The sequence below is a fragment of the Nitrospirota bacterium genome, from assembly GCA_040752355.1.
In the GTDB taxonomy this organism is placed as follows: Bacteria; Nitrospirota; Thermodesulfovibrionia; order Thermodesulfovibrionales; family Dissulfurispiraceae; genus JBFMCP01.
Genome location: JBFMHE010000009.1, coordinates 57,672 through 115,342, shown reverse-complemented (window position 1 = coordinate 115,342; position 57,671 = coordinate 57,672). Strand labels below are relative to the sequence as shown.

The following is a 57,671-nucleotide window of genomic DNA, read 5'->3' as shown; positions in this document are numbered from 1 at the left end:
CACCTGGACCTCAGGTGATCCCGTATCATGGTCATGGACCTTATACGATTCGATGATCTCCTTTTTCTTTCCCGTAGCAAGCGACATGTACTTCACCACCTTTCATGCTTGGTTTCTGCTGCTCAACGAACATCGGAGCGCTCGTTCCTCAGTGCTTCTCGTTCTCTCACTGCCGGATACTGCGAAAAAATATTTGGTCTTAATAGGTTAGCATATAATCGCGCCCTCTGTAAAGGCTTCGTTTGTTCCGGGTGCGGCGCTTCCGCGAAAGCATGAGAAATTTTTATACCGGCAAAAGGTTATTGAAAGTGTGGCGCCGTGGTGATAAGCTTTTTACATTCGCCGTTTTTTTCACCTTCGTGCCGCTATCGGCAGCTTGCTCGTATGTTCTCGCGAAGGCGCACCGCACGATTAACCGCAGGGGAGCGGAAGCAGGCAATGGATATCGTTCTGGCAACGCGCAACAGGAAGAAGGCGGAAGAGCTTCGGAGGATTCTCGACGGCCTCGGGGTTACTATCCTGACGGTCGCCGATTTCCCCTCCTGCCCCGAGGTCGTCGAGGATAGCGATACCTTCGAGGGCAACGCGGTTAAAAAGGCCGTAGCCGCTGCCGGGTGTACCAACCTGCCGGCGCTTGCCGACGATTCGGGGCTCGAAGTGGATGCGCTGAACGGGGCGCCGGGGGTCCGGTCGGCGAGGTACGCGGGAGAGGGCGCCGACGACGCGGCGAACACCGCAAAGCTGCTGCAGGAGCTCGAGAGCGTGCCGGAGGGAGCGCGGGGGGCCCGGTTCGTCTGCTGCATAGCGCTGGCGCTTCCCGATGCGCCGCAGCACAAGGCAAGGGTCGTCACCTTTACCGGCGCCGCAGAGGGCCGCATCGGCAGAGAGGCGAAGGGCGGCAGGGGCTTCGGCTACGACCCGATCTTCTATCCCCGGGGGGAAGAGCGCACCTTTGCTGAAATGAGCTCCGAAGAAAAGGACGCCCTGAGCCACCGGCGGAAGGCGCTGGATCAACTCAAAACCTTTTTAAAAGAAATCGTTATATAAAATATAAGGAATTTTAATGTACTGATTATAATTTTAAAATTGCTTTACTTTCTGGTGTTCTATTAATTTATAGTGTTGTCCTGAAAAAAATTCCGACGGAGGTTCTCTTGATGAGGATAGTTCTTCTTGGCGCACCGGGAGCAGGAAAAGGTACTCAGGCGAAGAAACTTATCGAAAAATATCCAATGCCCCAGATTTCGACCGGCGATCTTCTCCGGGCGGCAGTCGCTGCAGGAACCCCCCTTGGCAAAGAAGCAAAGTCATATATGGATAAAGGAGAGCTCGTTCCCGACAGCGTTGTCCTCGGTATGGTCGAAGAGCGGCTCAAGCAGGACGATTGCAAAAAAGGCTATATCCTCGACGGTTTCCCCCGGAACACCAAGCAGGCGGAAGCGCTGGACAAGATGCTCGCTTCATTAAATATGCCGCTCAACGCGGCGCTCAGCGTCGATGTGCCCTTCGACGACCTCATGAAGCGGCTCACCGGCAGGAGGACCTGCAAGGCGTGCGGCCAGATGTACAATGTCTACTTCAATCCCCCCAAAAAGGAAGGCGTCTGCGACAAGTGCGGCGGCGAGCTCTTCCAGAGAGATGATGACAGGGAAGAAACCATAAAGAAACGGCTCGAGGTTTACAACTCCCAGACGGCGCCGCTCATCGACTACTACGGCAAGAAGAGCATCCTGAAGTCGGTCTCCGGCACCGGGAGCATCGACGATATCTTCGGCAAGGTCTGCAGCGCGCTCGGGCTCAAATAGCTAGTGCAAAGTGTTGTAACTACATATTACTAAACGAGGAGGTTTCACCATGGCATTAGTCAATCCGCACGGAAAAGAGAAGAAGCTGAAGCCGCTTCTTCTGACGGGCAAGGAGCTCGAAGAGGAGAAGAAAAAAGCGGCCGGCCTCAAGAGAGTCAATATATCATCCCGCGAGACCGGCGACCTTATCATGATGGGCATCGGCGGCTTCTCTCCGCTCGACGGCTTCATGACCTACGAGGACTGGAAGGACGTCTGCGCCGAATACAAGATGGCGGACGGCACCTTCTGGCCGATCCCGATAACCGTCTCTACCGATGATGCGGTCAAAGTCGGCGACGAAGTCGCCCTCTACTCCGAGGAGTTCGGCGAGATCATGGCGACCATGAAGGTCACCGAGACCTACAAGATCGACAAGGAGTACGAGTGCAAGCAGGTCTACCGGACCACCGATATGCAGGACCACCCGGGTGTCAAGATGGTCATGAACCAGGCCGGCACCAACCTCGCCGGGCCGGTAAAGGTCCTCAGCGAGGGCACCTTCCCGAAGGAGTATCCCGGCATTTACCTCACCCCGGCGCAGTCGCGGCATATCTTTACGGAGAAGGGGTGGAGCACGGTTGCGGCGTTCCAGACGAGGAACCCGATGCACCGCTCCCACGAGTACCTCGCCAAGATCGCCGTCGAGACCTGCGACGGCGTCTTCGTCCACATGCTCCTCGGCAAGCTGAAGCCGGGCGACATCCCCTCGGACGTCCGCCAGAAGGCGATCGACGTGCTCGCCGAAAAGTATTTCGTGAAGGACACCATCGTGATCGGCGGCTATCCGCTCGATATGCGCTACGCCGGTCCCCGGGAGGCGCTGCTCCACGCCCTCTTCAGGCAGAACTACGGCTGCAGTCACCTGATCGTCGGACGCGACCACGCGGGCGTGGGCGAGTACTACGGCCCGTTCGATGCGCAGAAGATCTTCGACGAGATCCCGAAGGATGCGCTCGAGACCAAGCCGCTCAAGATCGACTGGACCTTCTGGTGCCACAAATGCGACGGCATGGCATCGATGAGGACCTGCCCGCACGGCAAGGAAGACAGGCTGATCCTGAGCGGGACCAAGCTCAGGAAGATGCTCTCGGAGGGTGAAGAGGTTTCCGACAAGTTCAGCAGGCCCGAGGTCCTCAAGATACTGAGAGAGTACTACGAAGGATTGACCGAGAAGGTCGAGATCAAGACCCATAAATATTCGGAGGGTGCATAAATATTCGAAGGAAAAGGGTGAGGCCGGGATGAGGGAATCCCTTGTCGCGGCCTCACCCTTGACCTGCTTTAACGAAAGGGGGTGCAAGGAAGAGTACCAGAGAAGGCATGTTGTCAGGATGTGCAGCGCCGTGATGGACAGTTCAATCTTTCAAACACCAAAAGGAGGTTATCAGTTATGCCGAGCTATGTAATTACGGAAAAGTGCGATGGCTGCAAGGCGCAGGACAAGACTGCCTGCCAGTACATCTGCCCGAACGACCTCATGACCCTCAACCGGGATATCATGAAGGCCTACAACCAGGAGCCGGAGCAGTGCTGGGAGTGCTACAACTGCGTGAAGATCTGCCCTCAGCAGGCGATCGAGGTGAGGGGCTACCAGGACTTCAACCCGCTGGGCGGTAACGTTATCCCGATGAGAGGCACCGACTCCATCATGTGGACCATCAAGTTCAGGAACGGGTCCCTCAAGAGATTCAAGTTCCCCATCAGAACCACTCCGGAAGGCTCTATCGACCCCTACAAAGGGAAGCCGGAGCCCGATTTTGCAAAGTTGAAGCAGCCTGGCTACTTCAATTACGAGGCCAGAAAATCTGCGCAGGTAAAAGCGTAACTAAAGGAGGGACGATAGATGGAAAAGGAAACCTGTAATTTTTCATTTTGCGCAAAACCGGAAGTTGTTGAGATAGAGACCGATCTGCTCCTCATCGGCGGCGGTATGGCATGCTGCGGCGCAGCCTATGAGGCAGCCCGCTGGGCGACCCCGAAGGGCATCAAGATCATGATGGTCGACAAGGCCGCTACCGACAGAAGCGGCGCCGTCGCCATGGGTCTTTCGGCAATCAACACCTACTGCGGCGAGAACGACCCCGCAGATTACGTCAAGTACGTCAGGAACGACCTGATGGGCATCATCAGGGAAGACCTCGTCTTCGACCTCGGCAGACACGTCGACGACTCCGTCCACCTCTTCGAAGAGTGGGGACTCCCGATCTGGAAAAAGGCCGACGACGGGTTCTCCCTCGACGGCTTCCAGGCAAGAGACCAGGGGAAGGCGCTGCTGCGGGACGGCGGCACCCCCGTCCGCTCCGGTAAGTGGCAGATCATGATCAACGGTGAGTCCTACAAGGTCATCGTTGCAGAGGCCGCCAAGAAGGCGCTCGAGTACAACAGGCAGGCGACCGGCGTTCCCCAGAACCACTTCGAGAGAGTCTTCATCGTGAAGCTCTACCACGATGCCAACGACCCGAAGCGGGTTGCCGCAGCCGCGGGCTTCAGTGTCCGTGAGAACAAAGTGTACCTCTTCAAGGCGAAGGCGATGATCAACGCCGCCGGCGGCGCGGTTAACGTCTTCAGGCCGCGTTCTACCCAGGAAGGCCAGGGCCGGGCATGGTACCCGGTATGGAACTCCGGTTCGGGCTACGCCCTCGGCATGCAGGCCGGCGCAGAGCTCACCATGATGGAGAACAGGTTCGTGCCCGCCCGCTTCAAGGACGGCTACGGTCCTGTCGGCGCATGGTTCCTCTTCTTCAAGGCGAAGGCGACGAACTCCCTCGGCGAAGACTACTGCGTAACGCACATGGAGGATACCAAGAAGCTCTACAGCCCCTATGCCGAGAAGCTCGGCACCGCCATCAGAAACCACATGATGATGGTCGATATGAAGGCCGGCAAGGGCCCGATCCTCATGAATACCCATCTCGCCATGCAGGAGCTCGCAAAGACCATGGACGCCAAGAGGATCAAGCACCTCGAGGCAGAGGCATGGGAAGACTTCCTCGATATGTGCATCGGCCAGGCAGGTCTCTGGGCTTGTAAGAACATCGAGCCCGACAAGGAACCTTCCGAGATCATGCCGACCGAGCCGTACCTCCTCGGTTCGCATGCCGGTTGCGCAGGCTTCTGGTGCAGCGGCCCCGGCGACATCGCGGGTACCCCTGAGCACTACTCCTGGGGCTACAACAGGATGTCGACCGTACCGGGCCTCTTCATGGCCGGCGACATCTGCGGCGCTTCGGGCCACAAGTTCTCCTCCGGCTCGCACGCCGAGGGAAGAATCGCTGCCAAGGCCGCTCTTGCCTTCATCCTTGACAATGCCAGCTACAAGCCGGCCATCAAGGAGACCGCGGACCAGATCGCTGCAGAGCTCTATCTGCCGTTCGAGGTCTACGAGAAGTACAAGACCTTCTCGACCGACCCGTCCATGAACCCGCACTACATCAGGCCCAAGATGCTCCAGACCAGGCTCCAGAAGATCGCCGACGAGTACTTCGGCGGAATCTCGACCTGGTACATGACCTCGAAGACCATGCTGAACGAGGGCCTGAAGCAGCTCGATATGCTCAAGGAAGACGCTTCCAAGAGCGCAGCAAGCAACCTCCACGAGCTCATGAGGGCATGGGAGAACTTCCACAGAATTCTCTCGGTCGAAGCCCACGCACGCCACATCCTCTTCAGGGAAGAGTCCCGGTATCCCGGCTACTACTACAGAGGCGACTTCCTCGCTATCAACGACAAGGACTGGAAGTGCTTCGTCAACTCGAAGTACGATGCCGAGAAGAACACCTGGGAGCTCAAGAAGGTTCCCTATGTCCAGATGTTTGCTGAATAAGTAACCAACACCGCGAGAGGGGCCGCAAGGCCCCTCTCGCCCTAAAATTCCATGGCCATACGATCCCATGGTAGTTTATAATGTTCGACGGGTAGCGCTCCCTGCCCGTCGAGCAGTATAAACTACCTAACGCGAGCAAGTCGCATAAAGGAGGAAGCAGTATGTCAGAACAAACGAAACAGACCAATCGCATATTAGTGATTGGCGGCGGCTTCAGCGGTCTGACCACGGCAGTGGATGCTGCGGAGACGGGCGCGGAAGTTGTAGTAATAGAAAGGAATCCCTACCTTGGCGGCAGGGTTGCTCAGCTCAACAAGTACTTCCCGAAGCTGTGTCCTCCCATCTGCGGACTCGAGCTGAACTTCAGGAGGCTCAAGACCAACCCGCTGATAAGCTTCCATACCATGGCAGAGGTCGAAAGCGTTTCCGGCGGCCCCGGCGACTATACGGTCACGGTGAAGCAGCATCCCCGCTATGTCAACGATAACTGCGTCGCCTGCAACGCCTGTGCCGAGGCATGCCCCGCGGAGCGGCCGAATGCCTACAATTTCGGCATGGACACCACGAAGGCAGCCTACCTCCCCTTCAACCAGGCGTTCCCGCAGAAGTACGTCATCGACGGCGCCGCCTGCAAGGGAGACTGCGGCAAGGCCTGCCAGGATGCCTGCAAGTACAATGCGGTCGATCTCGGCATGCAGGCCGAGACCCTCACCTTCAAGGTCAGCTCGATCGTCGTCGCCACCGGCTGGAATCCCTACGATGCGAACAAGCTCGATATCCTCGGCTACGGCAGCGTGAAGAACGTCATCACCAACATGATGATGGAGCGCCTGGCGTCACCGACAGGCCCGACGGGCGGCAAGATCGTGCGTCCCTCCGACGGGAAGCCGGTGCAGAATATCGTCTTCGTCCAGTGTGCGGGAAGCAGGGATGAGAACCACCTCCCCTTCTGTTCCTATATATGCTGCCTGGCCTCGCTGAAGCAGACCACCTACATTCGCGAACAGAACCCCGATTCAAAGGCGCGGATCTTCTATATCGATATCAGGACGCCCGGCAAGTACGAGAAGTTCTACTGGAAGGTGAAGGACGACCCGAACGTCACGTTCACCAAGGGCAAGGTCGCCAGGATCACCCAGGCCGAAGGCTCGGACGATGTGATCGTCGAGGCCGAAGACATGCAGACCGGCGACAAGGTGAAAGTGAAGGCCGATATGGTCGTGCTCGCCACCGGCATGGAGCCGGCGGGCGCGAGCAGGCAGATCGGCGGGCTGACCTACACGGATACGGGTTTTTCGGTATCGACGCAGGGCGTTCACGCTGCCGGCTGCAGCAAAAACCCCATGGACGTTGCCAGATCAGCCCAGGATTCGACGAGCGCGGTGCTGAAGGCAATTACAACAGGACAGGGGAGGTAAGCACAGAATGGATAAGAATATCGGGTTATATATATGCACCGGCTGCTCCATCGGGGACGCCGTTGATGTCGAAAAGTGCAGCACCATCGCGAAGAACGCCTTGCGGCTTCCGGTCGTCAAGTCCCACTTCGCGCTCTGCGGCAAGGAGGGCCTCGAGCTCATCAACAACGATATCAGGAACGAGGGCGTCAATACCGTCGTCGTCGCCGCATGCTCTCCGCGGGTAAAGTACGAGGAGTTCGACTTCCCCGGCTGCATCGTCGAGCGGGCCCCCCTCAGGGAGCTGGCGGTCTGGAGCCAGGAGCCCGAGCAGGCGCAGCTCGCCGCCGAAGACTATATCAAGATGTCGGTCATCAAGGCGCAGAAGGGAGACCTTCCCGAGCCTTACCTGATGGAGACGGACAGGACGATCCTCGTCATCGGCGGCGGCATCGCGGGAATGACGGCGGCGCTCAAGGCGGCGAACTCGGGCTACAAGGTCGTGCTCGTCGAAAAGGAGGCGCAGCTCGGCGGGTTCCTGAACAAGCTCTACAAGAAAGTCCCGGCATCACCCGGCGAGTATGCGCGGCCGCTGATCGTCGATGTCGACATCGACAAGACGATCAAAGAGGTCGAGAGCAACCCGAATATAAAGGTCTATAAGTCATCCAAGGTCGAGAAGACCGACGGCCAGCCCGGCGCCTTCGATGTCACCATCTCGACGAACGGGAATTCCGAAGTGGTGAAGATCGGCTCGGTCGTCCTGGCTGCCGGCTGGAGACCCTACGACGCCACGAAGCTCGAGCACCTCGGCTACGGCGTCTCGAAGGATGTGGTGACCAACATCGAGTTCGAAGAGATCGCCCGCAAGGGCAGGATCACGAGGCCGTCCGACGGGAAGGAGGCGAAGAGAGTCGCCTTCATCCAGTGCGCGGGCCAGAGGGACCCGAATCACCTTCCGTACTGTTCGGCCATGTGCTGCACGACCTCGCTGAAGCAGGCGCAGTACGTACGGCAGAGTGCCGATGCGACGGCGATGATCCTCTATAAGGATATCAGGACCCCGGGAAACCTCGAGTTCTATTATAAGGCGGCGCAGAACGATCCCGGCGTCATGCTCACCAAGGGCGACGTGACAGGGGTTACCGATGCCGGAGACGGCACCCTCCATGTCGCTATGGAGAACAGCCTGCTCGGCCAGAAGGTGAAGCTCGAGGCCGACCTGGTGGTGCTCGCCACCGGCGTCGTCCCGGCGACCGTGGACGATCCGATCCTCAATCTCCAGTACCGCCAGGGACCGGGCCTGCCCGACCTCGATCTCTACGACGGCTTCGCCGACTCCAACTTCATCTGCTTCCAGTACGAGACGAGGAGAACCGGCGTCTACGCCGCCGGCGCGGTGAGACAGCCCATGAACATGGCAGAGGCCCAGGAAGACGCGACCGGCGCGGCCCTCAAGGCGATCCAGTCCGCAGAGCATGTGGCGAAGGGCATCGCGGTGCACCCGCGGGCGTGGGATATGACCTATCCCGATCCCTTCATGCAGAGATGTACCTCCTGTAAGCGCTGCACCGAAGAGTGCCCGTTCGGCGCTATCGATGAGGACGAGAAGGGGACGCCGTTCTACAAGCCCGGCCGCTGCCGGCGGTGCGCGACCTGTATGGGCGCCTGCCCTGAGCGTATCGTCTCCTTCAAGGACTACCATGTCGATATGATCGGCTCGATGCTGAAGAACGTCTCGGTCCCTTCCGATGACGACAAGCCGAGGATCATCGTGCTCGCCTGCGAGAACGACGCTTACCCGGCGATCGACACCGCGGCCTTCAAGCGTGAGAGGATCGATACGGCGGTGAGGATCATACAGCTCAGGTGTCTCGGCTCGACGAACCTCGTCTGGATCGCCGACGCGCTCTCGCGGGGCGTCGACGGCATGCTGCTGCTCGGCTGCAAGTTCGGGGAGAACTACCAGTGCCACTTTGCGAAGGGCAGCGAGCTCGCGAACTACCGCCTCAGCAAGGTCCAGGAGACGCTCGGCAGGCTGCAGCTCGAGTCCGAGAGAGTCCAGATGGTCCAGCTCGCGATCGACGAGTACGACAACGTATCCAAGATCATCGGCGACTTTGTAGCGCGCGTGAAAGAAATAGGCCCCAATCCGTTCAAGGGCTTCTAGGAGGATAGAGAGTATGTCAGAACAGGTGATAAAGCCGGATTTGAATTTCGTCAACGATATTATCGCTTCGGGCGGGGAATCGCTCAAGAAGTGCTACCAGTGCTCCACCTGCACGGTGGTCTGCAACGTCACGCCCGACAGCAAGCCGTTCCCCCGGAAAGAGATGATGTATGCGCAGTGGGGCCTGAAGGACAAGCTCCTGAGCAACCCCGACGTATGGCTCTGCCACCAGTGCAGCGACTGTACGGCCCACTGCCCGAGAGGGGCGAAGCCGGGCGAGGTGCTCGGCGCCGTGCGGAAAATGACGATCAGGGAGTATTCGCCGGTCGGGCCGCTGGCGGCGATGGTGGGCGATCCCAAATATCTGCTCTTCCTCTTCGCGCTCCCGGTCCTGATCTTCCTCGGCATTACGATGATGCTCGGGACGCTCACCGCCCCTCTCCGGGGCGAGAACGGCGGCATCGTCTACGCCAATTTCATTCCCGTACCGTATATCGACGCGGTCTTCGTCGCGGCAGCCTCGTTTGCAGCGCTCTGCTTCGCCCTCGGCATCAGGAACTACTGGAAGGCGATGAGCGGCGGAAAGAGCCTCGACGGCAACCTGGTGGAGAGCATCAAGGTGACCGTTGCCGATATCCTCGCTCATAAGCGGTTCAAGGAGTGCAACGTGGCGAAGGAGCGGTCGACGGCGCATCTCCTCGTCTTCTATTCCTTCGCGGGGCTCGCGGTTACGACGACGTGGGCCATCGTGTATCTCTACGGGTTCCACTGGGAGTCCCCGTATCCGCTCTACGATCCCATGAAGATCCTCGGCAACATAAGCGCCGCGGCCCTTCTCATCGGTATTACGCTCGTCACCAGCAACCGCCTGAAGAACGCCGAAAAGGCGGGCAAGGGCAGCTATTTCGACTGGCTCTTCATCACGGTGATCTTCGTCATCGTGCTCACCGGGATCGGGGCCCAGGTCTTCAGGCTCGCGGATATCGGGCTGCTCGCGTATCCGACCTACTTCGTTCACCTCGTTTTCGTCTTCTTCCTCTTTGCGTATGCCCCGTTCTCGAAGATGGCGCACATGGTCTACCGGACAACGGCGATGGTCTTCGCAAAGCATACGGCGAGGGAAGGTAAATAGCTATGGCGATCAAGGTTCGGGACATCCTGAAGGACAAGGGGCTTGAAGTCATCGCCATTGACAGCAGCGTCACCGTCGATGCCGCGGTCAAGAAGATGGTGGAGCGCAACATCGGCGCTATCCTCGTCATGGAGGAGGGCAATTTCGTCGGCATGTTTACCGAGCGCGATGCCCTCAGGTGCTGGTCGGCGCACGGCCCGTTCGACAAGGTCCTCGTCAAGGACATCATGAGCAAGACGATCCGTGTCGCCGAGCCCGGGGATGATCTCGAGTACGTGATGTCCATTATGAGCCACGAGCGGATCCGCCATCTGCCGGTCATCGACCACGGGCATATGGTGGGCGTGGTCTCGATCCGCGACGTGGTCAAGTATCATATCGGAAACCTTGAGGCAGAGGTCCGGTACCTGAAGGATTACATGTTCAGCTCCTGAGCGCGTATCCGATCGGGTGCGGACCCGCCCTTTCGCCGTGGAGGGGCGTTGGCAATGACCGTTACAAGGGAGGTGATCCGAAGGTAAAGGCGAGGCGTAACCGTGACGCATGGTAACAAGAGGAGAGATAAAAAATAACAGGAGTTGCTCGGCAGTACTAATGCGGCTGTAGAAAATTATCGAAGGAGGTAGGATTCATGAGTTCAATCATTCTCTTTGCCCTTGCCTGCGGCGGACTGGGCGTTCTGTACGCGCTCTACACCGCGGCATGGGTTTCCAAGCAGGATGCCGGTACCCAGCGGATGCAGCAGATTTCCAACGCGGTAAAAGAGGGAGCCTACGCATTTCTTGCCCGTGAATACAAGACCGTGGCGATGGTCGCCGTTGTCCTCTTCATTGCTCTCTTTGCACTGCTTGGTTCCTGGACCGCTATCGGCTTCCTGATCGGTACGGTGGGTTCCGCATTCGCCGGTTTCGTCGGCATGTGGGTTACGGTCAGGGCGAACGTCCGTACGACACAGGCTGCGTCGAAGGGGCTCCAGAACGCGCTCACCCTTTCCTTTAAGGGCGGCTCGGTGACCGGCCTCATGGTGGTCGGCCTCGGCATCATCGGCATCGCGGGCTATTTCGCGCTGGTCAGGGGTGTGGCCGGTGAGGAGGCGTTCCATGCCCTCATCGGGCTCGGCTTCGGCTGCTCGCTGATGTCCGTCTTCGCCCGTATCGCGGGCGGTATCTACACCAAGGCTGCTGACGTGGGCGCCGACCTCGTCGGCAAGGTCGAGGCAGGCATTCCCGAAGACGACCCGAGGAACCCCGCGGTCATCGCCGATAACGTCGGTGACAACGTCGGCGACTGCGCAGGAATGGCAGCCGACCTGTACGAAACCTATACGGTCACGCTGGTCGCCGCTATGCTGCTCGCCAAGTCGGTCTTCGGCGCCGACAGCCCGTGGGTCGAGTTCCCGCTGCTGCTGGGCGGCGTCTCGATCATCGCATCGATCATCGGCACCTATTTCGTCAAGCTCGGCGCAAAGCAGTACATTATGGGCGCGCTGTACAAAGGTCTCGCGGTCTCGGGTATCCTGGCCGCGATCGCATTCTACGGAGTGACCCAGTGGTTCATGGGGCAGCTCGGCGGTGATACGGGCGGCTTCACCCCGATGAGCGTCTTCGGTACGGCCTTGATCGGCCTCGCCCTGACCGGCCTCATCGTCTGGATTACGGAGTACTACACCGCCAAGGAATACAGGCCCGTGAAGACGATCGCCAAGGCGAGCCTCACCGGCCACGGCACGAACGTGATCGCCGGTCTCGCGATGAGCATGGAGGCGACGGCGCTTCCGGCGCTCGTGATCGTCGGCGCGATACTCGGCGCCTTCTCTCTCGGCGGAGGCTTCAGCGACAACGTCGGCGGAGGTCTCTTTGCGATCGCTCTTTCCGCTGTTTCGATGCTCTCGATGACCGGTATCGTCGTCGCCATCGACTCGTACGGTCCGATTACGGACAACGCGGGCGGTATCGCCGAGATGGCCGAGCTCCCCTCTGCGGTCAGGGACGTGACCGACCCGCTCGATGCGGTCGGCAATACCACCAAGGCGGTTACCAAGGGATACGCGATCGGCTCGGCCGGTCTCGCGGCGCTCGTTCTCTTTGCGGAGTACTCGCGAGAGCTTGCGGCGCGGATGGGCGGTGTCGCCTTCGACCTCTCCGACCCCTACGTCATCGCCGGTCTTTTCATCGGCGGCCTTATCCCGTACTATTTCGGCGGCAGGCTGATGCTTGCGGTCGGCAGGGCGGCGGGCGGTGTTGTCATTGAGGTCCGGAGGCAGTTCCGCGAGATCAAGGGCATCATGGAAGGCACTGGCAAGCCGGAGTACGGCAAGTGCGTCGATATCGTCACCAAGTCGGCCATCAGGGAGATGATGGTTCCTGCCCTCATCCCCGTGGCGGCTCCTATTGTCGTCGGCTTCGTGCTCGGCCCCAAGGCCCTGGGCGGCGTGCTCATCGGAAGCATCCTCACCGGACTCTTCCAGGCGATCGCGATGACCAGCGGCGGCGGCGCATGGGACAACGCCAAGAAGTCCTTTGAAGACGGCGTTACCGACGACAAGGGCGTCCTGCACAAGAAAGGGAGCGACGGACACAAGGCCTCGGTTACGGGCGATACGGTCGGCGATCCCTACAAGGACACTGCGGGTCCGGCGATCAACCCGATGATCAAGGTCATCAATATCGTCGCCCTGCTTATCGTTCCGTTAATGTAGCAGCACCGCAGCACGAGAGCCGGCAGGCCCCCCTGCCGGCTCTTTGTTTTTGTGCGCTCCCGCCCTGCAAGAGCCGGTGGAGGAGGTAATCGTGTGCTGCCGTGATCGTCAGCCCCTTGCCAAAGGGCTTTCCCATTTAGTAAAATAATAATTCAATTCTAAAGCAGGAGGTTGCACGGTGAAAGAGGGAATCCATCCGAACTATAAAGAGACGAAGGTTGTCTGCGCCTGCGGCGAGTCGTTTACCACCAGGTCAACCACCAGGGACGCCATCCGCGTGGACATATGCTCGAAGTGCCATCCGTTCTTTACCGGCAAGCAGAAGCTTGTGGATGCCGAGGGCAGGGTCGATAAGTTCAGGAAAAAATACGCAAAGAAGTAGCGGCGACAGATCAGGGTTAGAGACGACGCCTCCGCCGGACGGGTCACCTCTAGCCCTTTTTTATTGATTCGTTAAACAGCAAACCGCAGAGGAATAATGAAGAACATCGGCGGACAGGCGGTTATCGAGGGGGTGATGATGAAGTCCCCCGCCGGCTGGAGCGTGGCGGTCAGGAACCCGCGGGGAGAGATCAGCCTCAAGCTCGAGAGGACCCGGAAGCAGTCGCGGTTTCTGAAACTGCCGGTCATCCGGGGAGTGGTCGCGCTGGGGCAGGCGCTCTCGATCGGCATCAAGGCGATAGAATTTTCTGGCAATGTGGCGTACCAGGAGAAGGACGGGGAAAAGCCCCTGAGCCCGCTCAGCATGGCCCTCACCATCGGCACGGCAATGGCGCTCGCCGTCGCCCTCTTCGTTATCCTGCCTCTCTTTCTTACCAAGCTGACGGGCGGCGTGGTCCAGGGCGTTTCGACGAGCTCGGTTCTCTTCAACCTCGTCGACGGCGTGATCCGGGTGGGGATATTCCTGCTCTACGTCCTCTCGATCGGCCTCTGGAAAGAGATGCGCAGGATCTACGAGTACCACGGCGCGGAGCACAAAGTAATCTACGCTTATGAGGCGGGCGAGGCCCTGACCGTCGAGAACGCGAAGAAGTACAAGCCCTACCACCCGCGGTGCGGGACGAGCTTTCTGCTGATCGTCATGGTCATCAGCATCCTCGTCTTCTCGACGATCCCGCAGACCTGGTCCTTTGCCGGGAAGGCGGCGTCGCGGCTGGTGCTCATACCGCTCATTGCCGGGGTGTCGTATGAGGTCCTGAGGCTCTCCGCAAAGATGAAGCATAATCCGCTGATGGGCGTGGTGGTCCTTCCGGGACTGCTGCTGCAGCGTCTCACCGTTCGGGAGCCCGATGCGGCACAGATCGAGGTGGCGCTGACCGCCATGAACGAGGTGCTGAAGCTGGAGGGCGCGGATGCAGCGCCTCCCCGGGAGGCCTGCACGCACTGCACAGGGCCAGAGGAACGGCATGCCAGAGGAACGACATGTTAGATAAACTGCTCGCCATCGAAGCAAAATACGAGGACATCACCACGGCACTGGTGAACCCCGAGGTCCTCTCGAACGCCCAGGCGTACCAGAAGTATTCCCGGGAGCAGGCTGAGCTCGCCCCTCTCGTCGAAAAGCTCAGGGAGTACAAGAAGCTCCTTTCCGATATGGAGGGGGCGGAAGAGCTCATGAGGAGCAGTGACGGCGACGGCGACCTGCGCGACCTCGCCCGGGAGGAGCTCGAGGAGCTGAAGAGCAGAAAACCGCTCCTCGAGAGCGAGCTCAAGATCATGCTGCTCCCGAAAGACCCGAGAGACGACCGGAACGTTATCCTCGAGATCAGGGCGGGCACCGGCGGCGAAGAGGCGTCGCTCTTTGCAGCGAGCCTTTTCAGGATGTACTCCAAGTATGCCGAGTCGCGGCGGTGGAAGATCGAGATCATCGACTCCAGCCCCACCGGCCTCGGCGGCCTGAAAGAGGTGGTCGCGAATATAACCGGCAAGGGCGCTTACAGCAGGCTGAAGTACGAGAGCGGCGTGCATCGCGTGCAGCGTGTGCCGGTGACCGAGGCGTCGGGAAGGATCCATACCTCGGCGGCGACCGTGGCGGTGCTGCCCGAAGCAGAAGAGGTGGATATCAGGATAGAGGAGAAGGATCTGAGGATCGACACCTTCTGCTCTTCCGGCGCCGGGGGGCAGAGCGTCAACACCACCTATTCCGCGGTGAGGATCACGCATATCCCTACCGGCATGGTGGTGCAGTGCCAGGATGAGCGCTCCCAGCTGAAGAACCGGGAAAAGGCCCTGAAGGTGCTGCGGTCCCGGCTGCTCGAGCTCGAGATAGAGAAGAAGGAGAAGGAGCGTGCCGCAGACAGGAAGACGCAGGTCGGCTCCGGAGACCGGAGCGAGCGCATCCGGACCTACAATTATCCCCAGAACAGGGTCACCGACCACCGCATAGGGCTCACCCTTCACAAGCTGGAGCAGGTGCTCGAGGGCGATCTCGACGATGTTATCGACGCCCTGATCACCCACTACCAGGCCGAGCGGCTGAAGGAACTGTAACGGTGTAAATGCCAAACACCAACTACCAGATTCCCAATGAACGCAGATGCCCAAAACCCAGAGTCCCGAACTCTCTCTGAGCCTTTGGTTGTCATGTGCAGTTTGAGATGTGGAGCTTCCCCATGAAGGCCCTTCAGAAAATAAAAGAGGTTTCGGATGTTCTCGAAGAGAACGGAATCGAGGATGCTCCTGCAGAGGCTGCACTGCTCGTTGCGGAGCTGCTCCCTGTCGGTAAGGCGAGGCTGTATGCCGATAACCCGGAGCTGCCCGCTGCCCTTTCCGCCGCAGTCGACGCCGGAGCTGCCCGGCGGCTTAAGGGCGAGCCGCTCCAGTATATCATCGGGCATGTCCCGTTCCATGGTCTGCGCATCAACGTAGGGCCGGGCGTGCTCATCCCGCGGCCCGAGACCGAGCTGCTCGTGGAAGAGACGATAAAACGGGTCATGGGTCATGGGTCACGGGTCATGAGCTATGGAGAGCAGGGTTCAGAATCTGATGGTTTACCTGTTACCCATCACCCCTCACCGAGCGCCATTCTCGACCTCTGCACCGGCAGCGGGTGCATCGCTCTCGCGCTTGCAAAGCATTTCCCCGATGCCGAGGTGTATGGCGTCGATCAGTCAGAAGCGGCGCTGGTGTATGCGACGCAGAACGCGCTCGAAAACGGTATCGGGAATGTTCATTTCAGATGGGGCGATCTGTTCGACCCGGTACGCTCCCGGCAGTTCGACTGCATTGTCTCTAACCCTCCCTATATTGCGAGGAGCGAGATAGCGACGCTGCAGCGGGAGGTAAAGGAGTACGAGCCTTACGAAGCGCTCGACGGAGGGCCGGACGGGCTCGAATTCTACCGGAAGATACTCGGGCAGGCGCCTGCCCGTCTTCGAGAGAACGGGATACTCGTACTCGAAATGGGGTTCGGCCAGGCGCGCAGTGTCGAAGCGATGGCCGTGAAAGCGGGCTTGAGCGGTATCGAGACCGTAAAAGACTATGCAGGAATCGAGAGAATCATTATCGGACGACGCCACTAAGGAGCGCCCATGGAATTGATTGCCGGCTTTATCGATATCTTCGTGCACCTGGACAAATATCTCAGTATGGTCATTCAGCAGTACGGCACGGTGACCTACGTAATCCTCTTCCTCATCATTTTCTGCGAGACCGGATTCGTGGTCACGCCCTTTCTGCCCGGCGACTCGCTGCTCTTTGCCGCAGGGACCTTTGCGGCGATGGGAGCGCTCGACCTGTCGTCGCTCCTGGTGCTCCTTACGATCGCGGCGGTGGCCGGGGATACGGTCAATTACTGGATCGGCTCCCTGGTGGGGCCGAAGGTGTTCTGCAGGGATGATGTGCGCTTCCTGAACAAGAAGCATCTCGAGCGCACCCATCATTTCTATGAGAAGTACGGGAGCAAGACGATCATCATCGCCCGTTTCGTGCCGATCGTCCGTACCTTCGCCCCCTTTGTGGCGGGTATCGGACGCATGACCTACCGGCGCTTCATAAGCTACAACATCATCGGCGGCATTTTATGGATTGCGGTATGTGTCTTGGCCGGCTATTTCTTCGGCAATCTGCCCCTGGTCAAGGAGAACTTCTCGCTCGCCATACTCGCCATTATCGTTGTTTCCATCATGCCGGGCGTCGTCGAGATCGTCCGCCACCGCCTGAGGGCATCCCACGCAGCCGAGTAGAGGCGCCGAAGCGAGCCGGTCATGATCGCCCCGCCTGGCCGGCTGCCGCGGCACACCGTATAACACTATATTGTTATAATACCGATGAGTGTATGAGCGCCAAGGGAAGAATAGCACGGGCGGCAGGGGTCATGTCCATCGCCACCTTTATCAGCCGGATCCTCGGCTATATAAAGGATATGATCCTCGCCGGGATCTTCGGCGCTACGGCCGTCGCCGACGCCTTCTTCGTCGCTTTCAGGATACCGAACCTTCTCAGGGAGCTCTTTGCCGAGGGCTCGATGTCGTCGGCCTTCGTTCCCGTGCTGACGGAATACCAGACAAAGCACGGGCACGAAGAGGCGAACAGGCTCGCCCGCTCGGTGTTCCTCTTCATCCTCGTCGCGGTAGGGCTCCTCTGCGTGCTCGGCATCGTCTTCGCCCCCGCCCTCGTCACGGTGATCGCACCCGGCTTTCTCGACGACCCGGGCAAGTTCTCCACCGCAGTCCTCCTGACGAGGATCATGTTCCCCTTTCTCCTCTTCATCAGCCTTGCCGCGCTCGCCATGGGGGCGCTCAACACGCGGAGGGTCTTCTTTATTCCGGCCCTGGCGCCGGCCATGCTCAATGTGGTCACGATCGTCTGCGTGCTGTCGCTCGCGGACCGGTTCGAGAGCCCCATCATCGCCGTTGCGGTCGGCATCGTCGCGGGCGGCTTGGTTCAGTTTCTCTTCCAGGTCCCGTCGTTCCTGAAGCAAGGATACTACTTTTTCAGGGGCCGGCAATCAGCAGTCGGCAATCAGCCGTCAGCCGTCAGCCATCAGCCATTGCCGGGTATCCATCACGCATCACGGCCGTTGTGGCATCCGGGGCTCAAGCGGATCGGGATCCTTGTCATTCCGGCCACGGCGGGGCTTGCGGTGAACCAGATCAACATATTCATAAGCACCATCCTCGCTTCGTACCTTCCCGAAGGGAGCATAACCTATCTGTACTATTCGATGCGGCTCATCCAATTCCCCATCGGCATCTTCGGCGTCGCCATGGGCATGGCGGTGCTGCCCGCCCTCTCGGAGCATTCGGTCCGCGGCGAGATGGATAAGCTGAAAGAGGATTTTTCTTTCGCGCTCCGCCTCCTCTTCTTCATTACCATCCCGGCGATGGCCGGCCTCATCGCCCTGAAGATTCCCATCGTCGCCACGCTCTTCCAGCGGGGGAGGTTCGGTCCTGAAGCGACGATAGCCACTGCCGACGCGTTGATGTTCTATGCCCTCGGCATCGGCGCTATCGTCGGGGTGAGGACGATAGCGGCTGCCTTCTATTCCATACAGGACACCCGGACCCCGGTGAAGGTCGCGGCGGCGGCGATGCTCGTCAATATAGGGTTGAGCCTGCTCCTCATGGGGCCGATGCAGCACAAGGGGCTCGCCCTCGCCAATGCCCTCGCCGCGGGGGTCAACTTCCTGATGCTCTTCTCCCTGCTGCGCACGAGGCTCGGCGGTATGGGAGCAGCGGGGATCGGCCTCTCCTTCGGGAAGACGCTCCTCGCCTCTGCCGTTATGGGAGCGGCAGGGTGGAGCGCTGCGCAGAGCGATCTCTGGATGGCGAGCGGGCAGGGCCTCTACAAGGCAGCGTACCTCGGCGGCGCCATGGCTTTCTGCATGGTGGTGTACTTCACCGCCGCTTATTTGCTAAAAAGCGAAGAAATGGGGTATATCATAAATAAAGTAAGGAGCAAGAGGCTGGAATCCAGAATCCAGAATTCAGGAGCCAGAAGTCAGGAGTAAGAGGAGGGGAGGTTCGATGGTTATCAAGACAGTGGTGGTAGGGCCTCTCCAGGTGAACTGCTTCATCATTGCCGATGAAGAGACGAGGAAGGCCCTGGTCGTCGACCCGGGCGATGAGCCTGACCGGATCATGGACCTTATACGGCAGCAGGGGCTCGACCTTCAGTATATCGTCTGCACTCATGGACATTTCGACCACGTGGGAGCGGTCATCGATATGAAACAGGAGACCGGGGCCCGGGTAGTGCTCCACAAGGACGACCTCGAGATTTATGCCGCTGCCAAGGAGATGGGCGCGCTCTGGGGGTTTGCTGCAGAAACGCAGCCCGAGCCCGATCTCTTCGTGCGCGACGGCGATACGATAGCGGTAGGGAACCTGCAGTTCCGCGTCTTCCATACGCCGGGCCACAGTCCCGGGGGTATATGCCTGTACAGCGAGGGGGTTGCCGTTACGGGTGACACGCTCTTCGCGGGCTCCATAGGCCGGACCGACTTCCACGGGGGCGATATAAACAGGCTGAAGCAGTCCTTCCGCCGGCTTATGGAGCTGCCGGATTCGACGAAGGTGCTCCCCGGGCACGGTCCCTCATCCACGATCGGCCGCGAGAGAAGCCACAACATGTTTTCAGAAGAATTCTTGAAGTGAAGCACAAGGCAGCAATCAGCAGTCGGCAATCAGCAGTCAGGAAATACTGCAAAGGCAAACGAGTCTTTGACTTCTCTGTACGCCTCCGCACGGTGCTTTCTCTTCTGTTTTCCGTCGTGTGGCTTTTCTCCTGCTCAGGTCAGAACGATAGCGCCCCGCGCCCTGCAGCCGCCGGACGGCAGGCGCCTTCGGATTCGAGCGCTCCTCCGCTTGTCCTCTCCATCCTGCCGGTCGAGAGCGCCGGCGCCATGTACCAGCGGTTCCTGCCGCTCAAATATTACCTCGAGCGGTCATTGAACGTGCCGGTGGTCATCCGGATCGCCAAGGACTACGAGTCCGCCATTAACGAGCTCGGAAGCGGCCAGGTGCATATGGCGTATCTCGATCCCGCAACATACTGCGAGGTGAGGGCGCGCTATGGCGCCCGGGTCGCTCCCCTGGTCAGGTCCTCGGGAAAAGGGAGTGCGTCGTCGCGGAGCGTGCTGGTCGCGAAGAGCAGCAGCCCCATCGAAAAGATCGTCGAGGTCAAGGGTAAGCGGCTCGCCTTCGGCAGCCGCCAATCCTCGTTCAGCTATCTCATTCCCCTCGCCATGCTGAATGACGTGGGCATCGGGATAAACGATCTCGCCTCCGCCAGTTACCTTGAGCAGGAGGACCGGGTGGCCCTTTCGGTCCTCATCGGTACGTACGAGGTGGGAGCGATGAGCGAGGCGGTGGCGATGAAGTATGCCGACGACGGGCTGAAGATCATCAAGCGGTCGGAGATCGTGCCCCAGTTCGTCCTCTGTGCCTCGGCGGTGCTTCCGGCGCATCTCAGGAGCGCGGTGGTCAGGAGCCTCACCGTCGGAGAGGGCAGGGATACCCTTTTCGCGATCGATAAGGAGATGGAGTTTACCGCTGCGGAAGACAGGGATTTCGATGTCATCCGGGTCATGCTGAAGAACCTCACCGGCAAGAGTTATATCGAGTACGGGCCCAAAACGATCAAGGTGGCCGTGCTGCCGCTCTATTCAGCGGTGACGATCTACAACAAGTACGATCCGCTCATGCGCCATCTCTCGCGGAAGACGGGCTACGAGTTCAAGCTGGTGATCCCCAGGGATTTCGACGACTTCGTCCGGACGGTGAAACGGCGGGCCGTGGACTTCTCCTACCAGAATCCCTATATCTTCGCGCTGATCGACCGGGAGACGGATATCACGCCGCTGGTCACCACCGTGGACGAATACATGGAGGCCGGAGACCGCTTCAGGGGCGTGATCATCACCCGGAGCGACAGCGCCATAAAGGATGTACGGGGACTGAAGAACAGGCGGGTGCTCATCACCTCGCCGAAATCGGCGGGGGGGTATCTCTCCCAGCGGCTCTTCCTGATGCAGGCGGGCCTCGATACCGAGCGGGACATGAAGATCGTGGATGCGAAGCGGCAGGAGAAGGTCATCCTGGGCGTTTACAAGGGAGAGGCTGACGCCGGCTTTGTGCGCGAGTCGGCGCTGGACGTGGTCAAGGATGAAATAGACATGCGGAAGATACGGGTGCTCGCCCGTACCGCACCGCTTCCCAACTGGCCCTTTGCGCACTGCGGGACGCTGAGCCCGTCGCTGGTGCACCGGGTGAAGCTCCTCCTGATCGGTCTCGATGACCGGGAGATACTGGAGGCTGCGGGGGTCAAGCGGTTCAAGGCAGCGAACGAGGCCGAGTTCAACGCCCTCAAACAGTACTGACCATGCATTGCGCGCTCAAGCTCAACATGAAGAACCGCTTCCGGGCGATGAGCCTCGTCCAGAAGTTTTCGGTCTCGGTGGTCTTTCTCATCTTCATCATCATGGTCATCTTCAATGCGCTGATCGTCACCCACCAGCGCAAGGCGCTCAAGGCCGAGATGGACAGCAACAGTCTCGTGCTCGCCAAGAAACTCGCCAATGATGTTGTCGAGCCGCTGATGGTCATGGACCCGCTCAGGCTCGATGAGCTCGTCAGGACGACAGGGCAGACCCCGGCGTGCGTGTATGCCGCCGTTATCGACGGAGAGCGGAGGACGGTGGCCCATACGAACCGGAAGCTCCTGGGGGAGTTCATCCAGAGCGGGAACGACCGGCAGGTCACGCTCGCCGTGCAGCGGGGCGAGGAACGGATCGTCGATCTGCCGGGTGCCGAAGATATCCGGGAGATCATTATCCCCGTAAAGGCGGGCTATGACGTGATCGGAACGGTCATCGTCGGCTTCTCGCGCGAAGCGATCCGGACCACCATCGAGAGCAATCTGAGCGGGCTGAAGAAATATATTCTCCTCGTCTCTCTCGGCATCATGATCGCCGGGATCTGGGGCGCCTACAGCCTCGCCCGGTTCCTGGCGACGCCGATGCGGAAGCTGAAGCAGCAGATGGAGCTCGTTCAGGCAGGCAACCTCGACGTCGAGATCCCCTCCGAGAATATCCTGGACTGCGCCGCGGTGCTCAACTGCAGAACGAGGGAGTGTCCTGCCTACGGCAGGAAGCGGTGCTGGACCATACCGGGGACCATGTGCTTCGGCACCGTTCAAGGGGAGATGTCGGAGAAGATATGCGACTGCAGGAAGTGCATCGTCTATCTCGGCTCCTGCGGCGATGAAGTGGGAGAGCTCGTCGAGGGCTTCAACGAAATGATCAAGAAGCTCAAGAGCAGTATCCGGGAGCTGGAGGAGAGCAATAAGGAAAAGACGCGGCTCGAAAAGCTCTCCGCGCTCGGCGAGATGTCGATGACCGTCGCCCACGAGATAAAAAACCCCCTCAATGCCATCCGGGGCTCGGTCTCGTACCTCAAGCAGAATTTCGAGGGCGAGGTGCTCAGGGAGTTCCTGTCGGTCATCGATGACGAGACCAAGCGGCTGAACGAGATCGTGACGAGCATCCTCAGGTACGCACGGCCGATCCCGCTGAACCTGCAGGTCGCCGATATCAACCGCTTGGTGAGCGAGACGGTGGACCTCGTCCGCCAGGAGGCGACCGAGCGCAACGTGGAGGTGGCGCTCGCCCTCGATGAACGGATCCCTGCCTTCAGGTTCGATCCGCAGCAGCTGAAGCAGGCGCTGCTCAACGTGCTGGTGAACGCCCTCGAGAGCACCGATGCGGGCGATACGGTGAGGGTCGCCACCGAGACTTTTGACTCCCGGGTGCGCCTTGTGGTAAAAGATACGGGAGCAGGGATCAGCGAGGAGGCACTTTCCCAGATCTTCAAGCCCTTCTTTACTACCAAGACCCGGGGCTCGGGTCTCGGCCTCGCCTGTGTCGAACGGATCGTGAAGGACCACAAGGGGGATATCGCCGTGGTGAGCGCACCGGGCAAGGGCACGGAGGTGGCGATCACCCTGCCGCTCGGAGACCGGCAAGGAAGCGATCATGGAAAACAGTAAGGGAAGGATACTGCTCGTCGATGACGAGGCGAATACGCGCAAGGTGCTCTCCGCCATACTCGGCCAGAACGGCTATGAGGTTACCACGGCCCGCACTGCTGAAGAGGCGGTCGAGAAGCTGGCGCGGCGGGAGTTCGACGCGATCATCACCGACTATAAAATGCCCGGCATGAGCGGCGTCGATTTCCTGCAGGAGCTCAAGAACAAGGAGAACGGAGTGCCGGTTATCATGCTCACCGCCTACGGCACCATCGAGCGCGCGGTGGAGGCGATGAGAAGGGGGGCCTTCAGCTATCTCGCGAAGCCGGTCAATCCCGACCAGCTGCTGACCGTCACCAGGGAGGCGGTCGAGAAGCACCGGCTGATCCTCGAAAACCTCTCGCTCAAGTCCCAGCTCAGGGAGCGCCACAGCTTCAAGAACATCATCGGCAAGAGCCATGCCATGCAGGACCTGTATGCCCTGATCGAAACGGTGGCGAAGAGCGACTCCAGCGTGCTGATCACGGGTGAAAGCGGCACCGGGAAAGAGGTGGTGGCAAAGGCGATCCATTACGAATCGATGCGGGCGAACGGGCCGTTCATCCCGATCGATTGCGCGGCGCTCCCGGAAGAGCTCCTCGAGAGCGAGCTCTTCGGCCACGAAAAGGGAGCGTTCACCGGCGCCTACGGGCAGAAGGCGGGCCAGATCGAGCTCGCCAACGGCGGCACCATATTTCTCGACGAGATCGGCGAGCTCTCCCCGAATACGCAGAAGAAATTCCTCCGCTTCCTCCAGGAGCGCGAGATCCTCCGCATCGGCGGAAAGAACCGGATCAAGGTCGACGTCAGGATCATCGCCGCCACCAATCGCGACCTGGAAGCGGAGGTGAAGCGAGGGGCCTTCCGGGAGGACCTTTTCTACCGGCTCAACGTCGTTACGGTCGGCATCCCGCCGCTCAGGGAGAGGAAAGAGGACATCCCGCTCTTCGTCGGCCACTTTCTCGGGGAGTTCAACGAGGCGAACAAGAAGACGATCTCCGCCGTCGACAGCGAGGCGATGAGGGCTATGATGGAGCACGACTGGCCCGGCAACGTGCGGGAGCTCAAAAATATGATCGAGCGCGCCGTGGTGCTCTGTCCCTCCGATACGATAACCTTCCAGTACCTGCCCCGGAATATCCGCGACCTGCATGCGCCGGAGCGGCAGGGGGAGGAGACCTTCAACCTCGTCGAGATGGAGAAGCGGCTCCTCGTCCGCGCTCTGGAGCGGACTGCCTGGAACCAGACGAAGGCGGCCGAGATCCTCGGGATATCGAGGAAGCAGCTCAGGACGAAGATGAAGAACCACGGTCTCCTTTCGACCGGCGAGGAAACCGAGGACGATAGCGGCAGCGTGCTCGCGTAAGTCTACCCGTAACTCTTGGCCTGAGAGTGGGGAGGACAGAGTGCTTCCACTTCATTCTCGACAGGCATCCGGCCCGTCTGCGAGGCTGGATCAGTCCGCTTCACCATCCCTGGATTTCGCCTGGACTGATCAAGCCGCTCCAGCACTCTGTCCTCCCCACTCTTATGAAGCATCTCGATCCGTTGTCCTGCGTTTTGTCCCATTTGGGACAGCTTTCTGTTCGGCCTGTCCCAAATGGGACAGTTCCCCTCCCCGATTCTCTCCCGCAGCAGGGTAAATTCCATGTTAAATCAAAGGTTAAGTACAGCACCTCTGCTCCTTTTTTATGGCATAGTTATTGCTGTTTTTTATGGCCGGATAAGAAAAACTTAAGTGTTGCTCCATGCCGGACAAGAGAGGAGGGTGTTGAGGGGGAACGATACCACAAAACGGCAACTAGGCAGGTATCAGTGAAGGAAGGGGGGACGCAGGCGCCCTCCGCAGGGCAGCAAAAAAGGAGAAAAAAGGGAGGAACCTTTATGAAACGTTTCTGGGTGGCAATGGCAATTGCCCTTTGTGCAACCGTGATCATGCTCTATCAGAACGGTGCGTTCGCTCAGAAGCCGCAGGACGCGAAAGCCCCCGCGGCTCAGGAGCCGGCAAAGGCCGAAGCACCGGCAGCAGCGACAGCGGAGAACGTTACGATACAGCTCGATAAGACAACACTGAACAACGGCGGAACCATCGCGGTGACCGGTACTGCCCCGGCAGGGAAGCCGGTCTATCTCGAGGTCTGGGCCGAGAAGACCGTCCGGGCATCCCGCTTCGATTCGGATGTGGACAAGGATACCGGCAAGAGACCCTATGTCCTCTATATGACTTATGAAATGCCTGCGTACTACAAGATCTTCGTCCCGCAGGACCAGAAGGACAACCTCGAAAAGGTGAAGAAAGAGGGGAAGAAGTGGAGCTTCTCGAAGGCGCTGAAGGATGTGGGCGCCGACGCCGTCTATTCCGTGCCGGGCAAGGCGAAGATCGACCGGTACCAGGCGACCCTCATGGGGAGCATCATCGGCTCGCGCGGCGAGCTGCTTCCCGCCATGGACGAGAAGGAGAACAAGAAGCGCTCCATGCAGCTGGTGAAGGCGCGCTTCAGGGATGCGAACAAGGTGCTGGCCGCCGATGTGGTGGTTAACCCCGACGGTACGTACAAAGCGGATATAAAGATCAGGGAGGGCCTCGCTCCCGGCAAGTACTTCATCGTCGCCGCCGTCGACAAGAATGCGAAGAGCCAGCCCGCGACCTTCGAGAACAACATCGGCTTCCCGGTCGTCTATCTGAGCAACGCGGGCACGAGCCTCAACCTCTTCGGGCCGTTCCTGCTCACCCTGGCGATCGCGATCTTCGGCGTTCTCATGGGCGCCGGCGGCGGATTCATCATGAACCCCCTGCTCGTCTCGATCTGGCCCCTGCCGCACACGATCGTTGCAGGCACCGTCATGCCCACCGTGCTCTTCTCGCAGGGCAGCGGTATCTACAATTATTCGAAGATAAAGTTCATCAGCTGGAAGCTCGGCGTCGCCATCGGCATGGCGATGGTCGTGGGAGGTTTCATCGGCCCGAAGCTGACCGAGATGATTACGCTCGACCAGTTCAAGTTCGTCTTCGGATGGATCCTGGTCATCCTCGCCGGCCTGATGTTCTGGCAGACCACGCCGGGCTACATCGCCAAGAACAAGAAGGAGCAGGCGATCCTGAAGGAGTTCAAGAAGAAGGCTGAAGACGCCGCCAAGGGCAAAACGGCCCCTGCGGAAGCGAAATAAAGGAGGGCTGCTATGACCGTAGAATTCTGGGGACACGAATTTAAGGTAAATATATTTCTCGGATGCCTCGGCGGATTTCTGATCGCCATTGTTTCATCCATGTTCGGGTTCGGCGGCGGCCCCTTCATGGTGCCGCTCATGACCGTGGGCCTGGGCCTTCCGATGTATGTCGTCGTCGGGAGCTCGCTCCTGGCGATCTTCTTCAACACCCTGATGGGGACCATGCGCCACTACCAGTTCGGCAACTTCGACCTCGTCTTCTTCCTGATCATGTTCCCTGCGGCGATACTGGGCGGCTTCATCGCCCCGCAGATCGCGAAGCGGGTGAGCCCGCTCGTGGTCAAGAGAGTGGCGGTGGCCGGACTGCTCCTGCTGGCGCTGAACCTGCTGGGAGTTTACTAGAAGGAACATTGTATAATAAGGAATCGGGTGTATTATAATCTCCCGCTCCGGCGGGGGATATAATGCCGGGAATGCAGAAGACGAGAATGCTCTCCCCCCGCTCGCTTCTGCATTCCCTTTACTGCAGAGGGGGAGAGCGGGCAGCAGCGAACATAACACTATTTTCAATAGGTGGATAACCAAGGAGCCTTCCGGAGGGAATGAGTATGGGAGAAACAGCATCAGTATACAGTTTGTGCGGCATGTGCGCGGTGCGCTGCCCGATACGGGTCGAGACAGAGGACGGGGTGGTCAAGTGGATCGAGGGGAGCCCTCATGTCCCGGGTATGGAGGGGGCCCTCTGCGCCAAGGGATCCGCAGGACTCGCCTTCGAGTACGATGCCGAGCGGCCCCAGCACCCGATGATCAGGACCGGCGCGCGCGGATCGGGGCAGTGGAGGAAGGCGACCTGGGATGAAGCGCTCGACTATATCGCCGAGCGGCTGCAGGGGGTAAAAGAGCAGTACGGCGCCAGGGCGATAGCCCTCGCCGACCGGAGCGGGCCCTTCACCGACCTGACCAAGAGCTTCGTCAAGGCGCTGGGCTCCCCCAACTATCTCGACCACGACGACTCCTGCGCCAAGAATGTGAACATAGCGGCCCAGTCGCTCTTCGGGTACGGCCGCGGCGAGCTGAGCTACGACTTCGCCAATACGGACCATATCGTGCTCTTCGGAAGAAACATCTTCGAATCGATTCAGGTGAAAGAGGTGAACAACGTCCTGGATGCGCTCAATGCAGGGGCGAAGCTCACCTATATCGACGTGAGGGCGACGGTCACCGCCTCAAAGGCCGACAAGTTCCTGATGATCAGGCCCGGCACCGACTACGCCTTTACGCTCGCCCTGATCCATGTGATCCTGAAAGAGCGGCTCTACGATGCCGACTTCGTCAACAAATGGGTGACCGGCCTGGTGGAGCTCGAGACGTTCGTCGCGCCGTACACCCCCGAGTGGGCGGAGAAGGAGACCGGCATCCCTGCCCACGAGATCGTCAACCTCGCGAAGGAAGTGAGCAACGACAAGCCGAAGGTGATCTTCCACGGCGGGTGGATGCTCGCCCGCTACATCGATTCGTTCTATGCGAGCCGCGCGCTCTACCTCCTGAATGCGCTCCTGGGGAGCATCGAGACCAAGGGCGGGTTGATCATTGCGAAAGGCGCCAAGGACGCCGGGGCAAAGGGCCTGAAGTCCCTCGGCGACATCATCCCCGATGTACAGGACAAGATCGTCGATGCGGATATGGCGGGCAGGACGATGGGCACCGGCCATGTCGTCAACCTCTACAAGGCCATACGGACGGGTGAGCCCTATCCCATCAAGGCGTTTTTCGCCTACCGCTTCGATCCCCTGTCTGCGCTCCCCGATCCCGAAGCCCAGAAAAAGGTGCTCGACAACCTCGACCTCCTCGTCTCGATCGATGTGAACTACAGCGAGACAGCGTGGTATGCGGATGTCATCCTCCCGGAGGCGACCTACCTCGAGCGGTCGAACATCCTGGCGGTGCAGAAAGGCCCCAAGCCGAGCTTCATCATGAGGCGGCAGGCGGTCTCTCCGCGGTATGACAGCAAGCCCGCCTGGGAGATCTTCAAGCTCATCGCGGAGCGGATGGGAGCGGGCCAGTATTTCCCGTACAACAGCATCGAGGATATCTGGAACTACCAGCTCGAAGGGACCGGCGTCAAGATCGAGGACTTCGCTGATAAGGGGTCGGTAGGCCTCGCGCGGAAGCCGATCATGATGGACCGGAACGACCTGAAGTTCAAGACCCCCTCGGGCAAGATCGAGATCCTCTCGCAGGCGCTCGCGAAGAACGGCTTCGCGTCGCTCGCGCCGTATGTGAGCCCGAAGAAGCCTGCGGAGGGGTCGTTCAGGCTGACCTTCGGCAGGACCGCGGTGCACGCCCACGCACAGTCGCAGAACAACCTCTATCTCAACGAGATCGTCCCCGAGAACGTCCTCTGGATCAACGACGAGGAGGCGGACGCCCTCGGGATAAAGGACCGCGACATGGTGGAGGTGTCCGCCGACGGCTACAGCGGCAGGATCAGGGCCAAGGTCACCCCGTTCATCCATCCCGAAGCGGTCTTCATGCTGCACGGGTTCGGCAGCGAGATACCCCTCAAGACGAGGTCGTTCAAGAAGGGGCTCAGAGATACCAAGCTCGAGACCGGGCTGCTCGAGACCGTCGATCCGGTCGGCGGCGGCGTGGCGTACCTCGAATGCATGGTCAAAGTGAAAAAGGCGAAGTAAGGAGGAGCGAGTATGAGTCAGTATTACATATACCAGGATCAGAGGCGGTGCATCGGCTGCTATGCCTGCGAGGTGCACTGCAAAACGAAAAACAGCCTTCCGGTGGGGCCGCGGTTCTGCAGGATCATCCCGGTCGGCCCCAAGATGGCGCGGGGCATTCCGAAGATGCAGTTCGTCTTCATGCCCTGTTTCCATTGCGAGAAACCGTGGTGCGCCTCGGCATGCCCTACCGGCGCCATGCAGAAGCGCGCGAAGGACGGCATCGTCTTCGTGGAGCAGTCGCTCTGCGTCGGGTGCAAGTCGTGCATTACCGCCTGCCCCTGGGGCGTTCCCCAGTGGGACCCCGAGGTGGGGAAAGTGATAAAGTGCGACTACTGCAGGGACAGGATCGATAAGGGCCTCAAGCCCGCGTGCGTCACGAAGTGCACGGCCCATGCCCTCCACTGGGTATCGGCGGCAGAGGCTTCGGCGATGAAGCGCGAGAAGTTCGCGAAAGAGACCGTCGAGTTCGGAGCGATCTATTAACGGCGCAGCAGCGACGAGCGTGATGCCGGAACGTACGAAAGAGCCAAAGGAACAGGAGCTGACCATCAGCATGGGGCCGCAGCACCCTGCGACCCACGGGGTGCTGCGCCTTGTGCTCGAGCTCGAGGGCGAGACGGTCCTCAAATGCACGCCCCATATCGGCTACCTGCACCGGGGAGTCGAGAAGCTCGCCGAGGACCGGACCTATACCGCTGCCCTGCCGCTCACGGACCGGCTCGACTACATCTCGAGCATGGCGAACAACGTGGGGTATTGCCTCGCGGTCGAGAAGCTCCTCGCTATCGAGGTCCCCGAGAGGGCGAAGTGCCTCCGGACGATCATGTGCGAGATGGCGAGGATAAGCAGCCACATCATCTGGCTCGGGACGCACGCCCTCGATATCGGCGCGATGACGGTCTTCCTCTACTCCTTCAGGGAGCGCGAAGTCCTGATCGATCTCTTCGAAATGACCATCGGCGCACGGCTCACGGTGAGCTATCCCCGCATAGGCGGGGTGCGGTGCGATGTCTCGGACGAGTTCCTCGAGAGGCTGCATGCCTTCACCGAACAGTTCCCCTCGCGGATCGAGGAGTACGAGACGCTGCTCGACCAGAACAGGATATGGCTCCAGCGGACGAAAGGTATCGGGGTGATCAGCGCGGAAGAGGCCGTAAACTGGGGATTGACCGGCGCCACGCTCAGGGGGTCGGGGGTTGATTACGATGTGCGGAAGTATGCGCCCTATGATGCCTATGGCGAGGTCGAGTTCGAGGTGCCGGTCGGCAGGAACGGCGATGTCTATGACCGGTACCGGTGCAGGATGGAGGAGCTGCGGCAGTCGAACCGCATCATCCGGCAGTGTCTCGTGAAGCTCCCCCAGGGGCCGATACTCGCCGAGAACGCGCCGGAGCTCGACATGTCTGCGGAGGGGCATGCGAAGCTGGCGCCCGATATGTCGGCAGAGCACGCCTTCATCTCTCTCTCCGGCGAACAGGAAGTGCTCGTGCCCGAGGGCGAGATCTACGCGGCGACCGAGGTGCCGAAGGGCGAGCTCGGGTTCTATATCGTGAGCGACGGCAGCGGCAGGTCGTACCGGATGCGGGTGCGGGCGCCCTCCTTTGTCCATGCTTCGGTGCTGCCGAAGCTCTGCGAGGGGCACCTCGTCGCGGATGTCGTTGCGAATATCGGGACCATCGATATCGTACTCGGGGAGTGCGACCGGTGAGGAGGCGATGCCCTTCGTCCACCACGGGAAGCGTTCTATGATAAGGGACGGGTTGCTATGAAACTGAAAGAGCTGGCGAGGAGGGTATTCCTCGTCGAGATACTGAAGGGCATGTCCCTTACGCTCAAGTCGATGTTCACCCCTGCGGTGACACGGCAGTATCCCGAGGAAAAACGGGAGCCGTTCCCCGGCTTCCGCGGACGGCACGCCCTGGTGAGGGACCCCGGCACAGGGAGCGATAAATGCGTCGCCTGCCTGAAGTGCGCGACGGTCTGCCCCTCCCGGTGCATCAGCGTCGGCTATCGGGAGCAGGAGGATGGCAGCAGGGTCCTGGAGCGGTACGAGATAGAGGCGTTGCGCTGCATCTACTGCGGGTATTGCGAGGAGGTCTGCCCTGTCTGCGCCCTCGTTCTTACCGAGGTGTACGAGTACTCCGGCTCGTCGCGCGATGAGTTCCTCTTCGATAGAGAGCGGCTCTTGAAGAATTGGGACGACTTCGCGTCCCGCCTTGCCGGCGACACCTACTTCAACAAGTTCTGGAGGCTTCCCGGTATCGATGTCCGGAAGATGCCGACCGGCAAGCGGCTCCAGCAGCCTGTCCCGATACGACCCAGGAATCTCTAGAATACCGAGGAAAAGCTTGCCGCGGCGGTGCGAAGAGGCGCGCTATGCCGCCGTGATGATGAGGGAGGAAACCGTGGGAAAAAAGAGGAGTGCGAACAAGGTGAAGAGAGGCGAATTCTTGATCTCCCGCGAGCAGTGCGACGGATGCGGGGAGTGCGTGGTCCAGTGCAAAAAGACGCTTGAAAGCGGCGAGCCGTGCATACAGATTGTGACCGTCGGCGAACGATATGTCCCCATCGTCTGCCAGAACTGCCAGGACGCTCCCTGCATTACCGCCTGCATGCCCGGCTGCAGATACAAGGACGAGAAGCATAATCGCGTCGTGACCGACTATAAACGCTGCGTCGGGTGCTGGATGTGCGTCATGCTCTGCCCCTTCGGGGCGATCACGAGGGTCCCGAAGAAAGAGGGTGAGCACTTCGGCGTTGCGCGCAAGTGCGACGGCTGCCTCGACAGGACCGAGGCCCCCTGCATGACCGTATGCAAAGCCAGAGGCCTGCAGATAACGGACCCCAACGCCTATTCCGCGGAAAAGCGGAAGAAGGCCGCCCGCACCTATACGACGATCATCGACGGAGAGACGGAATGAGCTATGTGATTATCGGTAATTCGTATGCTGCCGTCGGCGCCATCGAGGCGATCAGGCAGGTTGACCGGGATACCGCGATCACCGTGATATCGGATGAACCCTACCGGTGCTACGCGCGGCCGCTCATCACCTTCTGGCTCGGCAGGGCGACCGCGACGAGGAACATGTACTACCGCCCCGCCGACTTCTATAAGAGGAAAAAGGTCGAGCCGATGCTGGGGAGGCGGGCGGCCTCGATCGATTTCAGCGGCAGAGCGGTCCTTCTCGAGAACGGCGACAGGGTCGCCTATGACAAGCTCCTTATCGCGACGGGAGGGAAGCCTTTCATCCCACCGATCAAGGGATACACTCCCGGCGTGAAGCATGTCCATACCTTTACCAAATGGGACGATGCGAAAGCCCTTTATGCGTTGAGCAAGAGACACAAGAAGGCAGTCGTCATCGGCGGCGGCCTTATCGGCCTGAAGGCTTCCGAGGGCCTGAACGATGTCGGGGTCGATACGACGATCGTGGAGCTGGGGCCGAGGGTGCTTGCCGTCGCTCTCGACGAGTACTCGGGACAGGTCGCGAGCAGGCGCCTCAACGACAACGGCATCAAGACGGTTACCGGCGTTACGGCGCAGGAGATCCTGGTAAACAAGAAGAACGAGGTGACAGGCGTTGTCCTGCAGGACGGCAGGCGGATGGAGTGCGGCATCCTGGTCCTCGCGATAGGAGTGCGTCCCAATGTCGATCTGGTAAAAGATACGGGAGTGAGCGTCGAGCGCGGCATCGTGACGGACGAGAGGATGCAGACGACGGTACCCGGCGTCTACGCTGCAGGGGATGTGGTCCAGAATTACAACATTCTCATGGCCCGGCAGGATGTCATTGCGATCGTGCCGCTCGCCTATGAGCAGGGGAGGGTTGCAGGGCTGAACATGGCGGGCCGGCATGCGGAGTACAAGGGCGGCATCGGCATGAATTCGGTAGAGATCTACGGTCTCCCCATCATGACCATGGGGCTCACCAACCCCGTGAGTGAATCACAGCAGTCGGAGGTCCTGGTGGAAGGGGAGATCTATCGGAAGTTCGTCTTCGAGGGGAACAGGCTCGTGGGCGCTATCCTCATGGGCCAGGTGGATTGCGGAGGGGTGCTGACCCATCTGATCCGCAGCAAGCGCGATGTAGAGCCGCTCAAGGAATACATCCGCAGAGGCGACCTCCTCGCCCTCTCGGCGTTTATCAAGACCGAGTGCTCGTGCTATTCCCCGGAATGGGTCAGGGCGCAGGAGAGCGGGTTTTATTTTTATAAATGATTCCCGATCCTCTCGCTGCAGCTGCGGGTGTACGGCAGTCAGATGATATAAAGCTGTGGCTTTAGAACAGCTTGAATATTTAGCTTGACTTTGGGTGAGTGCGCATAAATATAATTTATGTACTTATAAAGAGCGTCTAACAGAATGAGCAGAGGCGAGTCAGACAAGGCACAGTATGTTCGCTCATTCTCGGTCGATACGACCTCCGAGGCACCAGCTCGGAATCGAGTCGTACCGACCCGCTTCGTCATCCATGACTTCGCTCGGGCTGCTGATACCGCTCCACATACTATGCCTTGTCTGACTCTAAGTTCTTTCATTGTATTAGCGCCCGCATGAAGGCAGGAACATTCTATCAGAGGTGAGCGTATGGTACGGCTGACGATCAACGGTAACGCGGTGGAGGCTGAAGAGGGGACTACCGTCCTCGAGGCGGCCCGCCAGGCGGGCATCGGTATCCCCACCCTCTGTTATCACCGGGCGCTCGCCCCGCAGGGCGCCTGCCGGCTCTGCATTGTCGAGGTGGAGGGGCCCGGCCTGGATCGTACGGTTGCCACGTCCTGCAACCTGAAGATAACGAACGGCCTCGTCGTCGAGACGGACTCCCCCCTGATCGTGGAGATGCGGAAGACTATCCTCGCGCTGGTCTTTCCCGATCTCGTCTCGAGCCCCGCGCTCCTTTCGGCGGCGAGGGGCGAAGGAACAGGGACGAAGGCGCTCGCCGCAGAAAAGGAAGGCAGCTGCGCGCTCTGCGGCCAGTGCGTCAGGGTCTGCCGCGACCGCATCGGTGCCGCAGCGCTCTCCTTCGGCACGTCGGGAAAGAACAGGAACAGGGTGGTCGAGTATGTCGTGCTCTCGAAGGAGGACTGCATCGGCTGCGGCACCTGCGCCCAGGTCTGTCCTGTCGGCATCATAACCGTCGAGGACAAGGGGGCGGTCCGGAGGATCTTCCGCTCCGGGAAAGAGGTCAACCGGGTCAGGCTTATCGGCTGCGAGTCCTGCGGGACCCCGATCGCAACCGAAAAGTTCGTCGATTCGGTCCGCTTCAGGCTCTCGGGGCATCCCGAGGCGCGGGTGCATAATCTCTGCCCCGAATGCGCCCGCAACCATTATGCCGCGGCAATGGCCGAGGGAATCCCGGTAAACGGGGGGAGGAACGAATCATGACACAGCCGGTCTGCTACTGGAACCACAAGACGCAGGAGGAGGCGCTCCCCCTCCGCTATGCCGATAAGGATGTCGCCGCTATCGTCGGGTGGGGCGGCGTCCAGATTTTCAAGCCCGATATCGATGTCATCGACCTCTGCTACGAGTATTCGCAGGCGATAGTGGAGAGCTCCTGCGGCCAGTGTGTTCCCTGCAGAGTAGGGACCTCGGTGCTGTCCGACATCTTCAAGCGGTTCATCAAGGGAAAGGGCAAGCCGGACGACCTCGAGATGATACGCATGCTCTCCGAGACGATCTCCCGGACCTCGCGCTGCGAGATCGGACGGAGCTCGCCGGAAGCGTTTCTCTACCTCCTGGAACACTACCGCGATGACTTCGAGGCAGCGGCGAACGGGAAGAAGAGGGGCAGGCGCAAGTACCGTTACCGCTCTATCAGGACCGCTCCCTGCATGCAGGCGTGCCCGATCCACCTGGATATCCCGAGGTACATAGAAGCGATCAGGCTCGGCAAGTTCCGCGAGGCCCTCGATATCATCCGCCAGAAGCTTCCCCTTCCCGGCGTCGTCGGAAGGGTCTGCGTGAGGCCGTGCGAATCCAACTGCCGGCGCAGCCTCCTCGACGAGCCACTCCAGATAAAGCACCTGAAGCGGTTTGTTGCGGATTACGCTGCCGAGGGGAGAACGATGCCGAAGGTGCTCGAGTGGAAGAGCCACCGGGAGAAGTTTTTCTATGAGCTCGCGACCACCTCGGGACCCACGCTGGAGAAGAAGGAGCCCAACGGCATGAAGGTCGCCATTATCGGCGCCGGTCCCGCAGGGCTTACCTGCGCCTATATCCTTGCCCATCAGGGCTACGCGGTGACCATCTACGAGGCGCTCCCCGAACCGGGCGGCATGGCTGCGGTCGGCATCCCCGATTACCGGCTGCCCCGGCCCGTGCTGCGCAGGGAGATCGAGGAGATCGAGGCGCTGGGCGTGACCGTTGTCTACGGCAAGGGGCTCGGTACCCACTTTACGCTCGACTACCTCGAGAAAGAGGGGTACCGGGCGGTCTTCATCGGCATGGGCTGCCATTGCCACAAGAGGATGGAGATAGAGGGAGAGGACCATGGTTATTACGGATACATACCGGGTGTCCAGTTTCTCCGCTCGGTGAATCTCGGCTTCTTCGACGAGCTGCCGAAGGGAAAGAAAGTGGCGGTCATCGGCGGCGGCAACGTCGCGATCGATTGCGTCCGGAGCGCCTTCAGGGTGGGCTTCGAAGAATCCCACCTCGTCTACCGGAGATCCCGCAAGGAGATGCCCGCCGACGCCGTCGAGATCACCGATGCGGAGGCGGAAGGCGTGCAGTTCCATTTCCTGACGGCGCCGAAGAGGATCATCGGCGAGAGCGGGAAGGTCACCGGCCTGGAATGCCTGCGCATGGAGCTCGGCGAGCCCGACGCGTCGGGCAGGAGGAGGCCGGTGGAGGTGCCGGGCTCCGAGTTCGTCATCCCTGTGGAAGTGATCGTTTCCGCTATCGGGCAGGAGGGCGACTCGGCCTGCATCTGCAGGCTTCCCGGCGTGCAGGTGACCAAGAAAGGCACCATCGCCGTCAACGAGCATCTCATGACAACGCGCATGGGCGTCTTTGCCGGGGGCGACTGCGTGACCGGGCCGGATGTCCTCATCAGGGCCTGCGCACACGGGCGGCGCGCCGGCCTGAAGATCGACGCTTTCCTGAATGAAGGAAAGGTCGAACACTTCGATGAGGAGGAGGACGAGGCGTTCCTGAACCAGCTCCAGGTCTTCGATCCCGCGGAGCGGGTGAATATGCCCGGCGGCGTAAAGCGTATCCCCATCAGGCACGAGCCGGCGGTAGCGAGGAAGAAGGACTTCAGAGAGGTCGATAAAGGCTATACCGTACAGGAGGCGATGGACGAGGCGGGCCGCTGCCTGCGGTGCTACCGCGTCGTCACCTATGCCTGTAAATAAGCATCGGCAGCACGGCGCGCAGGGAGTAAAGCGGTGGTTATAGAGATTCTTTGCCGGGAGGGATGCGATGCCCTCGAGCATGCAAAAGACGTGGTGCGCAGGACCCTCGATTCCCTGGGTATCCGGCAGCCCATCGATGTAGTGAAGCTCAGGAATCACAAGGGCGGCGGCAAGTACGCCGGCCTTGCCGGCCCGATAATAAAAGTGAACGGAGAGCGGATTCTCTCACCCTCCCCGGGGCTGCCGGACAGCGAGATCTTGCGCTACAAGATCGCGCGGGCAGCGGGGCTCAGGACCGTCCTCTTCATAGGCAAGAATAACGCCGTCCGTTCACAAATGGCCGAGGGGATCGTGAACGACCGCTTCAAGGGGACCTGGGCCGCCTTTTCGGCGGGCCTGATGCCGGTGGATATCCCCGTCGATGTGATCAAGGTGATGCGCGAGCGGTCGATCGATATCAGCGCCAGGAGGGCGAAACATCTCGACCTGTTCAAAGACCTGAGCTTCGATAGAATCGTCATGCTCTGCGAGGACGCGAGCAAAGGGAGCCCCCGTCTCCCCGAGTACGCCGAACGCGAGTGCCTCTTCTTCCGCGATACCCTTTCCTCCAACGGCGCCCTCGACGGCGCGCTCTTCAGCATGCGGTCTACCTTCAGGGGACTGCGGGACGATATCGAAGAGAAGGTCGTGAAGTACCTCGATGGCATCAATGATTCCAGAGCACATTGATATGCTATAATTATTCTGTTGTCGCCGGAGAGGCCGGAGGAAAAGGATTGTGCGCCGCGTCCGGCTGTTTTTACCGCGTATTTCATGAGTGAGGAGCAGCAGTGCTGGAATTGTTCGGACAGCTCAGGTGGCAGGACCTCGTCGATATCGTCATTGTAGCGGTCATCATCTACCGCCTGCTCCTGATCATGAAAGGAACAAAGGCCGCCCAGATGCTCCTCGGGCTCGGCGTGCTGCTCATCGCCTCTTTCTTCGCCAAGTACCTGCAGCTCTATACCATGGACTGGATCATCCAGAGCTTCTGGGCGCAGGTCGTGATCGTGCTGATCATCCTCTTTCAGCCCGAGATCAGGAGGGCCCTCGCCCAGATGGGGGAGTCGTCCTTCTTCCAGAATATCACGGTCGCGGAGGAGCTGAAGTCGCTCGAGGAGATCGTGCGCGGCACCATCGCCCTGGCGAACCGCAAGGTGGGTGCGCTGATCGTCATCGAGCGCGAGGTCAGCCTGAAGGACTATGTCGAGATGGGGACCCAGCTCGATGCGAAGGTTTCGAAGGAACTGCTGCTGAGCATCTTCCATCCCACATCGCCGATCCATGACGGCGCGATCATCATCCGGGGCAACAGGGTGGTCGCCGCAGGCTGTTTTCTCCCCATCACCCTCGGCTCCGAGGTGAGCAGGGCACTGGGGACGAGGCATCGCGCCGGCATCGGGATCACCGAGGAGACGGACGCGGTGGCGATCGTCGTCTCCGAGGAGACCGGAACGATCTCGGTCGCGATGAGCGACAAGTTCGTCACCCATGTCGATATGGGGACCCTGCGGGAGATGCTGACCGAGCTCTTTACAGCGACCAAGAAGAGCAAAGCCGTGCCGAGGAGTCCCGAGGCGCTGGCGAATAAATAATATGTGCGGGACAACGTGCGATAAGTACGGGAGAGACGGCGCATGAAGCATATCGTGTTCAGCAATGCGGGTCTGAAGGTGCTCGCCGTCGGGCTCGCGATCTCGATGTGGTTTTTCGTGACCTACCGGGGCCAGTCGGAGATGGCGGTCGAGGCGCCGATCGTATTCAAGAACATACCGAAAGGGCTGGAGCTCCAGAAAGAGAGCGTCAAGAGCGTGGTGCTGAACCTCCGGGGGCACGAACGCCTGTTGAAGAATCTCCGGCCCGCGGATATCGGGGTGGTGGTCGATCTCTCGGCAGCCCGCAAAGGCGAAGCGACCTACTACTTCGATAAAGGCGGCATCGCCACCCCGCGGACGGTCGAGATCCTGCGTATCGAGCCGACGCATGTCAGGGTGGTGCTCGATGAGTCGGTAACCAAGGTGGTGCCCGTGAAGGTGCCGCTCGTCGGTACGCCCGAGCGGGGCTACCGGGTGGTCTCGGTAGAGGTGAAACCCTCTTCGGTAGCGGTAGCGGGCGCACAGGCGGAGCTGGCGCGGATCGCCGTGCTGAGGACCGAGCCGGTGGATATCACCGGCCTCGATTCCGATATCCACCAGAGTATCAAGCTCAATCCGGGCGGCAGGAACATACGGACGGCGCTGTCGGAGGTAACGGTGAGTATCGCGATCAAGAGGGTTGAACGATGAAACTGTTCGGCACCGACGGCATCAGGGGCAGAGTGAATAGATTCCCCATGACCCCCGAGACGGTCTTGCGGGTGGGAATGGCTATCGCGTCCGTCTTGAGAAACGAGCACGGCCGGCACATGGTGCTGATCGGCAAGGATACGAGGCTCTCGGGCTACATGATCGAGAGCGCGCTCACCTCGGGCATCTGCTCGGGGGGCATGGATGTGACCCTCGTCGGTCCCATCCCGACCCCGGGGGTCGCCTATCTCACCCGGGCGCTGCGGCTCGACGCCGGCATCGTCATCTCCGCCTCTCATAACCCGTTCGAGGACAACGGGATCAAGATCTTCTCCTCGAGCGGCTTCAAGCTCTCCGACGAGATCGAGGCGGAGATAGAGCGGCTGGCTGCCGACGAGAGCTTTCCGGGGAAACGGCTGACCGGGGAGCGGATCGGCAGGGCGTACCGTCTCGACGACGCCGCCGGAAGATACATCGAATACATAAAATCGACGATCCCGCGGGGAGCCAACCTCGAGGGCCTCAAGGTCGTCGTCGATTGCGCCAACGGCGCAGCCTACAAGGTCACGCCCTGGGTGCTGCGCGAGCTCGGCGCCGAGGTGCTCTCCATAAACGACAAACCGAACGGTATCAACATCAACGACAATTGCGGCTCGCTGCATCTCGACTGCATCGCCCAGGAGGTCAGGGAGCACGGCGCTCACCTCGGCGTTGCCCACGACGGCGATGCCGACCGGACCCTCCTCGTCGATGACAAGGGAGCGGTCGCCGACGGCGATCTGATCCTCGGCGCATGGGCGGCGGAGCTCAAGAAAGAGGGCGGGCTCAAAGGCGATACGGTCGTTGCAACGGTCATGAGCAATCTCGGTCTCGAGAAGTACCTCGAGCGGCTGGATATAAAGCTGATACGGGCCAAGGTGGGCGACCGCTATGTCGTCGAAGAGATGCTGCGCGGCGGCTACAATCTCGGCGGGGAGCAGTCGGGGCATATCATCTCGTTCGACTGCAACACCACCGGGGATGGGCCGGTCACGGCGCTCCAGATGCTCTACCTCATGCGCAAGAGGAACAAGCTCTTTTCCGAGATGACCCGCGATATCGAGCTCTTCCCGCAGGTGCTCCTCAACATTCCCGTAGCCGAGAAAAAGGACATCAAGAAGATCCCCGAAGCCGTGAAGGCGATCGATGAGGCGACGGCGGCCCTCGGCGACAAGGGCCGCATACTGGTGCGGCCTTCCGGTACCGAGCCGAAGATCAGGGTCATGGTGGAGGCCGAGAGCGACGACCTCGCACAGCGCGTGGCCGGGGACGTAGCCGCAGTCATTCAGAAGAAACTGGGTCATAGCTGATAGCTGTCCAGGATAGCTCATACAGGGAGCGGGAGGGGGGAGGATAGGGTGCTGGAGCGGCTTTGGCAGCCCCCATGCGGAGCCATGGAGGGCGGAGCGGGCTGACGTAGCCTCGGAGGACGGCTCGGATGCCGTCCGAGAATGAGACGGAAGCACCCTATCCTCCCCCCTCTTCAGCTGCTCATGAGCTGTGAGCTATGAGCTATTTCGGTGCGTTCATCGTCGGGGTCGCGTGGTATCATGCATCCCGTTTTTTTCCGTTCTCTTCATCCGTCCTCGCCGCGCTTCTCTTCATCTTCGCTGCAACAAGGCGCCGGTCCGGTACCGGTGAGGGAGCTGGCCGCAGCAGGATGCTGCTCTTTTGTTGCGCGCTCGCCGCTCTCGCCGCTTCCGGCTTTTTCCATGCGCGGGCTCACCACGCGGCAACGGCTGCTGCCGACGGGAAGCGCACGATCACCGCGAGCGGCGTCGCGAGAGAGAGCGCGGCGCCGCTCCGGACGCGACCCCTTCAATTCGTGCAGACGGTCGATCTCGACCGGGCGGTTGACGGCAGCGGCGCGCCGGTATCCTTGAGAGAGGTGCGCCTCATCACCGGTACGGCACTCTCGCCCGACGAGCCCTACGCCATTACCGCTACCCTCTCCGGGACCGGGCCCCTGCTGAACCCGGGCATGAGCCGGACGGGCGGGCTCGCTTTCCCCCGTGCCTATGCCGTTTCGGTGGAAAAGGAGAAGGGTGCGCCGGGAGGGCTTTTCGGGACGGCACGGATGCGGCTGCGCAATGGCATCAAAAGCGATTTTTCGGAGCAGTCGGCGTCGTTTCTCCTCTCGATCCTCATCGGGGACCGCGCGCTCCTGACCAGGGAGGTGCGCGACGCCTTCAACGCTACGGGGCTCGCCCACATCCTGAGTATATCGGGCACTCATTTCGGGCTGCTCTTCATCGTCGTCTTCGCGGTCTTCAGGGCTCTTTTTAGGTATCTGCCTTACCGGATGCTCGTCCGGGTGACGCGGTATGCGACGCCGTCCCAGATCGCGGCAGCCTGCTCTCTTCCGTTTATCATCGTGTATCTCGGCATCTCTTCGGGGGGCATTCCTGCCCTCCGGGCGTTCATCATGATCCTGGTCTTTCTCTTCGCCCTCCTCATACAACGCCGCGGGCTCTGGCTCGTTACCCTGCTCTGCGCGGCTGCGGTGATCCTCCTGCTGCACCCTGCCGGGCTGGGCGATCTGTCGTTTCAGCTCTCCTTTATCGCGGTGCTGTGTATCGGCATCGCGGTGGAGCTCCGGCGCAGCGCCCCTGAAGGCGGGGCTCCCCGCGACGGAGCGTTTGTCCGGGAGAGCATGCCCCGAAAAGCGGCTGCCTCACTGCGGCGGTTTGCCGTCTCGTCCGCGCTCATCTCCTCTGCCGCCGCACTCGGCACCGCGCCGCTGGTGGCGTATTCGTTCCATTACGTCTCTCTCATCGCTCCGGTAACCAATCTGCTCATTACGCCGCTCATCGGGGCGATCCTCCTCCCGACGGCATTGCTCTCATCGTTTGTCTTCCTCCTCTTCGACCGGTTCCCTTTCTCGTCGCTTATCGACATGCTTACGGCATCGGTGCTCTCCCTGGTCGAGCGCGCTGCCCGGCTCCCCGGCGCCTCCCTCTCTGTCCCGGCATTCCCTCCGGCGCTGCTCGTATCTTTTTACGGCGCTCTCCTCATCTTCATCTTTATGGCGGCCGGTGCGTATCGCAGCGGAAAACGGGAACAGGCCGGGTGGACTGCACGGCGGCACTGGGCGCTCCTCGCCCTCGGGGTCGTTCCTTTCGCGATCTATGTCGTCATTACGGCCGCTGCTCCGGGACAGCTCTGCGTCACCTTCCTCGATGTAGGGCAGGGCGACGCAGCAGTGGCCGAGCTGCCCGACGGCAAGGTGCTGGTGATCGATACCGGGAGCAATGGGTTCCCCGTCTCCGCATTCCTCCGGTCGAGAGGAATAACGACGATCGATGCGCTCATCCTCTCGCACGGCCAGTCCGACCATGCGGGCGGTCTGGATGCGCTCATCGATGACGTTGCCGTGAAGGAGCTGTGGGATAACGGCCGCCTGTATTACTCCGGGTGGCCGGAGGGGCATCCGGATACGATAGCGCATCGGGGCCTTTCGAGAGGGGATGCAGTACGGGGAAAGGGGTATGTAATAGATATCCTCCACCCGTACCCGGAATTCTATTCCGCCGGCCCCCCTCGCTCCGAGGATAACAACGCCTCCCTGGCCTTCAGGCTCCAGGGGCGAACGGTCTCATTCCTCTTCGCCGGCGATCTCGAAAAGGAGGGGCTCGAAAATATCGCTCATCTCGGCGCGCATCTGAAGAGCACCGTCCTGAAGGCGCCGCACCACGGCAGCAGGTCGTCCGCATCGGCGGCGTTCTTCCGGCACGCCGCCCCCGAGGTGGCGGTATTCAGCGTGGGCCGCAATAACCGGTACGGCCATCCGCACGAGGCGGTCACGTCGCTGCTGGTTGGCGCGGAGGTCCTCAGGACCGACAGGGACGGCGCGGTGGCGGTCTGCGAGAGGCCGGACAGCGGTATCGCGATCAAACGGGCGCGGGATCTGCTGCTCCGGGAGGCCTCGACCCTGCATGATGAAGTCGTTAATTTTAAAAATCTTTTTCTCGTATGGTAAAATAATCAATCAGTAATCAGCTCTCAGCCGTCAGCTGTCAGGTCTTAGCCATCAGCTTTTGTAACGGCTATACTACAGAGGCTTTTCCCTTGTCCTTTGCTGATAGCTGAGAGCTTTTTTTGCGGAGAAAATCATGATTGCGATAGTCGATTACGGGATGGGCAACATACGGAGCGTCGAGAAGGGGTTTCTCAAGGCGGGCGCCGATGTCAGGGTCACCGCCGATCCCAAGGTCATTGCCGATGCGAAGGGCATCGTGCTCCCCGGCGTGGGGGCCTTCAAGGACTGCATGGGCAACCTCGACAAGCTGAGCCTTCTCGACGTGATTGTCAAGGAGATCGAGAAGGGCAAGCCCTATCTCGGCATCTGTCTCGGCCTGCAGATCCTCTTCACCGAGTCCGAAGAGTTCGGGCTCTGCAGGGGGATGAATGTGCTCAAGGGGAAGGTAGTCAAATTCAAGTTCGACGGCAATCAGCAGTCAGCAGTCAGCAGTCAGCAACTCAAGATTCCCCACATGGGATGGAATACGGTGAGGCTGGTCAGGACGCCGCCTCTTTTCGAGGAGATTCCGGACCGCTCTTATTTTTATTTCGTCCATTCCTACTATGTGGTCCCCGAGCAGGAAGCGGTGGTCGCGGCGCGGACCGGCTACGGCGTCGATTTTGTGTCCATGGTATGGAAAGACAATATCTGCGCCACTCAATTCCATCCCGAAAAGAGCCAGGATAGGGGCTTGAAGATCCTGGAAGGGTTCGATAAATTCGTGATGCGTAACGGGTGATGCGTAATGAGTATCGAGTCTCTCTCCCCTCACGGATCACGCGTCGCTGATCACGGCAGTTTCAAGAGCATCATTCTCGGCACTGCCGGGCATATCGACCACGGCAAGAGCTCGCTGGTCAAGGCCCTGACCGGCGTCGACCCCGACCGCCTGAAAGAGGAGAAGGAGCGGGGCATCACCATCGACCTCGGTTTCGCCAATCTCTCCTATCCGGACGGGCTCAATGTCGGCATCGTCGATGTGCCGGGACACGAGCGGCTCATCAAGAACATGCTGGCAGGGGCCGGCGGTATCGATATCGTCGTGATGGTCATCGCCGCCGATGAAGGGATCATGCCCCAGAGCCACGAGCACCTCGCCATCTGCGAGCTGCTCAAGATCAAGGCGGGCATCGTCGCGGTAACCAAGGCCGATCTTGTGGATGCCGAGTGGCTGGAGCTCGTCACCGACGAGGTGCGGTCTTTTGTGAAGGGGACCTTTCTCGAGCATGCCGAGGTCATCCCGGTCTCGTCGAAGTCGGGTCTCAATATCGAGAAGCTGAGGGAGACGATCGCCGACGTGGCGCGGAAGGTCACCCCGAAATTGACCGAGGGGCTCTTCCGGCTCCCGATCGACCGCGTCTTCACCCTGAAGGGCTTCGGCACCGTGGTGACCGGCACCGCCCTGTCGGGGACCATAGCCCTGGATGCGGCGGTGGAGATACTGCCCTCGAAGATCGCCACCAAGGTGCGGGGGCTCCAGAGCCACGGCAGGAGCGCGCAAAAAGCGTATGCAGGCCAGCGGATCGGGATCAATCTCCAGGGCGTGGACAAGGAGCTGCTCAAGCGCGGCGATGTGGTGGTCGATTCCGACAAGATCGCGCCGACCGCCGTGCTCGACGCCGAGCTCGAGATGCTGAAAGACGCGCCGGTCATCAAGAGCAGGGACCGTGTCCACTTCTATTCCGGCACTGCCGAGACCATCGCCCGGGTGATCCTCTACGACAGGAGCGAGGTGGCCGCGGGCGAGTCGTGCTTCTGCCAGTTCAGGCTCGAAGACCCGGTCGTCGTCCTCTCAGGGGACCGGTATATCGTCAGGAGGTTCTCCCCCCTCGAGACGATCGGCGGCGGGTCGGTGCTCGATCCCTACCCGATCAGGCGGAAAAGGAAGAGCGGGATCGAAGACCTCGTCGTCTTCAAAGAGGGCTCCCTGAAGGAGAAGATAGAGACCAAGGTGAAGCGGGCGCATTTCAACGGCTGCCGCACCGCAGAGATCGAGGGCTGGGTCCTGGGCAATATCCCCGACATCAGGGCCGCGATAGCCCAGCTGGTCAAAGAGGGAGCGGTGATCGGCGTGCATGAGGTGCTGCTCCACAGGATCGCCTTCGATGCGTTCAGGGAGGCGGTCGTGGCAGAGCTGCGGCAGTTCCACAAAGAGAACCCCCTCAGGCAGGGCATGCCTAAGGAAGAGCTCCGGGCGCGCGTCAGGATCTACCAGAAGGATGCAGAGAAGGTATTCAACAGCCTTGTCGAGCTGGTGAAGGATGCTGTGGTCGAGAAGGATACGGTGCGGCTGAAAGAGTTCAGGGTCGCGCTCACGAGCACGGACGAGGGCGTAAAGAGCAGGCTCATGGCGCTGCTCGGCAAGGAGGGCTTTCAGCCCCCGTTCAAGGCCGAGCTCGCCCAGCAGCTCTCCCTCGGCGACAAGGAGCTCGGCGATATGCTGAAGCTCCTTACCAAGGAAGGGGCACTGGTCCGCATCAACGATGCGATGTATATCACCCGCGAACAGTACGATACGATGATCGCCCGGCTGAAGGGCTTCTTCGCAAAAAAGCCCGAGATGACGGTGTCGGAGTTCAGGGACATCCTCAACACCTCCCGGAAGTACGCGGTGCCGCTCCTCGAGTATATCGACGCCCACCGGATCACGCTCCGCGTAGGTGACGTGCGCAAATTCATGGTAAAATAAAAAATTATGAAAAGACGTTATGCCTGGATACCGATCCTCCTGCTGCTCGGCTTTCTGCTCGGCGGGTTGACCTATTACCTCCTGAGCAGGACCGTCACGCCGAGTTACATGCCTTTTGCCCCGAGGGTGCCCGGCTCGATCGTCGAGAGCTCGCGGGCCTTTTCCGAGATCGTGCGCGCGGTTTCGCCGTCGGTCGTCAACATATCGAGCGTCAAGACGATGAAGCGGCAGCCGACGCCCTTCGACGATTTCTTCGACTTCCTCCACCCCTTCCCCGAGGGCAACGGCCGGAAGTGGAAGGAGCAGAGCCTCGGCTCGGGCGTGGTCGTTTCCTCCGACGGGTATATCGTGACCAACAACCACGTGGTCGAGCAGTCCGATGACATAAAGGTGATCCTCTTCGACAAGCGGAGCTTCAGGGCCAAGGTCATCGGCGCGGACCCGAAGACGGATATCGCGATCATCAAGATAAACGCCCGCGACCTCCCGGTAGTGCCTTGGGGCGACTCGGAGAAGCTGCAGGTGGGCGAGTTCGTCCTCGCCATAGGCAACCCCTTCGGCCTGCGCCATACGGTCACCATGGGCATCATCAGCGCCGTAGGCAGGGTGGACGTGGGCATTGCCGATTACGAGAACTTCATACAGACCGATGCGGCGATCAACCCCGGCAATTCGGGCGGCCCGCTGGTCAATATCAGGGGTGAGCTCATCGGCATCAATACCGCCATCTTCTCGAAGACCGGGGGCTACCAGGGCATCGGCTTCGCGGTCCCCAGCAGCATGGTGCGCCTCGTCATGGACCAGCTGATCAAGAAGGGCAAGGTCACGCGAGGCTGGATCGGGGTCACCATCCAGGAGCTGACCCCCGAGCTTGCGCAGCAGTTCGGGCTGAAGACCTCCGAGGGCGCGCTCATCAGCGACGTGGCGAAGGGGAGCCCGGCGCAGAAGGCGGGCATCCAGCGGGGGGATATCATCCTCGAGTTCGACGGCAAGCGGGTGACCGACGTGGGCGTGCTCAGGAATATGGTCGCCCAGAGCCAGGTCGGGTCGCAGATCACGGTGAAGGTGCTGCGGAAGGACAAGGAGCTGACCCTCCCGGTCGCGATCACCGAGCTCCCTTCCGACGGCCTCGAAGCGGCGCCGGAGCCCGCGCAGCGGCACGAGAGCGAGGAGAACGCCCTTTCCGGCATCGCCGCGGTCGATCTCAACCGCACCATCGCCAAGCAGCTCGGCGTCGACAAGGACGAGAAGGGCGTGGTGATCGTCAAGGTGGAGCCCGGGTCGCCTGCCGACGAGGCGGGTATCAAGAAGGGCGACATCATACAGGAGATCGACCGGCAGCGCATCGGCGGCCTGAACGATTTCAACCGGGTGATCTCGAAGATCAAGCCGGAGGATTCGGCCCTCCTCTTCATCAATCGCAACGGCAGGAAGTTCTACATCGCCGTGTCGCCGACATAAGCGCCATCCCCGCTGCACGCTGTTCATAGCCCCCAAAGGACAGGAAAGTTGGTACTCCGGTCCTGTTTTGTTTAGAATTTAGGTAGCAGGATTTTCGAAATCTTCATGAAAGGAGGTGAATGAGCGATGAATATTTTTTCCAGGAGCGCTGTGGTAGCGGTCTTTACTCTTGCGGGCTATCTCTACGGCCTCAAGTACGGGATGGCCGTCCAGGGATTATTAATCGGTATTTTTCTCGGCATGGTCTCTTTGTTCGTTGAATCGAAGCTGAAGGGCTTTTCGTTCGGATCGGTCATCGGGGGGCTCTTCGGCCTCGGCATGGGGCTCATCTTTTCGGTGCTGCTCCTCTTTCCGCTCCGCTTCCTGCTCACCGACGAGAGCTGGGCGATAGCGTCTTTTGTCCTGAACGCGGTGCTCGGGTACGGCGGGCTCTTCGTCGGCCTCCACCGGGGAAAGAACCTCACCATACCCGCGATCATGCGGCTCTTCAAGGGGCAGGAGCTCGAGGAGGATCTCAAGATTCTCGACACCAGCGTCATCATCGACGGCCGCATTGCGGATGTCATCGAATCGGGCTTCCTCGAGGGGACGTTCATCATCCCCCAGTTCATCCTCCAGGAGCTCCAGTATATTGCGGACTCTCCCGACCCCATGAGGCGGACGAAGGGCAGGAGGGGGCTCGATATCCTGCACCGCATCCAGAAGATGTCGAACATCAAGGTCAGGATCGTCGAAGAGGACTTTCCCAGGGTGCGGGAGGTCGATGCGAAGCTCATCGCCCTCGCGCGGCTGCTGAACGCCAAGATCATCACCAACGATTTCAATCTCAACAAGGTGGCGCAGCTCCAGGGCGTGGCGGTGCTGAATATCAACGAACTGGCGAACGTGCTGAAGCCGGTGGTGCTGCCCGGTGAGACGATGAACCTCTTTATTGTGAAGGAGGGCAAGGAGTACAACCAGGGCGTCGCCTATCTCGACGACGGGACGATGGTCGTTGTCGAGAATGCGCGCAAGCTTATCGGCAGGAACGCCGACCTCGTGGTGACGAGCGTGCTCCAGACCACGGCGGGACGGATGATCTTCGCAAAGGTGCGGGAAGAAGAGTAAAGAAGGATGATCAAGGGAGAGAGAGTAGTCGCAGTTGTCCCTGCCGCGGGGCTGGGGACGCGGTTCGGCTCGGAGCGCAACAAGCCGCTCTTCGAGCTCCTCGGCAAGCCGCTCCTCATCTGGACGCTCGAGGCGCTCCAGGGCGTGGAGGAGATCGCCGAGATCATCCCCGTGCTCAAGGGAGAGGATATCTCCCCAGGCGCTGCGCTGATCGAGCGGTACGGGATTACGAAGGTGAAGCGCATTATCCCCGGCGGCAAAGAGCGCCAGGATTCGGTCTACAACGGCCTCAAGGCGCTGGACGGCAAGGCCTCTGTCGTCGTGATACACGACGGCGCGCGGCCGCTCGCGGATGGGGCGCTGATCGGGCGGACGATTGCGGGGCTCGAGGATTTCGACGGCGTCGTCGCCGCGGTCCCGGTGAAGGACACCATCAAGGAGGGCAGGCTCCGCCGGTACGAGGACGGTACCGAGGGCGAAGAGATCGTCGTCAGGAGGACCCTGGACCGCTCCGTGCTCTGGGCTGTCCAGACGCCGCAGACCTTCCGGGTGGACAGGATCAGGCACGCCCACGAGAAAGCCCGCGCCGACGGATACTACGCGACCGACGATGCGGCGCTCGTCGAGAAGTCCGGCGGTACGATACGGGTGGTAGAGGGCTCGTACCGGAACATAAAGGTAACCACCCCCGAGGATGCCATTGTCGCGGAAGCGCTGTTAAAGGCAAATTCCAAATTCCAGACTCCAAATTCCAAACAAATTCCAGACCCCAAACAAGTTCCAAATTCCGAGAGCCAAAACTCAAACGAATTCCTAAGTCAAAATCGCGAACAAAAAGATACAGAGCCTTACGGAAAGCCGTTCGATCTGGGACTTCGGACGCTCAAGTTTGCCAAAGATGTTGTTACCTTTTCCGGAGGGTTGCCCAGGACGTTGCAGAATAGCGAGATGTGCAAACAGCTTGTCAGGTCGGCTGGCTCTGTAGGGGCGAATTATATCGAAGCCAATGAGTCTTTGAGTAAGAAGGATTTCCTTATGAGAATTAAGATATGCCGGAAAGAGGCAAAGGAAAGCGGCTATTGGCTTAAACTCGTCTCTTGTGATAGTCTTCAGGAGTCTGACCGCGGTACTCTTTTGCGCGAATCGGTCGAGTTGACGAAAATATTCAGTGCGATTGTTGAAAAGAGCAAGGGATGAATCATTGGGTCGTTAAGTCTGTTTGGTCGTTGAGCTTGAAGTTTGGAACTTGTTTGGATTTTGGAATTTGAGGATTGGAATTTAGGGGTATGCGTGTTGGTATAGGTTACGATTCACACAGGCTGGTCGAAGGGCGGAAGCTCATTATCGGCGGCGTCGAGATCCCTTTCGAGAGGGGGCTCCTCGGCCATTCCGATGCGGACGTGCTCTGCCATGCCATTATCGATGCGCTCCTCGGCGCCCTGGGCGAGGGGGATATCGGGAGGCACTTCCCCGATACCGATCCCGCATGGAAAGACGCGTCGAGCATCCTCCTGCTCAAGGGGGTCGTCGATCTCGTCAGGGCGGAGGGTTTCGAGATTGCGTGGATCGATTCGATCATCATCGCCGAAAGGCCGAAAATGGCTCCTCACCTGGATGCAATGAAGACGGCTATCGCACAGTCCGGCATCGATCCCTCACGCATCAATATAAAGGCGAAGACCAACGAGGGAATGGGGTTTGCCGGCAAAGGCGAGGGGATCGCGGCCCAGGCGGTGTGCCTCTTGAAGAAGCTTTAGAAATTCATTCATGTCCCATCCCATCGTACTGCTCTTTCCGTATATGTCTTGTCCAGTTGAAAAAGCACGAAATATATGCATATAATAGGAGCATATATCGGAGGTGACTATAATGCGTGCAACATTGAACATACCCGACGACCTTGTCAAAGAAGTGCAGAAGGTGTCAGGAGAGAAATCAAAGACCAAGGCAATCACTATTGCCATGCAGGAATACGTACGGCTGCAAAAAGCAAAAGAGCTCCTTTGCCTCAAAGGCAAGGTTTCCCTGGCGTTCGACTGGAAAGCCGAAGAGGACAAAGAGTTGAAAGTGCAGATGAAAAGGGAAAAGGCCATTGAGAAAAGAAAGTCGTAATGTCTTAATCGATACGAGTGCATGGGTCGAATTCTTCAGGGGATCTTCGGGGACGGCAGATGCGGTTGCCGGGCTTATCGAAGCAGGTCAGGCCAGCATCTGCGGAGTAATCTGCTATGAGCTTCTGCAGGGCGCGAAGTCCGACCATGAGGCAGCGCAGTTGTCGAATGTGCTATCAGCGCTCCATTATATAGAGATGGACCCTGACGTATGGATAAGAGCCGGAAACCTCTCTGCCCGATTGAGAAAGAAGGGAATCACCCTGCCGATGTCCGATCTTCTTATAGGCGCACTGGCATTAGAACACAATCTTGATGTCCTTACGATAGATGACCACTTCTCAAGCATTCCCGGATTGAAACGCTATCAAGAATAAATTGAAAGCTCTGAAGAGGGCGGAATTTCCTGGAGGTAACCAAATAAAAAAGGGCGGCTGCCGAAGCAGCCGCCCTTTGAGTCCTTCACGCATCACGCATTACGCGTGACGCATTACGTTGTAGAAGCTGAGCTCGATGCCGAACACTGTTGGAACCGTCCCCATTTCTCCATAGCTATCTTGTTCATTATCTTTGCTGAGCAGCCTTATTTTGAGCATGAAGTATGGTCATTCCTACGAGCTCTTTATCATGGTAGTGATAAATTATATCGTTTTCCATAATGCTGTCATTAGCCTGTTGGGGCTTTCTGAAGCTTATATAGAGGACATCAGCCTCTTCATCATAGTCAATCCAAATGCGATGAGAGGGCATTTTTAAAATGTACGGCAGGGAGTCCAAAACGCTATTTACTTTTTCCACACGACACCTCTCTTGGTTATCCTCTCCAAACCGTCAGTTGCATCCTCCCTATAAGCTACGACCATAGACTTTTTAGAAATAGAAGTCTTTTGATAATGCTTGATAGCGATTAGCTCGTCTTTTCCCCCTTGAACTATACAATCCGGACTTTCAATATGTTTCAAAGACAAGGTCCTGATTGCCTGCCATATAGTCATGCGCCTCAACAATATGCGCCCATCTCTCAGCGGTTAAGCGGATCGCGATATTATTCTTCGATATTACAGAGCCGATCATTGATTAAAATTATATCACAAACGTTTGTTTTCTTTTGTAAATAAAAAAGGCGGCTGCCGAAGCAGCCGCCTTTCGAGTCCTTCACGCATCACGCGTCACGCGTGACGCATTACGGTTGTTGTTAGAAGCTGAGCTCGATGCCGTGCCTTACGGCGTGCTTCATTAAAACAGCTTTAGAAATTCATCAATATCCAATCTGGCCTGCCGCAGTATAGATCTCAATGTGCCTGTACTCAAATCTCCGGGATGGATCGGAATAGTAACCAAGAGATTACCCCTCTTCATCTGTAAATGACTTCCTTTTTGTCGTATTTTATAGAAACCGATACTCTCCAGAATTCTGATAATCTCATAGGGTTTTACTGGAGGAAGCTTAGGCATGGACTTTTATCTGAAAATCAACTTTCAGATTAAAAGTCGTTATGATAGATTCCGGATTTGTTATCCGTGGGTCTTCATTCCGGGGAATAGGGCGCAGATAGGGAAGGTTTGCTTCGATTGCCGTCTCCAAATAGAGAGATACGGCTTCAATTAAATATCCTGATGCTTCCTTGACGGTCTCACCTTCCGATGCTACATCAAGCTCCGGGCATAAGGAATTGTATCGCTCTCCCTCTTTAAAAACAATACCGGTGAAAACAAACTCGGCTGATTGCATAACTATAAATACCACAGGATAGGGAAGAATTGCAAACAAAAAAGGCGGCTGCCGAAGCAGCCGCCTTTTGAGTCCTTCACGCATCACGCATTGCGCATTACGATCTTTATTTTTAGCGCCGATGCTTCTTTTCAGCCTCCTTCTCCGGAGTTATCCAGAGAGCAGAGAATCGAGAAAATAGAACCGTCCCCATTTCTGTCCATCGTCCCCATTTCTGTCCATTTCTGTCTTACGCCGCAGCATTTTCGGCCATGCTGATTACAGGGATGCATTTGATCCGCTCAGTTTTCGGCTTTTCTCTTATAATAGTGTCAATAGCCTTTAAGGTCGCTGGAAATAAAAAAGCCTCTCCGCACTGTTTGCATACTTCTGCCCTTACATCCTCGAACAGATACAGTTCATCGCCCCAGCGATGAATGTGCTCGATGTTTTTTTCTTCGACGGTCCCTTTACAAAACGGACAAGTGTTCATTGTCATTTCCTCCTTACTTTCCAGTCAATCCACAGCTCGGGATCAGGTCTGTAAGTGGTGATTATTACGACAACTCCCTCATGAATATTTTCTTGGAACCGTCCCCATTTCCTATTTTCTTCGATGGTTCCTTTGCAAAATGGACAAGCGTTCACCGCGCCGTCTCCTTTGCCTCTTTCAATGCAAACCAGACGATAGTATCATGGATATAGTAGCCGCCTTCTTTCATGCGAGAGAGAGCAGCGCCGACGCTGTCGATATATCCGTTCCTCTTGGCCTCTACAAGGACCCGGGCAGTGCCGACCACCTTGAGTCCGAAGACATCACGAGCGACCTTTCTGGCTTTGCGTTCATCGATCAGGACATAATCGGCCGCGATCTCCCCGGCAAGCTGAATGACGGATGCCTCGCCACGGTCCAGAATTGTTTGAAGCAACGGTTCTACCGGCTTGGATAAATGACGGACTTCAATCCACGATGCTTTGTTATACGAGGCAAGGCCGCAACCGGAACTGCCGCCTTCGAGCAGTTCGGCATGAACCAAGCCGGGAACAGTGACCTGCCGAAAGAGTTTCTGCAAAATGTCCAGACGATCGATAAGCGCAAGCGCGATGAGGGGGCCTGTATTTGAGATCAGGCGGCCTGTCATTGAAGACTGTCCGAAAACTCGCTGTCCAATTCACTCTGATCCCATTCTACAGTTGCTGCGCCATACCGGGAACAGTTCAACAGAAATGCGACTCGCGATATGCCGACAAGAGAAGCGGCCTGTCCCGAGGTGAGGCGACCCATCTCATAGAGCTTTACTGCAAGGGCGGTCTTCGCCTCCTGCTCAAAGATCTCGGGGCTGAGGTTGAGCGCTGCAAGCACCGATTCGGGATATTTTATGCACATTGTCTTCATATGCGCCTCCTCGACAACTATCTATACTAGCATAGCATATTTATTCGGGATTCAGGGCTGTAGTGGCTAAGGGGATCGATAAACAAAAAAGGCGGCTGCCGAAGCAGCCGCCTTTTGAGTCCTTCACGCATCACGCGTCACGCGTGACGCATTACGGTTGTTGTTAGAAGCTGAGCTCGATGCCGTGCCTTACAGCGTATGCATCGTCAGCAGATGCGCCGGCTCTGTCATAGAAGTCGCCTGCGAAGAGATAGCCGCCCTCGACCCAGTAGACCAGGTTGCGGTCGATCTTGTAGGTGAGCTTGCCGTCAACTTCGATACCGATATTCTTGTCTGTGCCAAGAGTGTTGCCGCCAGCAAGCGCAACAACGTTGTTCTTAGCAGCCCTTAAGTAGTAAACATTTACAAGAGCGTTCAGATCCTTCATGATATCGGCGCTTGCGCCGGCCTTGATGTACCAGGTATTGGCAATACCGGTATTGGTAGCGCCAGCTGCGGATGTCACGCGATAATCGTACACGTAGGTGTACTTCTGGATGTTGCTCTGGAACGTCTGGAAGGTATCAATGTCATTGTCAGCAGCATTATCATCGCCGCTGCCGTACGCGAATTCAACAGAGAGCTTCACCGGGTTGAGAGTGTAATCAATCCCGGCAAGTAAAGCATAGCCATTGAAATCCTGATCGGCACCACCGGCGATTTCCACATTACCCGTCTGCAGTTCAGCGCCAGCTCTGATGCCGAGGCCGGCGATGCTGGTTTGGCCGCGGAGACCGAAGTTCCAGAGCTGGACATTGTCCTCACCGGCAAATGCAGCTATTACCGGAGCCTGCTCATTGAGCAATGTCGCATCAAAAGAGATTGAAGTATCCTTGTTGAAGTTGTAGCTGATTATCGCCGAGTACATGTCGGTGTCATCAGCATTAGCAGGGGTGCCTTCACTGAGCTTAGCGGTCAAGAGCTCGATATGGAGGTCCTTCATCGGGTCAATGAAGACGTTAAGTGCATCATCGCCGAACTTCGAATGATCGAAGAAGAGGCCGTAGCCGAGCTTGACCGGCATATGACCGATCTTGAAGCCTGCGGGCACGCCGAGGAGTCCCGAGCCTTTGTGCTGGATCCATGCCTCGAGGATGAACATGGAGCCTGCTTTACCGTTGCCCTGGTCCACGTTGCCGAGATAGCTACCAGTTCCTTCGTTGTCTGCGGCACTAGAGGAGCCCCACTGACGGTCGCTCGATGCTGCAGACGGGCTCTCAAGGTGAATTACACCAGTGGTGTTCTTCGATACATCAGCCTGGAGGCGGAGCCTTACTCTCTGATCCCAGTAAGACTGGCTATCGTTGGTGTCATCATTGAAATCAGCATTATCCCTGATTTCACCTCTAACCCTTACGCTTCCGCCCAGTGTGATCTGGGTCGTCCCTTTTGCAACCACTGCCTGGGTCTCGGACGGGATGTCCGCATGGACCGCGAAGGCGCTGGCTGCGAGGCCAAGAACAAACAACATGCCTGCGAGTACTGCTACGAATTTTTTCACTTCCTAACCCTCCTAGGTTAGTTCAGTTTCACCGCCAAGGGCGGCGTACGGCAACTAAAAAAACTAGCTGTCAGCTATCAGCCATCAGCTTTCAGCGAAATATCAACAGCAAAAACTCTCATGTTTCAGCCCTCAGCTTCTTTATCAGGGCGGTGAGCATTCGCTTGATCTCGCTCACCGCGGTCGATAGCTCCTCATACTCAGAAGCTATCACCAGATCAAGGTCGCACGCAAGTAGCAGGTGATATTCAAGCTCGCTTGCGGAGCCCATCGCTATGTGCAGGAATCGGCTCAGCTCACTGCTGCCGCTTCTCCCGCAGCCTTCGGCGATGTTAGCGGCTATAGAGGAGGCGGAGCGCCGAATCTGGCTTGTAAGCCCGTACACTTCCTCTTTCGGGAACGACCGGGTAGCTGTATAAACCGCCAGCACCAGTCGATGACTCTTCTGCCAGACCTTTAAGGCTTTGAAGTCTCGCAACCCGAGCCTCCTTGCTGATAGCTGATAGCTGATAGCTGTTTTCAAAGATCGATGCAACCGGATATTGTAAGTAGCAACTCCTGTGCCATAAGGTTATGTATAAATAAGATATTGAAATGTAAATAAAAACAGTTGTTGGGGTGTCAATCTTTTTTGTGGTCAATCGGCAACACAATGTGAATTGCGGAAACATGGTCAAAAAAGTGACGAGATCGGCTCCTGCTGCTCCTGTCGCGTGGCATGTCTTTCCGCGCCCGCGATTTCAGATTGCAATTTAGACATATGTCGTATAAAATATTGACATATGGCATAAGGGAGGTGTTTGTATGTACAGCGTCATAACGGCTTTTGGCGGGAGAAAACATCTGGGGGCAGAGCCGAAGAAGAACTCTGAATTCGATTCTATTATCAGGAAAGGAATACCCGTCGCTGCAGGCAACTACATCAAGGAGTTGCTGCGTCTCTCGGACAAGGAGTTTGCCGAGGCAATCGGTTTGAGCCAGCGGACTCTTATCCGGAAGAAGAAGGCGTCCACGAGGCTGTCGACGGGCGCCAGTGATCGATTGTACCGGCTTGCACGGATCTTCGCCTTTGCGGTCGAGGTGCTTGGCGACGAGCAGCACGCCCGGGAGTGGCTGCATGACACGCAGATTGCGCTCGGCAACAGGACCCCGCTCGACATGATGAGGACCGACGCGGGCGCCGGAGAAGTGGAAAGTCTCCTGGGCCGTATCAAGCATGGGGTAGTCCTGTGAGGGCCTGGAGACTGCTCAGGAAGGAGTTTCTCCGGGAGGCCTTTTCCGGGGAGGGCGCCAGTCTCTATGGAGGCCGCTGGAATTCGAAAGGTACGGCCGTCGTATACCTCGGCGAGCACTTATCGCTGGCAGCGCTCGAGATGTTCGTCCGACTGACGAGGCGGGATTCGGGGATTGTCTTCGCCGCTGTCCCGGTCGAGATTCCCGACTCCCTTCCCATCGAGACCGTGAGCGCCGGCGAGCTGCCGAAAGAGTGGAGGGAGGAGCCTCCGCCGAAAACTACACAGGAGCTCGGGGACCGATGGGCTGAAGAGGGGAGGACCGCTCTCCTCAAGGTTCCCTCCGTAATCGTACCCCACGAGTTCAACCTCGTCTTGAACCCTCTTCATCCCGACTTTCCGAAGGTAAACACCGGACATCCTTCGGAGTTCAGTTTTGACCCCAGGATGTGGAAATAACGACTGCTCCTGCCGAAGAGGCACGTTAATTCCGTCCGCAGTTTGACCATAGACGGGGGGGCGGTGTAAGATTAGGGGCGGGGAGAGCGTGTGATGGATAAAAAGGGAAAGTACGACCACGCCATCGACAAATACACGAAGGTTATTGCGGCGAACCCGAAGAGCTACGGCGCTTACAATAATCGCGGCCTCGCCTACCTCAAGAAAGGCCTGTACCGCCGCGCCTTTGCCGACTTCGACCGGGCCGTCGAGCTGAACCCCGACTTCCTTCCCTCGTATATCAACAGGGGGAACGCCTACCAGGAGATCGGCTATTACGAACAGGCGATCGCCGACTTCGACCGTGCGGTAGCGCTCGATCCGAATAACGATATGGCCTACAACAACCGCGGTTTCGTCTACCTGCTGACCGGACAGCTCGCCGAGGCGGAGCGGGACATCACGCGCGCTCTGGAGATGAACCCGAAGAACGTCTACGCCCTCAACAGCATGGCCGAGCTCTGCGCGGCAAAGGACCAGCCGGACGAGGCCTGCCGCTGGCTGCGCAAGGCGATAGAGAACGGCTACACCAACTGGACCTACCTGAAGACCTCGAAGACCTACCGGAACATCCGCCACGCCCCGTGCTTCAGCACGTTGATAGAAGGGAAATAGCCATCGGCAATCAGCTCTCAGCTATCAGCTCTCAGCTCTCAGCTCTCAGCATATTTTGATGGCGGCTTTACGCAGATACTTACTTTCTTTGTTTTTTGCTGATAGCTGACGGCTGATTGCTGAGAGCTTTTGAAAAGAAAAGAATGGTGGGCGATGAGGGTATCGAACCCACGACCTCTTCCGTGTGAAGGAAGCGCTCTCCCACTGAGCTAATCGCCCGCAGCTACTGATAAAATAGCACTTTCTCCGTATCATCGTCAAACCTGCGGCAGCAGGGGGTTGTAATCAAAAGCGAGGGCATGTACCTCTGTGGGGTCGGGGAAGAGGGCAGGGGTATCGCTCAGGCGTGAGCTTTCTGCGGCTCTAAGCTCATTGCGCTACCGCAGCAAAACTCGGTCGTACCGACCTCGGACAGTTGCTGCGGCGTAACGCTCCACTTCGCTAAGAGCCGCGACGAAACCGTCCCGATTCGCTCCTCCCCAACCCTCTTCCCCTCCTCCTGCCTAACCTCTTACTTGCCCTCACTTTTGATTACACCCAGCAGGGCGCACCGCCATGACTTCACTGTCATGGGTGCGGTAAAATACAGAGAC

53 protein-coding genes, 1 tRNA gene and 1 pseudogene (1 of these 55 only partly in view) are annotated in these 57,671 nt (G+C 59.0%); 45 read left to right on the top strand and 10 right to left on the bottom strand.

Translation table 11 applies throughout. The features are described 5' to 3' along the window. Window positions 1–87: the 5' end (the start) of a 30S ribosomal protein S15 gene (rpsO, locus tag AB1805_08475; GenBank protein MEW5745453.1), read on the bottom strand. Its footprint begins 183 nt before the window's first position; the window shows 87 of its 270 coding nt (coding positions 1–87); it begins with the start codon at window positions 85–87; the stop codon falls past the left edge of the window. Between the two features lie 351 nt (window positions 88–438). On the opposite strand from rpsO, the gene AB1805_08470 reads away from it, so the two are divergent. The 42 genes and pseudogenes from AB1805_08470 to AB1805_08265 all read left to right on the top strand — a co-directional run bounded on the left by AB1805_08470 (window position 439) and on the right by AB1805_08265 (window position 50,463). Beyond that, window positions 439–1,047 carry an XTP/dITP diphosphatase gene (locus AB1805_08470; GenBank protein MEW5745452.1) on the top strand — a complete coding sequence of 203 codons (609 nt, stop codon included), beginning with the start codon at window positions 439–441 and terminating at the stop codon, window positions 1,045–1,047. Between the two features lie 110 nt (window positions 1,048–1,157). Then, window positions 1,158–1,805, top strand: a complete 648-nt coding sequence (locus AB1805_08465) for an adenylate kinase (protein ID MEW5745451.1) — start codon at window positions 1,158–1,160, stop codon at window positions 1,803–1,805. A 49-nt stretch (window positions 1,806–1,854) separates the two neighbouring features. Beyond that, window positions 1,855–3,060 (top strand): sulfate adenylyltransferase, encoded by a 1,206-nt coding sequence (gene sat / locus AB1805_08460; protein MEW5745450.1) that lies wholly within the window; start codon window positions 1,855–1,857, stop codon window positions 3,058–3,060. Window positions 3,061–3,237: 177 nt separating this feature from the next. Beyond that, window positions 3,238–3,672 (top strand): adenylyl-sulfate reductase subunit beta, encoded by a 435-nt coding sequence (gene aprB, locus AB1805_08455; GenBank protein MEW5745449.1) that lies wholly within the window; start codon window positions 3,238–3,240, stop codon window positions 3,670–3,672. A gap of 18 nt (window positions 3,673–3,690) precedes the next feature. Beyond that, entirely contained in the window at window positions 3,691–5,670 is a 1,980-nt protein-coding gene (gene aprA / locus AB1805_08450; GenBank protein ID MEW5745448.1) for an adenylyl-sulfate reductase subunit alpha, read from the top strand. 161 nt (window positions 5,671–5,831) lie between these two features. Continuing rightward, window positions 5,832–7,088 carry a CoB--CoM heterodisulfide reductase iron-sulfur subunit A family protein gene (locus AB1805_08445; GenBank protein ID MEW5745447.1) on the top strand — a complete coding sequence of 419 codons (1,257 nt, stop codon included), beginning with the start codon at window positions 5,832–5,834 and terminating at the stop codon, window positions 7,086–7,088. 7 nt (window positions 7,089–7,095) lie between these two features. After that, window positions 7,096–9,237, top strand: coding sequence for an FAD-dependent oxidoreductase (locus AB1805_08440; GenBank protein ID MEW5745446.1), 2,142 nt, complete (start codon window positions 7,096–7,098; stop codon window positions 9,235–9,237). A gap of 13 nt (window positions 9,238–9,250) precedes the next feature. Next, the gene (gene qmoC, locus AB1805_08435; protein ID MEW5745445.1) at window positions 9,251–10,369 is read left to right on the top strand and encodes a quinone-interacting membrane-bound oxidoreductase complex subunit QmoC; all 1,119 of its coding nucleotides are present in this window, start codon (window positions 9,251–9,253) and stop codon (window positions 10,367–10,369) included. Between the two features lie 2 nt (window positions 10,370–10,371). Continuing rightward, window positions 10,372–10,803 carry a CBS domain-containing protein gene (locus tag AB1805_08430; GenBank protein ID MEW5745444.1) on the top strand — a complete coding sequence of 144 codons (432 nt, stop codon included), beginning with the start codon at window positions 10,372–10,374 and terminating at the stop codon, window positions 10,801–10,803. 197 nt (window positions 10,804–11,000) lie between these two features. Then, complete coding sequence (locus AB1805_08425) at window positions 11,001–13,067, top strand: sodium-translocating pyrophosphatase (protein MEW5745443.1); 2,067 nt, start codon at window positions 11,001–11,003, stop codon at window positions 13,065–13,067. 178 nt (window positions 13,068–13,245) lie between these two features. Continuing rightward, the gene (rpmE, locus tag AB1805_08420) at window positions 13,246–13,449 is read left to right on the top strand and encodes a 50S ribosomal protein L31 (GenBank protein ID MEW5745442.1); all 204 of its coding nucleotides are present in this window, start codon (window positions 13,246–13,248) and stop codon (window positions 13,447–13,449) included. Between the two features lie 96 nt (window positions 13,450–13,545). Continuing rightward, complete coding sequence (locus tag AB1805_08415; protein ID MEW5745441.1) at window positions 13,546–14,496, top strand: DUF1385 domain-containing protein; 951 nt, start codon at window positions 13,546–13,548, stop codon at window positions 14,494–14,496. Next, window positions 14,490–15,557, top strand: a complete 1,068-nt coding sequence (gene prfA, locus AB1805_08410) for a peptide chain release factor 1 (GenBank protein MEW5745440.1) — start codon at window positions 14,490–14,492, stop codon at window positions 15,555–15,557. Before AB1805_08415 ends, prfA begins: the two co-directional genes overlap by 7 nt. A 122-nt stretch (window positions 15,558–15,679) precedes the next feature. Next, window positions 15,680–16,588, top strand: a complete 909-nt coding sequence (prmC, locus tag AB1805_08405) for a peptide chain release factor N(5)-glutamine methyltransferase (protein MEW5745439.1) — start codon at window positions 15,680–15,682, stop codon at window positions 16,586–16,588. Between the two features lie 9 nt (window positions 16,589–16,597). Next, window positions 16,598–17,251 carry a DedA family protein gene (locus AB1805_08400; GenBank protein MEW5745438.1) on the top strand — a complete coding sequence of 218 codons (654 nt, stop codon included), beginning with the start codon at window positions 16,598–16,600 and terminating at the stop codon, window positions 17,249–17,251. A gap of 92 nt (window positions 17,252–17,343) precedes the next feature. After that, window positions 17,344–19,017 carry a murein biosynthesis integral membrane protein MurJ gene (gene murJ / locus AB1805_08395; protein ID MEW5745437.1) on the top strand — a complete coding sequence of 558 codons (1,674 nt, stop codon included), beginning with the start codon at window positions 17,344–17,346 and terminating at the stop codon, window positions 19,015–19,017. Between the two features lie 16 nt (window positions 19,018–19,033). Continuing rightward, window positions 19,034–19,663 carry an MBL fold metallo-hydrolase gene (locus tag AB1805_08390; GenBank protein ID MEW5745436.1) on the top strand — a complete coding sequence of 210 codons (630 nt, stop codon included), beginning with the start codon at window positions 19,034–19,036 and terminating at the stop codon, window positions 19,661–19,663. Beyond that, entirely contained in the window at window positions 19,660–21,387 is a 1,728-nt protein-coding gene (phnD, locus tag AB1805_08385) for a phosphate/phosphite/phosphonate ABC transporter substrate-binding protein (GenBank protein MEW5745435.1), read from the top strand. The genes AB1805_08390 and phnD overlap by 4 nt, the downstream gene beginning before the upstream one ends. A 26-nt stretch (window positions 21,388–21,413) precedes the next feature. Further along, entirely contained in the window at window positions 21,414–23,054 is a 1,641-nt protein-coding gene (locus tag AB1805_08380; GenBank protein ID MEW5745434.1) for an ATP-binding protein, read from the top strand. Next, complete coding sequence (locus AB1805_08375; GenBank protein MEW5745433.1) at window positions 23,041–24,438, top strand: sigma-54 dependent transcriptional regulator; 1,398 nt, start codon at window positions 23,041–23,043, stop codon at window positions 24,436–24,438. Before AB1805_08380 ends, AB1805_08375 begins: the two co-directional genes overlap by 14 nt. A 164-nt stretch (window positions 24,439–24,602) precedes the next feature. Beyond that, window positions 24,603–26,642, top strand: a pseudogene (locus AB1805_08370) (sulfite exporter TauE/SafE family protein). A gap of 206 nt (window positions 26,643–26,848) precedes the next feature. Continuing rightward, window positions 26,849–28,933 (top strand): molybdopterin-dependent oxidoreductase, encoded by a 2,085-nt coding sequence (locus tag AB1805_08365; protein MEW5745432.1) that lies wholly within the window; start codon window positions 26,849–26,851, stop codon window positions 28,931–28,933. A 12-nt stretch (window positions 28,934–28,945) separates the two neighbouring features. Next, complete coding sequence (locus AB1805_08360; GenBank protein ID MEW5745431.1) at window positions 28,946–29,458, top strand: 4Fe-4S dicluster domain-containing protein; 513 nt, start codon at window positions 28,946–28,948, stop codon at window positions 29,456–29,458. Window positions 29,459–29,480: 22 nt separating this feature from the next. Further along, on the top strand, window positions 29,481–30,683 hold the full coding sequence (nuoD, locus tag AB1805_08355) for an NADH dehydrogenase (quinone) subunit D (protein MEW5745430.1): 1,203 nt from the start codon (window positions 29,481–29,483) through the stop codon (window positions 30,681–30,683). A 57-nt stretch (window positions 30,684–30,740) separates the two neighbouring features. Beyond that, window positions 30,741–31,307: an NADH-quinone oxidoreductase subunit NuoI gene (gene nuoI, locus AB1805_08350; GenBank protein MEW5745429.1), complete on the top strand. Its 567-nt coding sequence runs from the start codon at window positions 30,741–30,743 to the stop codon at window positions 31,305–31,307. 73 nt (window positions 31,308–31,380) lie between these two features. After that, the gene (locus AB1805_08345) at window positions 31,381–31,896 is read left to right on the top strand and encodes a 4Fe-4S dicluster domain-containing protein (GenBank protein ID MEW5745428.1); all 516 of its coding nucleotides are present in this window, start codon (window positions 31,381–31,383) and stop codon (window positions 31,894–31,896) included. Further along, the gene (locus AB1805_08340) at window positions 31,893–33,194 is read left to right on the top strand and encodes an FAD-dependent oxidoreductase (protein MEW5745427.1); all 1,302 of its coding nucleotides are present in this window, start codon (window positions 31,893–31,895) and stop codon (window positions 33,192–33,194) included. The genes AB1805_08345 and AB1805_08340 overlap by 4 nt, the downstream gene beginning before the upstream one ends. Window positions 33,195–33,563: 369 nt before the next feature. Then, window positions 33,564–34,361 carry a 2Fe-2S iron-sulfur cluster-binding protein gene (locus tag AB1805_08335; GenBank protein ID MEW5745426.1) on the top strand — a complete coding sequence of 266 codons (798 nt, stop codon included), beginning with the start codon at window positions 33,564–33,566 and terminating at the stop codon, window positions 34,359–34,361. After that, the gene (locus tag AB1805_08330; protein MEW5745425.1) at window positions 34,358–36,334 is read left to right on the top strand and encodes an FAD-dependent oxidoreductase; all 1,977 of its coding nucleotides are present in this window, start codon (window positions 34,358–34,360) and stop codon (window positions 36,332–36,334) included. The genes AB1805_08335 and AB1805_08330 overlap by 4 nt, the downstream gene beginning before the upstream one ends. A 33-nt stretch (window positions 36,335–36,367) precedes the next feature. Then, window positions 36,368–37,063: a hypothetical protein gene (locus AB1805_08325; GenBank protein MEW5745424.1), complete on the top strand. Its 696-nt coding sequence runs from the start codon at window positions 36,368–36,370 to the stop codon at window positions 37,061–37,063. Window positions 37,064–37,164: 101 nt separating this feature from the next. Beyond that, window positions 37,165–37,968, top strand: coding sequence for a diadenylate cyclase CdaA (cdaA, locus tag AB1805_08320; GenBank protein MEW5745423.1), 804 nt, complete (start codon window positions 37,165–37,167; stop codon window positions 37,966–37,968). Window positions 37,969–38,010: 42 nt separating this feature from the next. After that, window positions 38,011–38,658, top strand: a complete 648-nt coding sequence (locus AB1805_08315; protein ID MEW5745422.1) for a CdaR family protein — start codon at window positions 38,011–38,013, stop codon at window positions 38,656–38,658. Then, window positions 38,655–40,007 carry a phosphoglucosamine mutase gene (glmM, locus tag AB1805_08310; protein ID MEW5745421.1) on the top strand — a complete coding sequence of 451 codons (1,353 nt, stop codon included), beginning with the start codon at window positions 38,655–38,657 and terminating at the stop codon, window positions 40,005–40,007. The genes AB1805_08315 and glmM overlap by 4 nt, the downstream gene beginning before the upstream one ends. A 197-nt stretch (window positions 40,008–40,204) precedes the next feature. After that, window positions 40,205–42,676, top strand: a complete 2,472-nt coding sequence (locus tag AB1805_08305) for a DNA internalization-related competence protein ComEC/Rec2 (GenBank protein MEW5745420.1) — start codon at window positions 40,205–40,207, stop codon at window positions 42,674–42,676. Window positions 42,677–42,809: 133 nt separating this feature from the next. Further along, window positions 42,810–43,457: an imidazole glycerol phosphate synthase subunit HisH gene (gene hisH / locus AB1805_08300; protein MEW5745419.1), complete on the top strand. Its 648-nt coding sequence runs from the start codon at window positions 42,810–42,812 to the stop codon at window positions 43,455–43,457. Between the two features lie 6 nt (window positions 43,458–43,463). After that, window positions 43,464–45,407, top strand: a complete 1,944-nt coding sequence (gene selB / locus AB1805_08295) for a selenocysteine-specific translation elongation factor (protein ID MEW5745418.1) — start codon at window positions 43,464–43,466, stop codon at window positions 45,405–45,407. 6 nt (window positions 45,408–45,413) lie between these two features. Further along, on the top strand, window positions 45,414–46,868 hold the full coding sequence (locus tag AB1805_08290; protein MEW5745417.1) for a DegQ family serine endoprotease: 1,455 nt from the start codon (window positions 45,414–45,416) through the stop codon (window positions 46,866–46,868). A 126-nt stretch (window positions 46,869–46,994) separates the two neighbouring features. Further along, entirely contained in the window at window positions 46,995–47,975 is a 981-nt protein-coding gene (locus AB1805_08285) for a PIN domain-containing protein (protein ID MEW5745416.1), read from the top strand. Between the two features lie 6 nt (window positions 47,976–47,981). Then, the gene (gene ispD, locus AB1805_08280; GenBank protein ID MEW5745415.1) at window positions 47,982–49,172 is read left to right on the top strand and encodes a 2-C-methyl-D-erythritol 4-phosphate cytidylyltransferase; all 1,191 of its coding nucleotides are present in this window, start codon (window positions 47,982–47,984) and stop codon (window positions 49,170–49,172) included. Window positions 49,173–49,261: 89 nt separating this feature from the next. Then, window positions 49,262–49,732, top strand: coding sequence for a 2-C-methyl-D-erythritol 2,4-cyclodiphosphate synthase (ispF, locus tag AB1805_08275; GenBank protein ID MEW5745414.1), 471 nt, complete (start codon window positions 49,262–49,264; stop codon window positions 49,730–49,732). Between the two features lie 112 nt (window positions 49,733–49,844). Beyond that, window positions 49,845–50,087, top strand: coding sequence for a type II toxin-antitoxin system VapB family antitoxin (locus AB1805_08270; GenBank protein MEW5745413.1), 243 nt, complete (start codon window positions 49,845–49,847; stop codon window positions 50,085–50,087). Beyond that, window positions 50,068–50,463 carry a PIN domain-containing protein gene (locus AB1805_08265; GenBank protein MEW5745412.1) on the top strand — a complete coding sequence of 132 codons (396 nt, stop codon included), beginning with the start codon at window positions 50,068–50,070 and terminating at the stop codon, window positions 50,461–50,463. The genes AB1805_08270 and AB1805_08265 overlap by 20 nt, the downstream gene beginning before the upstream one ends. Before the next feature lie 187 nt (window positions 50,464–50,650). On the opposite strand, the gene AB1805_08260 is transcribed toward AB1805_08265, so the two are convergent. The 8 genes from AB1805_08260 to AB1805_08225 form a co-directional block, all read right to left on the bottom strand. Further along, window positions 50,651–50,884 carry a DUF2283 domain-containing protein gene (locus AB1805_08260; GenBank protein MEW5745411.1) on the bottom strand — a complete coding sequence of 78 codons (234 nt, stop codon included), beginning with the start codon at window positions 50,882–50,884 and terminating at the stop codon, window positions 50,651–50,653. 438 nt (window positions 50,885–51,322) lie between these two features. Continuing rightward, window positions 51,323–51,541: a type II toxin-antitoxin system HicA family toxin gene (locus AB1805_08255; protein ID MEW5745410.1), complete on the bottom strand. Its 219-nt coding sequence runs from the start codon at window positions 51,539–51,541 to the stop codon at window positions 51,323–51,325. Next, on the bottom strand, window positions 51,534–51,905 hold the full coding sequence (locus AB1805_08250) for a hypothetical protein (protein ID MEW5745409.1): 372 nt from the start codon (window positions 51,903–51,905) through the stop codon (window positions 51,534–51,536). The genes AB1805_08255 and AB1805_08250 overlap by 8 nt, the downstream gene beginning before the upstream one ends. Window positions 51,906–52,047: 142 nt before the next feature. Beyond that, window positions 52,048–52,296, bottom strand: a complete 249-nt coding sequence (locus AB1805_08245) for a YgiT-type zinc finger protein (GenBank protein ID MEW5745408.1) — start codon at window positions 52,294–52,296, stop codon at window positions 52,048–52,050. Window positions 52,297–52,441: 145 nt separating this feature from the next. Further along, complete coding sequence (locus tag AB1805_08240; protein ID MEW5745407.1) at window positions 52,442–52,939, bottom strand: DUF3368 domain-containing protein; 498 nt, start codon at window positions 52,937–52,939, stop codon at window positions 52,442–52,444. Then, entirely contained in the window at window positions 52,936–53,193 is a 258-nt protein-coding gene (locus AB1805_08235; protein ID MEW5745406.1) for a UPF0175 family protein, read from the bottom strand. The genes AB1805_08240 and AB1805_08235 overlap by 4 nt, the downstream gene beginning before the upstream one ends. 163 nt (window positions 53,194–53,356) lie before the next feature. Next, window positions 53,357–54,733, bottom strand: a complete 1,377-nt coding sequence (locus tag AB1805_08230) for an alginate export family protein (protein MEW5745405.1) — start codon at window positions 54,731–54,733, stop codon at window positions 53,357–53,359. A gap of 118 nt (window positions 54,734–54,851) precedes the next feature. Further along, window positions 54,852–55,211, bottom strand: a complete 360-nt coding sequence (locus AB1805_08225) for a four helix bundle protein (protein ID MEW5745404.1) — start codon at window positions 55,209–55,211, stop codon at window positions 54,852–54,854. A gap of 326 nt (window positions 55,212–55,537) precedes the next feature. Between AB1805_08225 and AB1805_08220 the strand changes: the two genes are divergently transcribed. The 3 genes from AB1805_08220 (at window position 55,538) to AB1805_08210 (ending at window position 57,078) form a co-directional block, all read left to right on the top strand. Continuing rightward, complete coding sequence (locus tag AB1805_08220; GenBank protein ID MEW5745403.1) at window positions 55,538–55,966, top strand: antitoxin Xre/MbcA/ParS toxin-binding domain-containing protein; 429 nt, start codon at window positions 55,538–55,540, stop codon at window positions 55,964–55,966. Then, entirely contained in the window at window positions 55,963–56,424 is a 462-nt protein-coding gene (locus tag AB1805_08215) for an RES family NAD+ phosphorylase (GenBank protein MEW5745402.1), read from the top strand. The genes AB1805_08220 and AB1805_08215 overlap by 4 nt, the downstream gene beginning before the upstream one ends. 93 nt (window positions 56,425–56,517) lie before the next feature. Beyond that, on the top strand, window positions 56,518–57,078 hold the full coding sequence (locus tag AB1805_08210; protein ID MEW5745401.1) for a tetratricopeptide repeat protein: 561 nt from the start codon (window positions 56,518–56,520) through the stop codon (window positions 57,076–57,078). Window positions 57,079–57,222: 144 nt separating this feature from the next. Here AB1805_08210 and AB1805_08205 read toward each other — a convergent pair. Then, window positions 57,223–57,297: transfer RNA gene (locus AB1805_08205), tRNA-Val, on the bottom strand. Window positions 57,298–57,671 lie beyond the last annotated feature (374 nt).

Excerpts from the sequence above, each read along its gene's own strand:
- AB1805_08315 (MEW5745422.1), top strand. The coding sequence starts at position 38,011 with ATGAAGCATATCGTGTTCAGCAATGCGGGTCTGAAGGTGCTCGCCGTC.
- selB (MEW5745418.1), top strand. The coding sequence starts at position 43,464 with ATGAGTATCGAGTCTCTCTCCCCTCACGGATCACGCGTCGCTGATCAC.
- AB1805_08330 (MEW5745425.1), top strand. The coding sequence starts at position 34,358 with ATGACACAGCCGGTCTGCTACTGGAACCACAAGACGCAGGAGGAGGCG.
- AB1805_08470 (MEW5745452.1), top strand. The coding sequence starts at position 439 with ATGGATATCGTTCTGGCAACGCGCAACAGGAAGAAGGCGGAAGAGCTT.
- AB1805_08340 (MEW5745427.1), top strand. The coding sequence starts at position 31,893 with ATGAGCTATGTGATTATCGGTAATTCGTATGCTGCCGTCGGCGCCATC.
- murJ (MEW5745437.1), top strand. The coding sequence starts at position 17,344 with ATGAGCGCCAAGGGAAGAATAGCACGGGCGGCAGGGGTCATGTCCATC.
- AB1805_08290 (MEW5745417.1), top strand. The coding sequence starts at position 45,414 with ATGAAAAGACGTTATGCCTGGATACCGATCCTCCTGCTGCTCGGCTTT.
- nuoD (MEW5745430.1), top strand. The coding sequence starts at position 29,481 with ATGCCGGAACGTACGAAAGAGCCAAAGGAACAGGAGCTGACCATCAGC.
- AB1805_08390 (MEW5745436.1), top strand. The coding sequence starts at position 19,034 with ATGGTTATCAAGACAGTGGTGGTAGGGCCTCTCCAGGTGAACTGCTTC.
- AB1805_08360 (MEW5745431.1), top strand. The coding sequence starts at position 28,946 with ATGAGTCAGTATTACATATACCAGGATCAGAGGCGGTGCATCGGCTGC.
- AB1805_08270 (MEW5745413.1), top strand. The coding sequence starts at position 49,845 with ATGCGTGCAACATTGAACATACCCGACGACCTTGTCAAAGAAGTGCAG.
- AB1805_08285 (MEW5745416.1), top strand. The coding sequence starts at position 46,995 with ATGAATATTTTTTCCAGGAGCGCTGTGGTAGCGGTCTTTACTCTTGCG.
- AB1805_08240 (MEW5745407.1), bottom strand. The coding sequence starts at position 52,939 with ATGACAGGCCGCCTGATCTCAAATACAGGCCCCCTCATCGCGCTTGCG.
- hisH (MEW5745419.1), top strand. The coding sequence starts at position 42,810 with ATGATTGCGATAGTCGATTACGGGATGGGCAACATACGGAGCGTCGAG.
- AB1805_08245 (MEW5745408.1), bottom strand. The coding sequence starts at position 52,296 with ATGACAATGAACACTTGTCCGTTTTGTAAAGGGACCGTCGAAGAAAAA.
- AB1805_08305 (MEW5745420.1), top strand. The coding sequence starts at position 40,205 with ATGAGCTATTTCGGTGCGTTCATCGTCGGGGTCGCGTGGTATCATGCA.
- qmoC (MEW5745445.1), top strand. The coding sequence starts at position 9,251 with ATGTCAGAACAGGTGATAAAGCCGGATTTGAATTTCGTCAACGATATT.
- AB1805_08430 (MEW5745444.1), top strand. The coding sequence starts at position 10,372 with ATGGCGATCAAGGTTCGGGACATCCTGAAGGACAAGGGGCTTGAAGTC.
- AB1805_08220 (MEW5745403.1), top strand. The coding sequence starts at position 55,538 with ATGTACAGCGTCATAACGGCTTTTGGCGGGAGAAAACATCTGGGGGCA.
- ispD (MEW5745415.1), top strand. The coding sequence starts at position 47,982 with ATGATCAAGGGAGAGAGAGTAGTCGCAGTTGTCCCTGCCGCGGGGCTG.
- AB1805_08465 (MEW5745451.1), top strand. The coding sequence starts at position 1,158 with ATGAGGATAGTTCTTCTTGGCGCACCGGGAGCAGGAAAAGGTACTCAG.
- sat (MEW5745450.1), top strand. The coding sequence starts at position 1,855 with ATGGCATTAGTCAATCCGCACGGAAAAGAGAAGAAGCTGAAGCCGCTT.
- AB1805_08210 (MEW5745401.1), top strand. The coding sequence starts at position 56,518 with ATGGATAAAAAGGGAAAGTACGACCACGCCATCGACAAATACACGAAG.
- aprA (MEW5745448.1), top strand. The coding sequence starts at position 3,691 with ATGGAAAAGGAAACCTGTAATTTTTCATTTTGCGCAAAACCGGAAGTT.
- AB1805_08235 (MEW5745406.1), bottom strand. The coding sequence starts at position 53,193 with ATGAAGACAATGTGCATAAAATATCCCGAATCGGTGCTTGCAGCGCTC.
- aprB (MEW5745449.1), top strand. The coding sequence starts at position 3,238 with ATGCCGAGCTATGTAATTACGGAAAAGTGCGATGGCTGCAAGGCGCAG.
- AB1805_08400 (MEW5745438.1), top strand. The coding sequence starts at position 16,598 with ATGGAATTGATTGCCGGCTTTATCGATATCTTCGTGCACCTGGACAAA.
- AB1805_08375 (MEW5745433.1), top strand. The coding sequence starts at position 23,041 with ATGGAAAACAGTAAGGGAAGGATACTGCTCGTCGATGACGAGGCGAAT.
- AB1805_08365 (MEW5745432.1), top strand. The coding sequence starts at position 26,849 with ATGGGAGAAACAGCATCAGTATACAGTTTGTGCGGCATGTGCGCGGTG.
- AB1805_08335 (MEW5745426.1), top strand. The coding sequence starts at position 33,564 with ATGGTACGGCTGACGATCAACGGTAACGCGGTGGAGGCTGAAGAGGGG.
- nuoI (MEW5745429.1), top strand. The coding sequence starts at position 30,741 with ATGAAACTGAAAGAGCTGGCGAGGAGGGTATTCCTCGTCGAGATACTG.
- AB1805_08380 (MEW5745434.1), top strand. The coding sequence starts at position 21,414 with ATGAAGAACCGCTTCCGGGCGATGAGCCTCGTCCAGAAGTTTTCGGTC.
- AB1805_08440 (MEW5745446.1), top strand. The coding sequence starts at position 7,096 with ATGGATAAGAATATCGGGTTATATATATGCACCGGCTGCTCCATCGGG.
- AB1805_08415 (MEW5745441.1), top strand. The coding sequence starts at position 13,546 with ATGAAGAACATCGGCGGACAGGCGGTTATCGAGGGGGTGATGATGAAG.
- AB1805_08445 (MEW5745447.1), top strand. The coding sequence starts at position 5,832 with ATGTCAGAACAAACGAAACAGACCAATCGCATATTAGTGATTGGCGGC.
- AB1805_08255 (MEW5745410.1), bottom strand. The coding sequence starts at position 51,541 with ATGCCTAAGCTTCCTCCAGTAAAACCCTATGAGATTATCAGAATTCTG.
- prfA (MEW5745440.1), top strand. The coding sequence starts at position 14,490 with ATGTTAGATAAACTGCTCGCCATCGAAGCAAAATACGAGGACATCACC.
- glmM (MEW5745421.1), top strand. The coding sequence starts at position 38,655 with ATGAAACTGTTCGGCACCGACGGCATCAGGGGCAGAGTGAATAGATTC.
- AB1805_08425 (MEW5745443.1), top strand. The coding sequence starts at position 11,001 with ATGAGTTCAATCATTCTCTTTGCCCTTGCCTGCGGCGGACTGGGCGTT.
- prmC (MEW5745439.1), top strand. The coding sequence starts at position 15,680 with ATGAAGGCCCTTCAGAAAATAAAAGAGGTTTCGGATGTTCTCGAAGAG.
- ispF (MEW5745414.1), top strand. The coding sequence starts at position 49,262 with ATGCGTGTTGGTATAGGTTACGATTCACACAGGCTGGTCGAAGGGCGG.